Source organism: Chryseobacterium aahli, assembly GCF_022699665.1.
Classification (GTDB): domain Bacteria; phylum Bacteroidota; class Bacteroidia; order Flavobacteriales; family Weeksellaceae; genus Chryseobacterium; species Chryseobacterium aahli.
Window position 1 is genome coordinate 173,015 of the sequence record NZ_JALDNB010000003.1, and the last position, 57,671, is coordinate 230,685.

Sequence of the window (57,671 nt, forward strand, 5' to 3'; positions counted from 1 at the left end):
ATCACGATAGATGTAGAGCTGGATGAAAATCACATTCCTGAACTAATCACTTGGAATGCAGCAGATGGCGGAGTAGAGAAAGAGGAGACAAAAGCAGTAATGATTTCCGTTTGGGACGAAAAAGCATCGGAAGCTCTAAGAATCGATCTTTGGACAAAAGAAATGCCTGTTGATCAAATGAAAATGTTTATGCATCAGATTCTTATCTCTATGGGAAGCACCTATCAAAGAGCAACAGGCGAAGATGATGTAGCAGCATGGATCGAGCAGATTGCTGAAGAATTTGCGGTGAAATCAGCGATAAAAATGTAAACAATTAATGTAACAATCTACCAAAGTAGCAATGTAACAATCATTGGTAAACTGGTACATTGATACATTGTTAAATTATAATACAATGAATTTTAATACAAAAGTTATACACGGAGGACAACATCACGAATCTGCAACAGGTTCTGTGAATGTTCCTGTTTTTTTAACATCAACTTTCGCACAAAAAAGTCCGGGAGTACATTCGGGATACGAATATTCGAGAGCGGCAAACCCTACAAGACAGGCTTTGGAAGACTCTTTGGCAAGCATTGAAAACGGAGCGAGAGGTTTAGCTTTCGGTTCTGGTTTGGCTGCGATTGACTGTGTTTTAAAATTATTAAATCCGGGCGACGAAGTTGTTGCTGTGGACGACTTATATGGTGGAACGTACAGAATGTTTACCAGACTTTTTGAAAAATATCAGTTGAAATTTACTTTCGTTAATTTTGATGATGTCTCAAAAATTGCAGACGTAATTACAGATAAAACCAAATTGATTTGGGTGGAAACTCCAACTAACCCATTGATGAAATTAGTTGATATTAAAGCAGTTGTAGAAATCGCAAAAGGAAAAGATATTTTAGTTGCGGTTGATAATACGTTTGCAACACCATATCTTCAAAGACCAATCGATCTGGGAGCTGATATTGTAATGCACTCTGCAACGAAATATTTAGGTGGTCACTCTGACGTTATCGCCGGAGCTTTGATTGCCAAAGATGCTGAATTAGGAGAAAAACTTCACTTCATTCAGTTTGCAAGTGGTGGAATTTTAGGTCCGCACGATTCTTATTTGGTGTTGAGAGGAATTAAAACCTTAGCATTAAGAGTTCAGAGGCATTCTGAAAACGGAATGGCTGTGGCGAAATACCTTGAATCTCATCCGGCAGTTGCACAGGTAATTTATCCAGGATTGGAATCTCATCCGCAATATGAATTGGCAAAATCTCAGATGAAAGATTTCGGAGGAATGGTTTCTTTCACTTTCAAATCGGGTAAAAAAGAAGATGCGATTAAGTTTTTAGAGAAAGTGAGAGTGTTCACTTTGGCTGAATCTTTGGGCGGAGTAGAATCTTTGGCTAATCATCCTGCTTTAATGACCCACGCTTCCATTCCTGCTGAAAAACGTGCAGAATTGGGAATTACAGATGATTTAGTTCGTCTAAGTGTCGGAATTGAAGATGCGGAGGATCTGATTGCAGATTTGGAGAAAGCATTCTCTTAAAATAATAAATTATAAGCATCCGTTTTTATAACGGATGTTTGTTTTTAATTGAATTTAAAATGGAAAATACAAGAAAAGCTACCATTAAGGATTTGTCTCAATTAGCCGAATTGTTTGATCAATACAGGATTTTTTATCATAAAGAATCTGATATTCCTGCAGCGGAAAGTTTTTTAAAAGAAAGAATAGAAAAAGCTGATTCTGAAATTTTCGTTGCAGAAAATGATGATAAATTAATTGGTTTTGTTCAGTTATATCCATTGTTTTCTTCCACAAGAATGAAACGGTATTGGTTGTTGAATGATTTGTTTGTCAACGAAAATTACAGAGGCAAAGGTTTTTCAAAAGAATTAATCGAAGAATCCAAAGAATTGGCAAAGTCTACAAATGCAGCTGGAATTCTTCTGGAAACCGGAAAATCAAACGACGTCGGAAATAAATTATATCCATCTTGTGGATTCGAGATTTACGATGAGGTGAATTTCTACGAATGGACGAATAGATAATGTAACAATTTACCAATTTTTTTAATTGTTACATTAAAATATTACACATTACCAATTACTTATTACTCATATTAACATGACAGATTTTCAAAAATACATTCAAAGATATTTAGATTTAATTCCATCTGAAAACTGGCTGGAAGAATTGAAAAAATCGGGAGAAAAAACTATTTCTTTATTTTCATTTTTAACTGAAGAGCAATCAAAATTCGCTTATGCAGAAGGAAAATGGACTTTAAAAGAAGTTTTGCTTCATTTATCAGACACCGAAAGAGTTTTTCAATATAGAATTTTAGCTTTTGCAAGAGGTGAAAAATCTGAATTGCCCGGTTTTGATGAAGAAAGTTACGCTGCCAATTCTTTTGCGAACGGGAGAAGTTTAGAATCTTTGTTGGAAGAATATCAATTAGTAAGAAATTCTTCTCTGATTTTATTGGAAACATTAAATCCGAAAGTTTTAAACAATATTGGAAGTGCGAACGGAAACCAGATTTCTGTGGAAACGATTTGTAAACTGATTGTGGGACATAATATTCATCATTTGAATGTGGTGGAAGAGAGGTATTTACCGGAATTGTAAGGTAGAAAGACTATTAATCATATTTTTTTAAAAATATAGTTTTGATGAGTAGTAATGTTAAAATATCAATACAGTATTTGTTGTTTGTATTTCTGTTTATTGGGATTTCATTTTTCAACGCTTATTTTTTCTGGTGGCGAATTGATAATGGAACAGAAGAATTTTTTATTATTGTGTCTTCTGTGATGATTTGTTGGATTGGAATAGGTTACTTAAGTACTATGATAAGTGGGAAAATTGTATTTAAAGATCTTAAAGAAGTTGGTTTTATGTCTCCATTTACATTAGTGTTGAATGGGTTTTTATATGAAAAAAAAGGATTGCAGATAGCTAAGAAATTTAAAACTACATTTTCAGCGTTTGCATTTCCAATACTCATCTTTTTTATTTTTTTGTTTTACCAAATTGTACATCTTGTAGAAAAAAACGATTTGGCACATTATAGAATTGAAAAACAAGCAATAATTGAAGAAATTTCATATTACAAAGGTTCTAAGAGAGGACGTGTGGTTTTTAATTTTGATAAAAAAAAGATTAGAAAAGTAATTTATTTGAAAGATAGTTTTAAAAACAAAGGCGATTATGAAGCTATAGTTTTTTCTTCAAGAAATCCTTACATAGCTAAAAGTAAAGCAGAATATGAAGAAAATTTAAAATAATTTATGGAAAACATCATCAACATATTAAAATCCGGTGGTACGATTCTTTACCCAACAGACACCATCTGGGGAATCGGTTGCGACGCCACAAACATAGACGCCATCAATAAAATTTTCGAGATCAAGAAGCGCGAGAAAACTAAATCGATGATTATTTTGGTGGAAAATGAGAAGCGATTACAAGATTTGGTGGACGTTCCGGAAATGGCTTGGGAAATTATGGATTTAAGCGAAAAACCTGTAACATTGGTTTATCAGAATCCCAAAGGTTTACCGAAAGAATTGCTTGCAGAAGACGGAAGTATTGGAATTCGCCTTGTAAAAGATCTTTACTGCAAAAAACTGATTACAAAACTGAATAAACCTTTAGTTTCAACTTCTGCCAATTTCAGTGGCGATAAAAGTCCGTTGAAGTTTTCTGATATTTCAAAAGAAATTATTGATTTGGTTGATTTTGCGGTGGAAGAAGACAGAGAAAAAGTGTCACAATATTCAGGCTCTTCAGTGATCAAAATCTGGAGTGATAACAGAATAAAAGTTTTAAGGGAATAGTTTTTTGTCTCACAGATTTTCACAGATTTTTAAATCGATATGTTTGTTTTGGAGCTTTTAAAATTCTTATAAATCCTTAGACAAGCTCAAAATGACATTATTATAAAGATTTTTATTGATCAACATTGTCAGGCTGAGCTTGTCGAAGCCTCCAGACTTATGTGTTCTTCTTTTTAAACGCATTTTAACTAAAACTCATGTGACTCATGTGTTAAAAATCTTTTGTGACTTTTGTGGTTTAAAAAAATACTTTTAATGTAAATATTTATCTTTGCAAAATTAATTCATCCAACATCCAGCATCAAAAAAATGTTCATCAACCTCAATCAAAATCAAAATTTAAAACTTTTCAAACTCATTTCTGAAGTCGCTGCGGCAAATAACCAGTCGGTGTATATCGTTGGCGGTTTTGTGCGTGACCTTTTAATGAAAAGAAAAGCGTCTACCGATATTGATTTTGTGACAGAACAAAGCGGAATTGAACTTGCCCAAAATGTGGGAAAGGAAATTGATCCTAAAATGAAGGTTTCGGTTTTTAAAACGTACGGAACGGCGATGATCAGATATAAAGATCTTGAATTGGAGTTTGTGGGTGCAAGAAAAGAAAGCTATACCGAAGACAGCCGCAAACCCGAAGTGGAAGGCGGAACGATTGAAGATGATCAGAAAAGAAGAGATTTTACCATCAATGCGATGGCGATTTCTTTAAACAAAGATAATTTCGGGGAACTGATTGATCCTTTTGACGGAATTGGTGATTTACAAAAAGAAATTCTAAGAACACCTTTAGAACCTGCACAAACCTACTCAGATGATCCGTTGAGAATGATGAGAGCAGTTCGTTTTGCTTCAACTTTAAATTTTACGATCGAAGAGAACTCTTTAAACGCCATCAAACAAGAAGCGGAAAGAATCAAAATTGTTTCTATGGAAAGAATCATGGTTGAATTTAACAAAATCATGGTTTCAAAAAAGCCTTCAATTGGTCTAAAATTAATGGAAGAAACAGGTTTAATGAAATTAATTATTCCTGAATTAATTGACTTAAAAGGAGTAGAAGAAGTAGAAGGACAAACGCATAAAGATAATTTTTACCACACGTTAGAAGTGGTAGACAATATTTCTGAAAATACCGATAATCTGTGGCTTCGTTGGGCAGCATTGCTTCACGACATCGGAAAAGCACCGACAAAAAAATTCGTTGACGGAACAGGTTGGACTTTTCACGGTCACGAGTTTTTAGGCTCAAAAATGGTAAAAATATTGTTTCAAAAACTGAAATTGCCATTGAATGCTGACATGAAATATGTTCAGAAAATGGTGAAACTTTCATCGCGTCCGATTGCTTTGATTACAGATGATGCTTCTGATTCTGCATTGAGAAGGCTTCTGTTCGATGCTGGAGAAGATATGGAAGATTTGTTCACGCTTTGTAAGGCAGATATCACGACCAAAAATTCTAAAAAACAAGATAAGTTTAAAAAGAACTTCCAATACGTTGCTGTTAAAATAAAAGAGGTTGAAGAGAAAGATCAGGTAAGAAACTTCCAGCCACCGATTTCCGGGGAAGAAATTATGGCAATGTTTAACCTAAAACCTGGCAGAGAAATTGGGATTTTAAAGGAAAAAGTGAAAGAAGCAATTTTGGAGGGTGAAATTGCCAATGACAGTGAAGAAGCTAGGAATTTTGTTATTGTAGAAGCCGAAAAGCTTGGACTGAAAATCCTTTCTTAGAAAAGTAAAAAAGATTTAATTTAAAAATAAAAAACCTCTTTCAAATAATCTTGAAAGAGGTTTTTACTATTTTAAACTCATCTTATTTTGAGATAATCAACTTAAGATTTTGTTTATTGGAATTATTATCAATTTGAATGATGTAATTTCCATTCGATAAATCTGAAACATTCAATGTCTTATTAACGGTTTTCCCTTGTTTTACAAGAGCTCCGTTTACACTGTAGATTTTCACTTCAACATCTTTGTTTGTATTGATTTTAATGAAATCTGATGCAGGATTCGGGTAAAGACTGATTTTGGTTTCTGCCTTTTGATTTTCTGCAGTTGATAATACAATAAATTCATTAATCACACCCACAGCATCCAGATCAAATCCTGAAGAACCACCAGGAGTTGGGAAAGGGTCTATCGCAACATTTCCGAAGCTGTCGTATGTTCTGTAGGTGTCAATGTTTGTGCCTATAACATCAATTATTTTGACATGAGTAATCTTTGTTTTATCTAAAAGCGGGTTGTCCGGAAGATCGCTGATGTCGAAAGGAGTTCCGAAGCCAGAGGTATATTTTCCTGCAAAATTATTAAGATATGTGGCATCCATTGTTGCAAAACCTGGACCTCCCATATCCGTAGTATTCTGAACGAAATTTGCAGGATATTGATTATGAGAAGGGAAACGGAAGAAATTAACACCATCTGAACTCACTTCTACAAAAGCCAATTCTAAAAATGCTCTGCCAGACTGGCCAGACATAAATCCGTTTTCAAATACGGCAAAGTCAAAACCGCTTCCGTTGGTGATTGGTTTTGCAAAAGTAAGTATAGCATTACCTCCGTCTCCCAGACTTACAATAGATCCGTTAGAAGGCCCAATTGCATTAGCATCAACACCAGCATTAGCAACTGCAGATACTGCGGTGTTGATTTGCTGGTAACCACGTAGAACAGTAGCACCTGTTGCCCAAGATTTAAAAAGATTACTGTTGGCAGGAATTGCAGTAGAACCCGCAACGCCGGCTTGTGGAGCATAACTTTGAGCCATCAAAAAATGAGCAGAAAGAAACGCCGCCGCGATAAATATATTTTTCATTTTTATTTAAATTTTATATCCAATTACTTGATGATGAATTTCTCAGTTTGCTGAACATTCTTACCTGAAATCTGAATAATATAATTTCCTTTGTTCAAGTCTGAAACTGTAATTCCGTTTTGGTAAACGCCAGATTTTACAATTCTTCCTGAAAGATCAACGATTTTATATTGTGCAGAATTCGCATTTTTGATATAAAGGATGTCTGATACCGGATTTGGATAGATTGAAATGGTATTGTTTAGTTTTGTTTCTGTTGTTGAAAGACTGGCTGGGGTAAACACATTTTTATAAACATTGTTGGCACCTACTGTAGTGGTAAATGTATTCAACAGAGTTCCGGTTTGGCTGTAAACATTTAAAGTCGAAGTAGGACCGAAATCATTAGCATTCCCCTGAAAAATTTTCCCGTCAATCGCTGCAAAACCATAAAAATCTCCGTTAAATGTACTTGCAGTTGTAGTAAAAACAGGAGTGCTGCTGAATGTTGCTAAATCTGTATTTAAAGAATATACATTAGTACCTCCGGCAATAAAAAGTTTTGTACCTTCTGAAGTGAATTTTAGTGCTTCATATTGAGATGGTGGTATAACGGAAGTATTTGCTATACTTGCTGTCACCGTATCTGTAGTTGTATTGATTTTATAAACTGTAGATCCTGTAGCTCCTGTACATAAGGCGAAAATATCGTTTCCAACAACCGTGATAGACTGCAATCCAGCACTAAGAGTAATAGTGCTCATAATTGCATTTGTAGCAGGATTGATCACTTCAATACTGTTTCCTGCTCTGTAAGAAGATTTATTCACGTATACTTTTCCGTTCACGGTAACGATCTCTTCAGGTTCTTCGCTTAAAGGAATGCTGGTGATGTACGCTAAAGTTGCTGCATCATGTACAGAAACAAAATGTACTGTATCACCATAATCGCCAGCATTGGTGGTGAAAATCTTCCCGTTTACAATGGTAGTAGATCTTGGTCTGTCTATGTTACTGGTAATTACAGCAGACTTTACAAAGCTTGCCCTGTTGGCAACGACTATTTTGTTTGAATTATTTAAAACTAAATAAGATTTATCTCCGTTAAAATAAATAGACTGTAAAATATCTCCCAAAGCCTCACCATTATTTGCTAAATGATATACATTATTGGTAATGTTGTTGTTAGCATCAATGTAAGAAATCTCTCCGGTAGGAGTACCATAGTTTCCTTCATTAGATACGATGTAACCGTTCGAGTATTGTGCAGATGTCAGTGCAAAACCAGCCAATGCAAAACTTAGTTTTAAAAATTTAGAGTAAAAATGTTTCATTTTTTTTGAATTATTTTTTTTGAATTATTTGTATAAAAAAGTTAAATGTCCCGGAATGTCTCCTGTTTTGACTTTCCATTTTAATTTTCCGAATTTGTTGTAGCAGAAAAGTTCGCCGGAAGAAGTATAGTCTTTAGCGTCTGAAATAAAAATATCACCATTGACAGGGTTTGCAGCAATGCCGTATGGAATGACAATTTTGGTATCTGTTCCGTCTGTTATAAAATTGCTGCTTGTTTTTTCTAGCATGTCAGTATTAATGATTCCGTAGCTGCTTACAGTTCCTCCGGAAGTCCATTCATAGCTGATATAGTAGAGTCTGTTTTCTACAATTGAAAAATTACTTACAGGAATATTAAACTCTTTGATAACCTGATCAGTCTGAGGATTTAAAACATAAGTTTTTGGAGGGATATTTCCGAAGTTTCCTCTAGAGGTTATCCAAAGCTTTCCAGTGTCATCTTTTTTAATTTTACTTAAATTGATGGCAACAGGTATTTTTTTAATCTCGGTAAAAGTATTCAGATCAATGACAGAAACAGTATTATCATAATCAGGACCACTGTATGCACCGGAATTTGCAACGTATAATTTATCTCCTACGACTTCAAGTTCGTCGGGTTGTTTCCCAACATAGAGCTTACCGACAATTTGCAGGGTATTGACGTCTACTTTTACCACATATCCAGTTTGTGATGCTCCCACGGCACCACCGTAAGATGTAATATAAGCGTAATCTTTATGGAAATTAATGTATCTACAGTTCTGAATCTGGATTTCACCAATGTGTTTAGCTGTTTTGGCATCCATCACTTCAATATAATTGGAAAGATTGATAACCGCATACAGTTTATCCTTATATGTTTTAATATCATTACCCACATCTCCCAGACTGCCTACAACATTAGGATTTTGAGCATTGTAATAATTTTCTGTAAAAACTCCGGTAGAATAATCAAAAAAGTCAATCGAAGCTTTGTTGCTTCCCATATTGCCTTCATTAAGTACATAAAGACCTTTGATGTTGATGTCTTCCGGCTCCTGAACTCCCGTGTAGATTGCACCGTAGTTAATGTAATCATAATCTTCCCTACAAGACTGAGTTGTAAGAATTAAAAAGAAAACTAAGAATAAATATATTTTTTTCATGTCTGAATCTCATTAAAAGGTTACTCTCAGGCTGACTCTGTAATTTCGTCCTGGCATTGGGTAATTCTGGATAACGCTGTAATTCTGATCCAAAAGATTATTTACTTCCAGGCCTAATCTGAATTTCCAGTCTTTCATATTAAATTCTTTCGTTCCGGAAATATCGCTCGTGTACCAAGGCTGTTCGTAGTTTACCGGAATGTTTTCAGACATATTGTACCGTTCGCCAACGTAGACGAAACTGTAATTAAGCTGCCAGTCTTTATAAGTGAGCCCCAATAATGCGCTTGCATTATTCTTTGCGGTGTAAGGAATCTGATGCCTGTAGTAAGAAGTAATATTAGTTTTGCTAATATTTGAAGCTTCTGTAAAAGTATAAGTAAAACGGTTGCTCAATAATAAATTTTCTGAAAGAAGCCAGATTGTCTGAGCCGAAAGATCAACTCCTTTTATTTCCACCTCACCCAAATTCTCCATCGTCCAGCGGAATTGTTGTCCTTTTGGATAAGCTATAATTTTGTTCTGAACACGATTGTAATAAGCATCAGCAATCAGGTTGATGTTTTTTAAAACACTTGAATTAAAATCTTTGTTAAATGTAAATCCTAGATCGTACTGATTGGTAAATTCAGGTTTCAGTTGCGAACTTCCGACTTCCGTGTAATACAAATCATTGAACGTAGGCATCCTGAAAATCCTTTTATAAAAACCGTGAACTTTAAATTCTGCGGAAAACGGCTGATAAGAAGCGAATACCGTAGGCGTAAATTCAGAACGGTTTTGAGGTGTCGAAAATAGGGTGTTTTCTATTTTTTCCTGCACAAAAGTTCCTAAAACGCTTCCCTGTATTTTAAATTTTTTAAAATCAAACTGTGAAGCCAATGCCACAAGCTCTGTATTTCTTTCGGGATAGGCAAACTGTCTTAAATTGGCATCCAAAGTATTAAATTGGTAATCTACAGATAAATTGATTTTCCAAAATTTATAAGGAGAATATTGGTGTGCGGTTGATATATAAACCTCCTGCTGTTTGTATGTATTATCGATGAAAAGTGGCGTTCCGCCTGGGTTATCATTGTAATAATGAGTGTAGTCATCAGCAAATTTTGAACTGATGAGAAATTTATATTTAGGAGAAATTTCTTTTTCAAAACTTCCCTGTACAAAGAAATTTTTATCCCACTGTCGGCTCGAGAAAATATCATTGTATTTTGTCACGGCGCCAGGAACTCCTCTTTCAGAATCGTAATAATAGGTTTTCAGTTTCCAAGTTCCGTTATTGATTTTACCGAAAACTCCTGCTTCAGCCCTTAGAGCTTCCACATCACCATTCGTTCTTGTACCTTGGCGTTCCCAACCGAGGCTTCCATCGGGTAAAGCAACTCTCTGATGAAATTTATATTCGCCATTTGCAGTAAGATATTCTGTGCTTAAGGCAACGCTTATATTGTCATTAAGTTTTTGTTCAAGCAATACTGATGGGTTAATTATTCCAAAAGATCCCGAGCGGAAGTGAAGATTCATATTGGTTTTTTTAGAATCTTTAAAAACCGGAGTTCTGCTTTTCAAATAAATTGATCCTGAAGAACCAAAGTCTTTCGCGGACTGAAAAATTTCGCTCTTTTGGCCGTTGTACAATGAGATTGATTCTAAATTGTCTAAAGAAAATCTACCCAAATCTACCGTTCCGTTTTGTGCATTTCCAAGTGCAATTCCGTCGTAGAAAACACCAACGTGCTGTGTTCCCATCGCCCTGATATTTACTGTTTTCATTCCGCCAATTCCGCCATAATCTTTCAATTGGACTCCAGAAAAATACCTCACAGCATCTGCAACAGAAGTACTGTTCAGTTTTTCAAGCTCGGCACCGGAAAGTTTTTGTGAAGAAATAACACCGGTTTCCTGACGCTTCATATTGAGGATAAGAGCCTTGATTGTTTCAGTACGAATGCTGTCACTTTCTTTTTCTTGCGAAAAAAGAGAAACAGGTGTAGCCAACAAAAACAGCAGCGAAGCAGAGTAAAAATATGTATTCATTCAATTCTAATAAAGCCTTAATGATGGCTTTGTGAATGTAATGAATAGAAGGAATTAACCTATTATTGTTTGATACAAATAGGTTTTTAAACCGACTACGCCTCACTCCACGAAAGCTTCATCTATGTAATAAATTTAAAAAGGTGTCTGACTTGTGTATGTTTTCTTAATATAATCAAACATCACTTACAGTAGCGGGTCTGCTTCGGATTTTCACCGAATTCCCTTTTTTAAATCAGGGCAAATTTAAGTTTTTAATTCATAAGAGGCAATGAGAAATTGTTAATTTTTACGATGGTTTTTTAAAAATTCTATAAAACATCAATTGAGAGAATTTTCTCGCACAATGATTTGAAATTAAATTTTGAGAATAATTTTTATATGTGCAAATTTGCATAATCTGTGGGGTTTGCACTTATTTTTTTAACCTAAGTCTCAGCCTTAACCTTATCCTCAATCTACAAAAATGTCGAGTCAAAATAAAACGGTAGCAAATCTTTTATAGAATTTACCTTAAAAACTTCTTCATTTAAATTTGAAAAATAAACATCAATATTTTCATTCTGCTTCGTTTCATATTCCATCAGACTTTGTCTGCACGCTCCACAAGGCGGAATGGGTGGAGTTTTTTCTGAAAATTCTCTCGGTCCGCCAATAATGAATATTTTCTGTATGATCTGATTAGGGAAATTAGCGCCAATCCAAAACAGAGCGGTTCTTTCCGCACAAAGTCCTGATGGAAATGCTGCGTTTTCCTGATTGTTTCCCGTGTATATTTCTCCATTTTCCAGCAAAACCGAACATCCTACCAAAAAGTTGGAGTAGGGTGCATAGCCATTTTCACGTGCTTGTTTTGCTTTTTCAAAAAGCAGTTTTTCTGTTTCAGTCAGTTCGCTGATGCTTGTGAAATGTTCGTAACCGATTTGTATATCTTTTTTCATTTTGTCGCCGTAAAAAGGGCGATAAATGTAATCCTTTTTAGGGAAGCTGGCAATATCTTTGTTACGATACTAAATTTGTAATTTTAAACTTTTAAAAATTCAATTCAATGTTATATACTCCGATAAAATTTAGAAATGTAGAGTTGAAAAACCGTTGGGTGATGTCGCCAATGTGTATGTATTCTTGCGAAAACGGATTGGCTAATGATTTTCATTATGTGCATTACGGAAGTCGTGCCCAAGGTGGAACAGGTTTAATCATGGTGGAAGCTACAGGTGTAGAACCTCGCGGGCGAATTACCAATTACTGCATGGGAATCTGGAACGATGAGCAGGCTGAAAAACTTCAGAAAATCGTAGAATTTGTGCACAAAAACTCAGATTCAAAAATTGGAATTCAGATTGCTCACGCAGGCAGAAAAGGTTCAACCTGGGAAAATAAACAAATTTCTTTGGAAGAAGGCTGGGAAACGATTGCTCCAAGCCCGATTCCGTATCATCCTACGGAAAGAATTCCGCATGAATTGTCTGTGGAAGAGATAAAAGATTTAGTTCAGAATTTTAAAGATGCTGCAAAAAGAGCAGTACATGCAGGTTTTGATGTTATTGAAATTCATGGTGCCCATGGATATTTAGTTCATCAGTTTTTATCACCGCTTTCAAACGTACGAACTGATGAATATGGCGGAAGTTTTGAAAACAGAAGTAGATTTTTATTGGAAATAGTCGATGCTGTAAACGAAGAATTGAATGAAAATGTTGCGCTCTTCGTGAGAATTTCCGGAACTGAATATGCTGAAAACGGCTGGGATATCAATGATAGCGTAGAATTAGCTAAAATTTTAAAGAATCATGCTGTAGATTTAGTAGACGTTTCAAGCGGAGGAAATATTCATGGTGCGAAAATTTCTGTTTTTGACGGTTACCAAGTTCCATTTTCTTCGCAGGTTAAAAATGAAGCAGATGTTAAAACAGGAGCTGTTGGTTTGATTACTTCAACTTCTCAGGCTGAAGAAATTTTGCAAAAAGGCGAAGCTGATCTTATTTTTGTGGCAAGAGAGATTCTCAGAAACCCATATATTGCGGTTCAAGGTTCTTTTGAAATGAATGAAGAAAGTTTTTTTCCGCATCAGTACCTCAGAGCGAAAATTTCTTCTTAATTTTAGCCTCATCAAAATCACAAAATAAATTATGAAGATTGAAGACTATATGTTGCCTTGCCCAAGCAAAAAATTCTTAGGGATAGAATGCTTCGGATGTGGTACCCAAAGGGCAATTGTATTAGTTTTTAATGGTAAGTTTACCGAAGCATTCCACATGTTTCCTGCAGTATATACTTTGCTCTTGTTTTTTGGTTTTGTAGCCCTCAATTTTATTGATAAAAAAAGAAATTATGGTCAGATTTTAATATTTTTAGCAATTATTAACTCACTAATCATGGTATTTTCTTACTTTTATAAACATTATTTTTAAATCAAAATATTAAACATTAAAAAAATCAAATTATGAATCAAAAACTGCCAAACGCACAAACAGTGCTAATCTTGGGAATCGTGTCAATCGTTGGAACTTGTTGTTGTACAGGTTTAGTAGGTATTATCTGCGGACTTATAGGATTAAACAAATATAAAAGTGATAAGCTTTTGTATGATCAAAATCCATCAGAATATTCAGATTTCAGCAATTTGAATACGGGAAGAATTTTATGTATTATTGGGCTTGCCTTAGGAGCAATTCAGCTTATTTATACTATTTTCATTCTTGCAACTGTAGGAGTAGACGGTTATATGCAACAATATGATCAACTAAAAAATATGGGTAGATAATCATCTTGTATAGGTTATACTAAAAGAAACCGCAGCAATGCGGTTTTTTTTATGCTTGACTATTTTCGGAAAAATCTACTAAAGCATAAGAGTAAATCTTATATTTGATTTATATTTAAAAACTTCAATTTTATTTCAGAATGAAAAAAAGCACTTTCGTTTTAGCAATCATCAGCATATTCGTGCTCACAATTGGCTCTTTTATTTTTATTAAAAGTGAAAATGATCATAAAGAATGCAGTCAGAAAATTGAATTTTCAATAGGTGAAAATGGAGAAAAAATAAAAACAGAAAGGCATATTTGTAAGGAGAAGTTTAATTTTTAGACTTGCTAATTTGAAGAAGTTTTAAAACAAATCTTAACTGAGGTAAGGGCTAAAATTCAAAATAAATAGATTTGAAATTACTATTGAATTCTAAAAACACTCACACTCTCAAATAAACCATTATTAATTTTAGTGATTGACAAAAAAAACTTATTTTAGTTACACCAAAATAAAATGTCACCACAAATATTAATATTGAAAAATAAATGGGAGTATTAGTTACCAACGAAACAGTAAAACAACTTTTTCACATCGCCCAGTCCATTGCGAGAGAGAATTACAATGCGACATACGGCGGTCCACACATTCTTCAGGCTTTAATGCATAAAGATATCGGACTCAATGAATTCTTAAAAAACATTGATAAAGATCCCGGATATTTCTACGAATGGGCAGACGTCCGAATCGAAGATTATCCAAAAACCACACATCTTCCTGCTGAGGTAGGTGAGGGCGAATTTGTAAACCAGATTCTTGAAGAGGCCGATGATATCAGGTTAAAATTAGGCTTAGATGAGATCACTCCGATTTGTATTCTGACTGCAATTGTAAAACCGCAGGTTGCTTTCACATTACAACAACTTAAGTCTTTGCCTCTTAGGGAGCACGAAATATTCAATTTGTACAGAAAAGATACGCCTTACGCTTCATCTGAAAACAGTGAAATTTCTTCACTTTTTTCTAATGGATCTGATTATTCAGACAATTCTTTTCCTTCCATTAAAAGTTATTGCATAGACCGAACTGCACAGGCAAGACAAGGAACTTTAGAAAACATTATAGGTCGTGATAAAGAACTGAGAATGCTGGTCGAAATTCTTTGTAGAAGAACAAAGCCTAACGTTATCATTATTGGAGAGCCTGGTGTTGGTAAAACCGCTTTGGTAGAAGGTTTCGCTACAGAAATTATCAAAGGAAATGTTCCGGAAATGCTTAAAAATGCTACTTTGCTAGAATTAGATACAGGAGCTTTATTGGCTGGAACTTCGTATAAAGGTGAAATTGAAGACCGTCTGAAAAAAGTAATCAAAGAGTGCAAGAAGATTGAAAAAGCCATTCTTTTTATTGACGAAATTCACTCACTTTTAGATCCAAAAGGCAGCATCGGAAATATTGGAAATATTCTTAAACCTGAATTGGCAAGAGGTGAAATTACTGTTATTGGTGCGACAACTCAAGAAGAATATAGGAAAATAATTGAGCCGGAACAGGCTTTTAACAGACGTTTCGAAGTTCTTACAGTTAATGAACCGGATGAACAAACTTGTGTGAAAATGATTGATGTTCTTCTGGATGGTTATAAAAAGCACCACGGTATCGAAGTTGATAAATCTGCACTTCCCGAATGTGTACGTTTGGCGAAAAGATATGCAAAAGGTAAAAAATTGCCGGATGCAGCAATCGATTTGCTTGACCGAACAATGGCCGCCATCAAAATGCTGGATGAACTTTCAGAAAAAGAACTTCAAGATTGGAAAGAAAATTATGAAAATATTCTGAAAGAAGAATTTTTAGACGAAAAAGATAAAGCAGATGAATTAATCTGGAATTACAATTTACTAAGAGATAAAATCAGCCCGATTTTGTGGGGATCTTTGCGAGAGCAGCCACAGATTGATAACTCTATGCCGATCGAGCATCTTCAGAAAGTCATTGCAGATACTTTTACAGAATTGATAGAACACGCTTCTACAAAAAGAGAAAAAGTTGGTAAACTTGAATTGGCGGCAGTAATGGCAGCAAAAACCAATATTCCGATTGGGAAACTTCAGGCGCAGGAAAAAGAGAAGCTTCTAAATATGGAATCTCTTTTACTAAGCAGAGTTGTTGGTCAGGATCACGCATTGAAAGTGCTTTCTGATGCCATCGTTGAAAACCGTAGCGGATTAAACAAACCCGGACAACCAATCGGATCATTTTTCCTTTTGGGTCCAACTGGAACCGGGAAAACTGAGTTGGCAAAATCTATGGCAGAACTGCTTTTCAATGATGAAAAAGCGATGGTTCGTTTTGATATGTCAGAATTTAAAGAAGAGCATTCAGCAGCATTATTGTATGGTGCGCCTCCGGGATATGTCGGTTATGAAGAAGGTGGTATGTTGGTGAATAAAATCCGTCAGCAGCCTTATACTGTAGTTTTGTTTGATGAAATTGAAAAAGCGCATCACTCTGTTTTCGATGTGTTTTTACAAATCATGGATGAAGGAAAAGTACATGACAAATTAGGAAAAGAAGGAGATTTCAGCAATGCTTTGATTTTATTTACGTCAAATATCGGAAGCGAAGAAATTGTAAAGCAATTTGAGGAAGGAAAAGTTCCTGAATCATCTTCTTTGATGCAGATTATGTCAAATTCAGGCAGATTCAGACCAGAATTTTTAGCGAGAATTACAGAAATTATTCCTTTTGCGCCAATTACAGAATCTATTGCTGAGAGAATTTTTAATATTCAGTTAAAATCGCTTCACAAATCGCTTCACAGATTAGGAATGACGCTTTCTATCACCGATGAAGCTGTGAAGAATTTAGCATTAGGCGGATTCAGCAGCAAATACGGAGCAAGACAGATTTCCGGAGTGATCAGAGCTCAGTTGGCAAGACCAATCTCAAAAATGATTGTACGGGAAGAAGTGAAATCCGGGCAAACCCTTACCGTTGATTGGAACCAAACCGATGAAAAAATTGATTGGAAAGTCGAATAATTTATTCAATTGAAAAAAATCAGGATGCTTAAACTTATTGACGCATTCTGATTTTTAAAATTAAGATAGTAAAAATGAAAATTTATTTCAATAAAATAGTATTTGCAGTCATCTTTTGTGCTTCTTTTGAAATGACATCTGCTCAGTATTTGTCGGCTAGTGACACTTCTGAAAATAGCGTAAGAAAATACAAAAATATCATCAATTCGAATAAAGACATTGTTCAGTTTATAGAAAATTCTTTAGCTAAAAAGGGACTTCCAAAACATTTGAGAAATTTGCCTTTAATTGAATCTCATTTTGATAGAAACATTACTTCTCATGCTGGCGCAGTCGGGGTTTGGCAGTTTATGACCTCTCACGCAAATCAATACGGACTTACGGCAGATCGTCGCAATGACATTTATAGAAGTACTAAAGTGGCAGTGGTTTCTTTGGGAAATCTTTATAAAAAGTACGGCAATTGGGTAACTGTTATTGCAGCGTACAATTGTGGAGAAGGAAATATAGCCAAAGCCATGCAGTCTGCCAACTCAAGTCAATATCATGTTTTCTCTAAATATTTGCCGGCTGAAACCATTAATCATGTTAAAAAATATCTGAATGCTTGCTATGCAACAGGAGAACTCAACAGTGTTTTGACCAATTACAATTCTTCAAGCATGCAGAAAGTATTTGATGCAAGATCCGGCTTGAAAGAAGAATCATCGTTATCTGAAACCGAAATTAATGCAGGATTCAGCTTAAAAATTATTGCGGAAGAATTAAAAATTAGTTTAAATGACATTCTCAATTGGAATCCTGAAATTGAAGAAGAACTTCAGACCACTGGAGAAAGTATGTTACACCTTCCAACAGATTTAATGCCTGATTTTTTATTAAAGAAAAATAAAATTTTGTCCCGCTCAATAAAAGAGGGAAACAATACTTCAAAATAATTTTATACTATACTATACTAAAACTAAAAGACTTCCCTGTAACAGAGAAGTCTTTTTTTAAAAATTAAAATAATCTTATTTCACAATAAACTTCAAGCTCGATTCATCTAATTTTAAAATATAGATTCCTTGCTGAAGATTTCGTGTTCTGATAGATTTTCCGTTTTTGAAAGGCAGATTTTCGGTTTGCATTACTTTTCCTTGAAGATTATAAATTTCGGCTTTTTGAATATTTTCAGTTTCACCTTTTACAAAAATCTCGTGATTTGAAATCGGATTGGGGTAAACTTGCAGTTCATTGGACTGCGTATTTTCTGTATTCATCACACTTTGTCTTGCAAATCCTGAAGAACAAGTCCAGCTAAGATTGTCTATGGCTACTCTGTTGCTTGATGAATTATTAACCAAGCTTACTATCACATTTCCTGAGACATTAATGTTGTTAATCGTAGTTGTTGTCGCAGTTGTACTGTAAGGAATGGTTCCTACATTTACGCCATTTACGAGCACATTGAAATTTCCGTTACTCCCACTGAATTTTAATTGCGTTGTCACAGTTAAAGAATTAATACCATTACTAAATGTGCTTGATTTCAACGAACCGTTTCTCACTGTAATTGCTTTATTTGAAATGGTTTGGTCACTTCTTGAATCTGTAGCTGTCCAGGTAATTCCGCTGTTTGTCCATGTTTTTGTTGTGTAGGAGGATGCACTAGAGCTTGGGATTGTTTCAAAAGTTTCGTTCACGCAATTCGTAGGATTTGGGTTTGTTGTTCCTGCGTTTGTGGTCGCCGAAACGGTTGAACTGTTTGCAGAAGCATTTCCTGCAGCATCTTTCGCTTTAATGTAGAAATTATAATCTGTTGAAGGATTCAATCCTGTAATTGTTGTTGAAGTTGTATTTGCATTAGATTTTAAGCTTCCATTCATGTAAACATCATATGAAGTGACGCCCACGTTGTCTGTTGCGGCAGTCCAGGTTAATGACACACTGGTGGATGTTTTTCCGGAAACGGTAAGATTTGTCACCACGGTAGGAGATTGGGTATCTTGGGTTGGAGTTTGAGATCCCCAAATCTGATTTACATAGTTTGGATTGTCAATAAAAGGATTTCTATTTCCCTGAAAAGTATATGAGGCATTATTTCTGTTGATTTCAGCCTGAGAAACCGGATCCTGATTATGCCAGGTCAGCAAAACATTCAGCTCCCAAGTCTGCAGCCCGGGAAATGCCGAGCCTCCCAACATATTTCCTGAAGAAAAACCAGATAATTGATTTTGGTATCTGGTCACAAAATAGAAAACCATTCTTGCAACATCTCCTTTAAACTCATCAATCGGCTCGAAAACTGTTCCCGAAAATCCTGAAGATGAAGAACTTCCCAGTTTTGAACCGTTTTGAGAAGTAAAAGTTGTACTTCCTACTTTCCCAAAAGGATAATTTGATCGCATTCCGTTTACCTTTCCGTCGGTGGCTCTGATGAAGTGCACATCGTTTTTCATTGGCGAAGCTTCATTAAATAAGCTTTGCGGAACGATGTGTTCGCGGTTGTAACAATTCCCTTCAGTAGAATATGTTCCACATTGGTTACCGCCAGGTGTGTAGTTGTACGGATCAGACGAGGTTGGTCTTTCAGAATAAATGTCTAAAATAGAGCCGTCATTTTCATAGTTTTTGTCGATGTCGGTAGTTTTGTATGCAGTCCAAAGTCCGCTGTAGCCTTTGTCCTGATGTCCGCTGGTGATTATTGAGCTTAAAGCGGTTTTCAAAGGTGCTCCAGTGAGTCCGTTTGCTGACGAATAATAGCCTGAAGGTGCTTGAGCATTAGCGAATTGCGCTAATACAAGGAATAAAAGATGTTTTTTCATATCTTATTTTTGTATGTGATAATTTGGTCAATGTAAAATTACATTTTTCTCGAAAGCAAATTATCAAATCCTTTTGAATCTGAATATTAAATTTCAGTAAAATTAAAATACAATTTCAATTAGGTTTTTGACATAAAAAAAGGTCAATACAAAATTTTGTACTGACCTTTTATTTTTTAGAATTTTCAAATTCTTATTTTTTCATTCCCGGAGGATAGTTAGCCATAATTTCAGCTACAATCTGAGGGATTTGTTTTTGCTTCGCTTGCGGCCTGTCAACAGAAATACCGCTTCCGATTCCCTGCCAAACTAACTTGTTGGTTTTAGAATCAATTAAATCTACGATGATTGCTCCTTCGTTATAGTTACTCGTCCAGGTTCTGTTCATACCGATTCCCCATCCGAAGCCGCCGCCCCAACCCCACATTCCGCCGGGACTGGTTGTGTTAATATCAGTGATTTTCTTGTGATTTGCTTTTACGTTGACGATCAAATCAGGATTTTCTCCAGATTGAAGGCCTTTTGTCTGCAATTGCTTAGACAATTCGTTCAAAACTCTGTCTTTATCGATATCATTCAATTTCAAATCATCAATTCTTATTTTATAAGTTTTGTAAGAAGTGAAATTTGCAGTTTCTGCATAATCTGAACGTACTTTAAAAGGACTGCAAGAAGATAAACCTAAAGTCGCTGCCAGCAAAATAAAAATATATTTCTTCATTTTATTTATTTTTTTTAATGATTTTTATAAATGTGTCTGTCTTTTTATCGTATCCGTACGGGCAGTGTCTGCAGCCGCTTTTACAGCAATATCCACGTTTCAGATGGAATTTTTCTGTGAAAACCTTGTAGCCTTGCTCGTTGTAGTAAAAGTCTTCATGTTCTTTGATGTCAAAATGCGCCATAAGTTAAATCAAAACTTTTATATTTGTTATTATGATAATTGTGTGCCAAAAGCTCCTCAAAAATACAAAAATAAACGGCATTACGCTTTATCCTTTTATTTTCATTAAAAATCCTGAAGATAAGAAGAATAGAGTGCTCATCAATCACGAAAAAATTCATCTTAAACAGCAATTGGAATTATTGATTGTCTTCTTTTATATTGCGTATGTTGGAGAGTATTATTATCATTTATTTAAACTAAAAAATGGTCATCAGGCTTACCGCGCCATCTCTTTTGAAAGAGAAGCGTATGCAAACGAGCATGATCTAAATTATCTGAAAAAAAGAAAGATATGGGGATTCTGGAAATATTTTTAATTAATTAGAAATGTTATAACGTTCCGAAGATTCCCTCCTTTGGTGGGGTGGCGAAAATTCAAAGAATTTTTGAAGGGTGGCTTAAAAAGCATATTAAAATAAACTCGTAAAACAAATATCATTTAAAACAAAGATGCTATTACAAGTTCCAACAGAAAAGATTCCAATTCAGGAAATTCAGATTAATAAAAACGTAAAACTTTTCATCAAAAGAGAAGACCTTATTCATCCTCAGATCTCAGGAAACAAATACTGGAAGATTTTTCATAATCTTAATCATTATCTTGAAACTCGACCTGAAAAACCTTTAATTATAACCTTTGGCGGTGCTTATTCCAATCATATTTCAGCAGTTTCGGCAGTTGGAAATTTATTTGGAATTCAAACTTTAGGAATTATCAGAGGGGAAGAATTAGAGAAAAAATGGACAGATAATCCGACTTTAGTTGCTGCCAAAAGAAATGGGATGAATCTGAAGTTTGTTACCCGTGAAGAATACCGACACAAAGAAAAACTGACTGAGTTTCTGCAACAAGAATTTCCTGAAGCTTTGATTATTCCTGAAGGCGGAACGAATGAAAACGCTGTTCAGGGAATCAAAATGATGATGAATAACGATACAAAAGATTTTGATTATCTTTGCACCTCAGTTGGAACCGGAGGCACGATTGCTGGGATTTCGGAGTTTTGCGAAGAAAATCAGAAAGTTATAGGTTTTAAAGTCGTTGAAGACACTTCTTTGGAAAACAGAATTTCAGAATTAACCTCAAAAAGAAATTATCATCTAACCGATGCTGCTCTTGGAGGTTACGGTAAAATAAATGATGAAAATATCCGTTTTATCAATGATTTTAAAGCGAAGTTTGCTATTCCTTTGGAACCTGTTTACACGGGAAAAATGATGCAGAAAGTTTTTGAAATGATTGATGATAATTATTTTCCTGCAGAGAGCAAAATTTTATGTTTTCATACCGGAGGTTTGCAGGGAATAGAAGGAGCCAATATGCTTTTGGAAAAACAAAATAGAAATTTAATCCTATAAAGTTGAAAAACATGAAACACTCATGTATAATTTAAGATTACAAAATAACTTTATGAGTGTTCATTTAATAATTCAAAAAAAATAGAAACATGAAAAGACTTTTCTTACTAATTAGCCTTTTAGTTTTATCAAAATTCTCAGCTCAGACCTGGACTACCGAAGATCAATATATCCAGAAATTTGCACAATATGCAGTTGAAGAAATGGAAAAGTACAAGATTCCTGCTTCAATTACGCTTGCGCAGGGACTTTTGGAGACGGGTGGCGGACAAAGCCGATTGGCTCAGGAAGGGAAAAATCATTTCGGAATAAAATGTAAGGAAGACTGGACCGGAAAAACTATGAAGCACACTGATGACGCTCCCAATGAGTGTTTCCGTGTGTATGAAGATCCGAAACAGTCTTATGAAGATCATTCAATATTTCTCACGACAAGAAAATATTACACCAAGCTTTTTGATCTTGATATGAAAGATTACAAAGCGTGGGCGCATGGTCTTAAAAAAGCAGGTTATGCTACAAATCCGAGATATGCATCAATTCTGATTGGAAAAATTGAAAGATATAAATTATATGAATTTGATGAAGTAAATTCCACAGAAGTTCTCTATGCCATTCTGAAAAAATATCCCGATCTGAAGGACGACAGAAGTTTTATGGCTCGTCTTGAACCCGCGAAAAAAGTTAAAAAAGCAGAACCGGTTACTGTGAAAGTTCCGTACAAAGCAACTTCTTATGCTCAGCAACAACAGAGAGTAGAAAGTATCAAAACCAAAGCAGAAATTCTTAATTCTATTTTAATTAAAAGCCATCCCAATGGAGGTTTGAAATATGTGGTGATTCCTGAAGATACGAATGTACAGTTTATCGCAAAAAAATTCAAAATCAGTGACAGCAAATTGACCAAATGGAATGATCTTGAATCTGATATCCTTAGAAAAGATGATATTGTATTTCTTGAATCAAAAAATTCTGAAGGAAATACGGCAACTTATAAAGCAGAATCTGGAGAAGATATGCACGACATCGCTCAGAAATTCGGAGTGAAACTTAATAAACTATACGCAAAAAACAGGATGGATGAAGGTCAAAAACCGGCTGCAGGACAGCTTATCTATCTGATTGACAAAAAACCTAGAAACTAAAATTGGTTGTTGGTTTTCAGTTGATGGTTGTTGGTTTTATTACTGATAACTATTTGCTTTAAACTAATAGCTATCAACTTACTATAATGAAATACCAAAGAAGTTCAGCTTTATTTGAAGAAGCTTACAAATATATTCCGGGTGGAGTAAATTCTCCTGTGCGAGCCTTTAAATCTGTAGGCGGAGTACCCGTTTTCATGAAATCTGCAAAAGGAGCATATCTTACAGACGCTGATGATAATACGTACATCGATTACATCAATTCCTGGGGACCTGCAATTTTAGGTCACACGCATCCTGAGGTTTTAGAAGAATTAAAAATTCAGGCAGAGAAAGGTTTTTCTTTCGGTGCACCAACGGAACTGGAAACCGAAATTGCTAAATTCATCACAGAAAATGTTCCGAATATCGACCAGATCAGAATGGTTTCTTCAGGTACAGAAGCTTGTATGAGTGCGGTAAGATTGGCGAGAGGTTTTACAGGAAAAGATAAAATTGTAAAATTTGAAGGCTGTTATCACGGTCACTCAGATTCGTTTTTGATCAAAGCAGGAAGTGGTGCGGCAACTTTTGGAAATCCAAATTCTCCAGGAGTAACGGCAGGAACGGCGAAAGATACTTTGTTGGCGAGATACAATGATTTTGAGCAGGTTCAGGATTTGTTCAGACATAATCAGGGTGAAATTGCTGCGGTTATCATAGAACCGGTTGCTGGAAATATGGGTTGTGTTTTACCAGAAAATAATTTTTTGCAAAACGTAAGAAAAATCTGTGACGAAAACGGAGCTTTACTAATTTTTGATGAAGTGATGACAGGTTTCAGATTAGCTTTTGGTGGCGCACAGGAATTGTATAATGTAAAAGCTGACTTGGTAACTTACGGAAAAGTAATCGGAGGTGGACTTCCAGTGGGAGCTTTTGCCGGAAGAAACGAAATCATGGATCACTTGGCTCCAAAAGGTGGAGTTTATCAGGCCGGAACATTGAGCGGAAATCCTTTAGCAATGAGAGCGGGTCTGAAAACTTTGCAACTCATCAAAAGCGACGAAAACTTCTTTAATAATCTGAATAAAACTACAGAAACTTTAAATTTTGAAATCGGAAAAATTTTAAATGAAAAAGGAATCGCTCATAAAATCAACAGAAAAGGTTCTATGATGTCGGTGTTTTTCCACATCAACAGAGTTTCGAATTTTGATGAGGCACAGCAGGCAAATCATTCATTATTTAATAATTTCTTTCATCAGATGCTGACCAACGGAATTTACCTTCCGCCAAGCGGTTATGAAACATATTTCATCAGCGATGCGATTAAAGATAAAGAAATTGATATGACGTTGGAAGCGGTAAGAAAATTTGAATATTCTTAAAATTAATTAATATAAATTCTTGAGGGATGAGGTGTAATGTTTCATCTCTTTTTATTGTAATAAATCGTACAGATAATGTGATAAACTATACCTCTGCGGCATTTTTCTTCTTTTTAATTTTGTATTAAATAAATTGAAGATGAATATTTCAAACAATATATCACGTAAAAATTTTCTAAAAAACTCAGCACTAGCAATGGCTGGCTTTACTTTAACACCCAATATCATGACTGCTACTTCTATTTTTACTGACGAAAATATTTCAGCAAACGGAAAATTAATTTTAAAGAATGTTCGTTTGGAAACCGGTTTTGAATATGAAGAATATGAAGTGATTTCCACAAAAACCGATTTGTTTCTGATTGAAATTGAAAACGGTAAGATCATCAAAATATCATCAAATAATCCCAACGAAAAAGCAATTGATGCAAAAGAATTTCTTATGCTTCCTGCTTTTAAAGACATGCACATTCATTTGGATAAAACTTTTTATGACGACAAATGGCAGGCGGTGAGAAAAAGAAAAGGCGGTGTGAAAGGAATGATAGAACTCGAAGAAAAACTGATGCCCGAGCTTTTGAAAACTTCTACACATAAAGCCGAAAAAATGATTGAATTGCTTCATTCCAAAGGAACTTCTTTTGCCAGAAGCCATGTGAATATCGAGCCGACTTCAAAATTAGATTCATTGAAAAATCTGCAGATCGCTTTAGAAAATAAGAAGAAAACTTTTGGTGCAGAGTTGGTGGCTTTCCCGCAGCACGGTGTTTTCTATAAAAATTCTGTTCCATATTTGAAAGAAGCCGCAACAATGGATATTGATTTTATCGGTGGAGTAGATCCTTACACGATTGATGGTGCGATTGAAAAGACGATTGATTTTACTGTACAATTGGCATTAGATCATCAAAAAGGAATTGATATTCACCTTCATGAAACTGGAGAATCTGGTTTGAAAACTGTGGAATATTTGATTGATAAAGTCATTGAAAACCCTTCTTTGAAGGGAAAAACTTTTCTGAGTCACTGTTTTGTCCTAGATAAATTAGATAAAAATAAGCAGGAAGAAATTGCAGACAAATTAGGAAATGCTCAGGTCGGAATCGTCTCCACAATCCCATTTGGAAATTTGATTATGCCGCTTCCTACATTGCAGAAACATGGCGTTACGGTTTTTACAGGAAATGACAGCATCGTTGACCATTGGAATACATACGGAACCGGAAGTGTTTTGGAAAAAGCCAATCTTTATGCACAATTGTATGGTCAGACGACTGAATTTTTATTATCGAGAAGTTTAAAATTGGCTACAGCAAATGTGCTTCCTTTGGATGATCAGGGAAAACAGCAATGGCCTAAAGTGGGAGATGATGCGAATTTGGTTTTTTTGGATGCGAGCTGTTCGGCTGAGGCAGTGTCAAGAATTTCAGACGTGAAATCACTGATTCATAAAGGGAATATTGTGTTTTAAGTTAATTAAAATTAAATATTAATAATATTTTGAAGTAAAAGAAAATACTCGACTATGAAGAAATCATAATAACTTTAAGTTATTAAACTTTATTTTTGAATGCTTTTCTGTTTTAAATTTTACTAATTTTAAAGTAAAATCATTCAGGATAAAGCATCAGTCAGAGTACTTTCCCGTTTTAGGTATTCAGGATTTCAGTGAAAACCAAAATTCTGGTGGTCAGATTTTATTTAATGAACTTCACGGTGAGCGTTCCATAGATTTGCCTCACAAACATGATTTTTTCATCATCAATATATTTGAAAAAGGGCAGGGCACTCATGTCATCGATTTTGTTTCGCATCCCATTACCAATCATCAGATCCATTTGGTCTTTCCGGATCAGGTTCATCAATGGGATATTGAGAAAGGAACGGTAGGTTATCAGTTAATGATCAGCAGAAGCTGGTTTGAAAATCTTCTTTCCTCGCTCAGGTTTTCAGCTTTATTTTATCAGAATCATCCGGTTGTTGATCTTTCTGAGGATATTTTCCAGTCTGTTTTGTATGAATTTCGATACATCCAAAAAGAAATGGAGGCACAAAATATCTTTTGGGAAATGATACAGAAACGTTGTGAAATCATCAGTTTACTCATCAGTAAATCTGTTGAGGAAGTTTTTAAAGATTACGAAACATTTCAAAATAATCCTGTCATTTCAAAATATTTAAGTTTAATTGATTTAAATTTCAAAAAGGAGCGTTCGGTTTCTTTCTATGCAGAAAAGCTTCATATTTCGGCGAACTATTTAAATATTATTTCAAAGAAAAATCTCCATACTTCTGCTTCGTCGTTGATTCAGAATAGAATTTTACTCGAAGCAAAGCGTCTGCTTAAAGTCTCTGAAATGTCGGTAAAAGATATCATTTATGATCTTGGTTTTTATGATCATGCAAGTTTTTCGAAGTTTTTTAAATCAAATACAGGGATGACACCGTCACAATTTAAGGAGAAAATTATTTAATTTAAAAAAATCCGCTGAAGTTTTTAAAGGAACATTTATTATTGTAATTTTAAAATTTAAACTACCTAAGTTGGAGCATTAGGATATTACTGTGCCTTTTGCAGTGACATTATTAGTGTGGAAATTTTAAAATTCTTACGAATAATCTTTCAGCAATTGTCTGTAGCTCGTTAATATAGCTGATTTGGAAATAAATCCTATAAATTTATTTTCTTCATCAACGACAGGAAGATTCCATGTGGAGGTATCATCAAAAGTCTGAATAATCTTCACCGGTTTATCGCTTAACATTACTACTGCTGCAGGTACTTTTACAAGTTTTGAGAGATTCAGTTTTTCGTTTTCGTTAAATAAATAAGGTCGAACGTCGTCCAATGTAAGAGTTCCCTTGAGCTGACGATTGTCATCAATTACTGCAAAATTGTTTTTTCTTCCGTTGCTGATGAGGTCATATAAATCCTGCAATGAAGCGTTTTCATTGATGGTCTGAGAATCAAAATCTATAAAATCTTTTGTTTGTAAAGAAGATAAAAGATTGCTGTCGTGTTGATGGGTAAATATTTTCCCTTGATCTGCCAATGTTTTAAGTTCCGGAGAGATCGGAGCAAACCATTTAGCAATTAAATAAGAAATTACAGCAACTATCATCAACGGAATAAACAGATCATATCCAAAACTAGATTCTGCAATCAGGAAAATTGCAGTTAAAGGAGCGTAGAGAACTCCACTCATGGCACCAGCCATTCCTACCAGAATGAGATTGGTGACAGGAACATCTGAGAAACCCAGATTTTGACAAACTACTGCGAACAGAAACCCTACAGACCCGCCCGCAAATAAAGAAGGTGCAAAATTTCCACCATTTCCACCACTGAAAATAGTAAATGAAGTGGCGAAAGCTTTGAGAAGACAAACCAAAATCAGAAATAGAATGATCGTCCACTGTTTAATTTCAAAATATCTGAAAAAGCTGTTGTGAATCACTGAGTTTACATTTCCGTTGGTGAAATCTTTAACGGTATCGTATCCTTCACCAAACAGAGGCGGGAATAAAACACACAACAAAGAAAGTACGGCACCACCGAACATTGCTTTTTTCAGTCTGCTTAGATTTAAACCATTGATAAAATGTTCAACTTTTTGTGATACCACAACGAAATATCTTGCATATAATCCGGTAATAATTCCAAGGATGAGATAATACGGGACATTTAGATAGTTGAAAGGTTCTCTCGTATAAAATCTGAATAGAATATCTTCCTGAAGTAAAATTCTGGATAGTAAACTTCCGCAGACCGCAGCAACAACCAAAGGAATGAAATCTGTAAAAACTACGCCTGTAAGCAAAATTTCGAATGCAAACATGATCCCAGCAATAGGTGCATTGAAAGCCGAAGCAATACCCGCAGTAGCGCCAGCCGCCAAAAGCAACGTGCGCTCTTTGTAACTTAATCGGTAAGTACGTGCGTAGTTAGAACCAATGGCCGCACCTGTAACAGCAATCGGGCTTTCAATTCCGGCTGAACCACCCAATCCTACGGTGACGGCACTCTGAATGATTTGAGAATACATTTTAACATTAGAAACGATACTCGAATTTTGAGCAATTTCGTATAAAATAGCACCAATTCCTTTTCTGTCTTGCCCCTTGAATATCGCAATGACAATGGCTGCTGTTAAGACAATCCCTAAAAACGGAAAGATGATGTAAAAAATAATCTGATATTCAAAATGAACATCATGAGTAATAAAATGATGAATATTATGGACAATGGTTTTTAAGATCACTCCTGCCAAACCAGCAGTACATCCTACAAGAATTCCCGACAGTACCAAAAATTGATTCCTGCTCAGACGGTTTTTCAGCCAATGCAGAATAATCTCGTAGCTGCGTGCTTTTTTGAGACCATATTGTTGAAAATCTCTTTTAAACTTTAGAAAGCTTACGTATTTTTTTTTGTTTTGGAAATTCAAATCAGTCTGAAAAATGAAATTAGTAGTTGATGATCTATTGCAAAGGTAAATAATTCTTAAGGTTTATGTGAAACAATACCAGATGCTTTTTTATTTGAAGACTTAAATATCACAATCTTTTTTAAAAAACATTTTAACGTTTGTTTAACTCCCTGGCCAATTAATTTTGATAAGTATATACAAGTAATAACCGTACATTTAGCAACTATAAATTAATGTAAGATGGGGATAGTTGATATGTTTACGGAAGAGATTGCAATTGATCTTGGGACGGCTAATACTTTAATAATTCATAATAATAAAATCGTCATAGATGAGCCTTCAATTGTCGCAATAGACCGTTTGACGGGTAAGGCAATCGCAGTGGGAGAGCAGGCGAAACTGATGCAGGGTAAAACGCATGAAAATATAAAAGTGATCAGACCTCTAAAGGACGGTGTTATTGCAGATTTTCACGCGTCCGAACACATGATCAAAGAATTTATTAAAAAAATTACTGAAATAAAGGGTAAATTTATTCGACCTGCACTGAGAATCGTGATCTGTATTCCTTCAGGTATTACAGAGGTTGAGAGAAGGGCGGTAAGAGATTCTGCGCAGAAAGTAAATGCCAAAGAAGTAATATTGATTTATGAACCAATGGCAGCAGCAATAGGAGCGGGTATCGATGTTGAAAGTGCGGAAGGTAACATGATTGTTGATATTGGAGGTGGTACCACCGAAATAGCTGTGATTGCCTTGGGCGGAATCGTGGTCGACAAATCAATAAAATTAGCAGGTGACGTTTTTACAAACGATATAACTTATTTCATACGATCGCAACATAATTTGGATATTGGCGAAAGAACGGCAGAAAGAATAAAAATTGAGATTGGTTCTGCCTTAGAAGAATTAGATTTTCCTTTAGAGGAAATTTCGGTTCGTGGAAAAGATCTTCTTACCGGGAAACCGAAAGAAATTATGGTCAATTATCAAGAGATTTTCAAAGCCCTGGACAAATCTATTATGAGAATTGAAGATGCTATTATGGAAACACTTTCAATTACTCCACCAGAATTGGCTACGGATATTTATAAAACAGGAATTTTTCTTGCAGGTGGCGGTGCACTTCTACATGGGTTGGCAGACCGTATTCACAGAAAAACAGGATTGCCTGTATTTGTAGCGGAAGACCCTTTGAGAGCTGTAGTTCGTGGGACGGGTATTGCACTTAAAAACATTAATAAATTCAGATTCTTGATGAAATAATCTGATCTAAAAATATTTGTCTTTGATGATCAAATAAAAATTCCTCAGAAAATCTCTGAGGAATTTTTTATTAAGCTAAAATTTATTTAAATTATTACAATCCAGACCAGCCCGTAGCCCAAGATGGTTCTAAAATACCGTTTCCTGCTCCGGTTGCATCAGGTTTCTTTGTGTAAGTTGTATCAATAATCGTAACGGGTGAGCCTGCAGAAGATTTTAATGAGACTTCTGTCGTTGTATTTTCAAATAAGAGATTTGTGATTCTCTTTTTTCCGTTAAAACGTGCAACGGTAGAATCGCTTTCTATGGTAACGCCTTTCGACCAATTAGAAAAAACGATATTGTCTAAGACCGCGTACGTTCCTTGTTTTAATTTGATTCCCTCAGATTCACCGGAATTGGCACCGATGAACGTGACGTTTTTGATGGTGGGGTTTGATCTTGGTGAAGCGTTATCGTTGCTGGCATTATTAATGCCTGTAATTCCCGTATTGCCTGTGCCGTCTGTTTTTCTTTTGGTATAAATATTTGAGGCATTGCCCACCCATCCGTCTTTATAGCTGAATGCGTGATTGATGTTTCCAACAGAAACTATGTTGGAAACATTGACAGTTCCACCATAAATTTCTATACCGTCATCAGCAGTATTTAAAAGTGCTACACTTTCAACCTTTGTTGCATTCCCAATTCCAAAAAGTGAAAGTCCGTTGAATTTTTTGCCAGCAGAAAATTCAGCCCCCGCATATTCAATTCGTACAAAAGTTAAAGATCCGGAATTATCGGTCGCCTCAGTTCCACCATAGATGGAATTTGCAATTTCAGAAGAGCCAGAACTTCCTGTGTTAATGGGAGCTTTTCCGCAAATGACGATTCCGCCCCAGTTTCCTGTTTCTGTGGTTTCTGATGTGAATACAACCGGAGACCCTGCTGTTCCGTTGACGTAAATTTTCCCACCTTGTTCAACCAAAATATAAGATAAAGGACCTGCTGTTGCAGTAATTTTTATCCCGGCAGGAATGACAAGCGTTCCGCCATTTTTTATAGTAACAATACCGCTGAGTTGATAAGATTTCAGTGGATCAAGCGTCACCACTTGCCCGCTTGTCACTTCACCTTTAAAATTATTAGGATCCTGAGCAATTCCTACAGTTGCTATTTCTGTAATTGTTTCTTCATCTTCACTGCATGAATAAATGATGGATGACGAGCCAATGATGAATGCAGCAATGATTAATCTAAAGTAATTTTTCTTCATAATTCTCAGGTTATTCTCCTTCAACGGTTTTTTTGTCTATCTATTTTGAATGAGAATACCAAATTACCATTTTTCTACTTAGTTTCCCAATTCAAACTGCAATGAATTTAAATCTTTATAAAAAATAACCGCGCCCGAAGAGTTAATTCCGGGCGCAGTTTTCAATTTGATATGAAGAAACTAATTACTTAATCTTATAAAGCAGAAAGAAGATTAACTCCGTCTACAGTTGCCCAAGCTCCTGCTGGTAGAGAAACTTTAGTTACTGTTGTTGCGTTCGTGAAAGTTTTTCCTCCATTTGTTGCAGCATAACCCCAAACTCCTGAGTTATCAGAGTTTACATAGTTTAATGGAGATACAACAACTTTACTTGGGGTTGCGTTTACCTGGCTAGCATTGGTAGCATCATCTTGGATAAGAACCGCATAAGCGCTTTTACCTCCCATGTTTTTATATCCGCTGATGTAAACATTACTGAAGATACCAGTTCCTTGTCTCTTAAATTGGATTGCAGAAATTTCTACTGAACCTGCAACTTCTGGGTTTGTATTTGTATCTCTGATAAGAGTGATGTTAGAGATTTTCGGAGCAGTATTGTCAATATTTGCTGAAGCTTCTATTTCCATACCGAAGTTTCCTGTAACAGTTTGGAATGCAAACCAGTTGCTGTTATTTTGTCCGCTCCAAGCATCTTGCCAGTCAAAAGAATCGTCATAGTTACCATAAGCTACTAAATTCTTAGCACTTACTGTACCTCCGAAGAATTCAAAACCGTCATCAGTACCTTTATAAGCTACAAGGTTTTCTAAAATTGTACCATCACCTACCGCATAGAATGTGAAAGAATTGGTTTCTGATGTACCATCACCAATTTTTTTACCTGCATATTCTGTACGCACATATTGAAGGATTCCTGAGCTGAAGTTAGCATCTGTACCACCATAAGTAATAGTGTTTCCATCTTCTGACATTGCAGTAGCATTTCCGTTAACAGCTTTGATAGGAGCTTTACCATAGATGGTGATTCCTCCCCAACCTCCTGGAGTTTTATTAGCTGTAGTGAATACAATTGGTTCACTTGCAGATCCTGTAGCAATCAACTTTCCTCCCTGTAGAATAACCAAACTAGTTGTAGTTGTAGTAGAAGCAATAAATTTTGCACCAGCCTCAATCGTAAGGGTAGCACCGTCTGCCACTTTTACAATACCTTCTAATGTATAGTTTCCTTTTTTTACAGTCAAATTACCTGTGATTAAGTTTGGTAATTTTGATCCATCAGGAAGAACACCTGAAGTAGCTCCTGGAGCAGTTACTACACCATCAGTACCATCATTTACTTCTATTGTACAAGAAGAAACACTTAAAAGTAAAGTCAGTGATAATAGAGTTAAAAGATTTGTTTTCATTTTATATTAAGATTTAATTATTAAAAAAATTTTAGAATGTATATCCAACAGTGAAGTTGAACGATACACCATTGAAATAGCTGTTAAAAGCATAATTGTTATTAGTTTGTACAGGGTAGTAACTTTCGTCACCCAGTTCTACACGATATTTGCTGTCTAGAATGTTTTGCACTGCCAATTTTACATTCCAGTTTTTTGTAAGCTGGTTTTGATACACAAAATCTAAAAGATGATAAGGTCTTTCGAAATAATTGTCTGAACCAGAACTGCCAACAGCATATATTTTTGATCCTGAAACGTTGTAAACTATAGACAATGTTTGGCTAAGGTTATTAGAATTTTTGTATTCGTATTTCAAATCTGCATTTACTGTATATGGTGCAGCACCTTGAAGACCTCTTTTATTTAATGCACCAGAATAATTTTTAACGTCTGGTTTTTCTAGTAATAACTGTTCTGCACTTCTTTCTACATCAGAATACATGATTGTAGCATTAGCACCAAAAGTAAATTTACTTAAAGCGTCAGAAATTCTGCCTAAACTTACTATTCCTTCCAATTCTACTCCTGCAAGGGTAGCTTTTTTTGCATTTAAGAACGTGATATCCATACCACTTGCGTTACCTGTAGTTACAAAAGAACGTTCGATAGCGTTGTCTATTCTTTTAGCAAATAAGTTAACGGCAAACATTTCCTTAGCAGAAGGGAAGTATTCCCATTTCAAATCTGCATTGTAATTTTCACTATTCTTGATATTGGCATTACCAATAATTGTTGTATTATCCGGATTGATATACTGTAATGGCATTGTTTCGATCAAAACAGGTCTTGTGATTGTTTTGCTTACAGATAATCTTAAGTTACTTCTATCAGTTAATGCTTTTTTGATAGATAATGAAGGTAAGAAGTAATAATTATTAGGTGTTAGGTTTTTTGTATTAGAATCACCGATATTGTTATAACGGACTATTCTCATGTCATTTTCTATTCTTCCACCTACCAAAATATCCCAAGTGTCGTTTGGTTTGTAATCAAAATTTAAGTAACCTGCATTTACAAATTGATAAATATTTGACTTGTAATTATATTTGTCAGAACCTTCACTATAATAAAGACTGCCGTTTGAGATTGAGTTATTTAGAGTAGCTTGTGGCTGATCTATGTTGATTGCCACAGATGTACTTCCAGTTCCAGGATTACCGAAAATAAAACGGTAAGAATTTTTTCTTAAATCTGCAAAACCATTGTATCCTACAGATAACTGTAATGGGTAATCTTTTCTTTCTCCTTTTTCACCAAGGAAAACAGAATATTCTCCGTAAGCTGAACCGTAAAATTTACCGTCAACATCTAGATACTGTCTGATAAAGCTATTTCCACCGTAAGAAATTAATGCATTGTTGTAATCATCAGGAGCAGTAAGTTCGAAAATTTTTCTGTCCGGCTGGCTATAATTATTCATTACATAACTACCTCCAGCTTTGAACTGATGTCTCTGACCAATTTTCTGTGAAGCTGTTAATTGTAAATCTAAAAATCTTGAAATGTCCTGCTGATTGCTTCTAAAGAAACGTACATCTTGATTACTGAAATTTTTATAACCTAAATAATCTTCAATGATATTCGATGAATTTTGCAAGTATATTGCGTTCAAATTTACATTTGTACCTTTATTCTTATAACCTAAACCTAACAATGCTGAAGATTCAGTTTCGTATTCAAAGCTTTTTTTACTTAGTAAGTTACTCAACTGTATTACGCCACCATTATCTCTAAATTGATTATTCTCACCTTCTCTGTAAGAATATTTCGCTGATTGATTTAAAGAAAATAAAATACCGATATTTCCTGTTTCACCGGCTTTCAATTTTTGTGCGGTAGTAAAGCCAATGCTTGTATTAGGCATAGATTTCACATTGTCAACATTCCAAGAATCTTTGAATGAATTTAATGACTGTTCTTTTGAAAATTGATAACCGTTTGGGCTAGAATCTCTCACTTCACTTGGCAATCTTCGGTCTTGAGAATTTAATCCCAAATATCCTTTCATGCCATCAGTACCTTCAGCTATTTTAAAGTTATTTCTAAAAGTGCTCAGTGTGTTAAAACCAACACTGAATTCTACTTTAGAAAAAGATCGATCCATTGTCAGTGTTTCGATATCGAAAGTTGCACCGGCAAAATCTCCGTAAAGATTTGAGTTGAATGTTTTATAGATATTAAGTTTACCTACAACGTCTGTCGGGAATTGCTTCAAAGCAATGATTTTTTGAAAAGGGTTGTTTGATGGTGATCCTAATCCGTTGATCAAAAGGTAATTGTATCTTTCCTCAAGTCCACGTACGAAAAGACCACGCCCATCAACCGTTGTTATACCGGTAACTTTCGTAAGCCCTTGCTCAACATTAGAGATACCTTTTCTTGATATTTCTTCTGCACTGATCGCCTGTTTTTGGATGATCGCTCTTTTTTGTTCACCTAAGACTGCAGTTTCAGTCTTCTTATTAGTACTTCCTTGAATTACTACTCCTTCAATTGCCTTTTCTTTCTTTACCGTATCTTGCACTTTCTCTTGAGCATAGAATACAGATCCAGATAAAAATAAGACTGCAATGCTGAGTTTATAAATTTTCATTATTTTACTTCCTTTAGTTTGTAGATTCTTTCGGTGCAAAGGAATAAAACAAATGGGTTGCAATTGGTTTAGTTAATTTTAAATATTTCTTAACTAAACATTACGAAATAGCCTTTAATATTAAGTTTATGTGAATGAAAACGAATTATCAATCATGTTGCTTAAATTTTGTTAACTTTGAAATGTAAAAATTGAAAATGAACCAAAAAAAGATTCTATTAATTGATGATGAACTGGATATTCTCGAAATTCTTTCATACAATTTAGAAAAAGAAGGCTACGATGTTACTACCGCTACAAACGGAAACGAAGGTATAGAGAAAGCCAAAGAAATTATCCCGGATCTTATCTTATTAGATGTCATGATGCCAGAAAAAGACGGTATCGAAACTTGTCAGGAATTGCGTAAAATAAAAGAACTTCAAAAAAGTTTGATCGTTTTTCTTTCTGCAAGAAGTGAAGAGTTTTCTCAGTTGGCAGGTTTTCAGGCAGGAGCTAATGATTATATCGTAAAGTTGATTAAACCGAAAATTCTGATTTCAAAAGTAAACGCTTTGTTACAGTTGACTTCTCTGGTTTCTGATAATGCAAAACTCATTGAAGTTGGAGATTTGATAATAGATAAGGACAACTTTAGAGTTTCAAAAAGCGGACAGCAGTTTTTACTTCCAAAGAAAGAATTTGATCTTTTATATCTTTTAGCTTCAAACACTGAGAAAGTATTCAAAAGAGAAGAGATTTTAGAAAGAGTTTGGGGAAATGATGTGATTGTGGGCGAAAGAACGATTGACGTACACATCAGAAGACTAAGAGAAAAATTAGGAATCAATACCATTCAGACTTTAAAAGGAATTGGATATAAATTGATTGTTTAATTCAAAAATCCTATCTTTACTTATAACCCCTTAAATATTTGTAAAATTGAAATTTTACAGACTTAGTTTCATCTCATCATGTCTATTGACATTGGTGATGTTGGTTTTGGTCGTCATTTTTGATGCCCTGAACGAAAAATATGACCACAACTCATTTTTTAAAATAGGTTTTATCATCTGTGTCTTGGTCATGTTTGTCGTCAATTATGTAGTTCTCGAATTACTTTTCAGTTACTATGCCAAAAAGCAGGTAAGAAATATCTCCAAAATTTTGCCGGAAGAGATTGTTTACGACAATCAGGAAAACATCACCTTAAAAGAATTGGGAGAAAGATTCTCCGACTTCAACCAGCAAAAAGTTACTGAGATGGAAGTGATGAAAAAGATGGAAAGTTACCGTAAAGAATACATCGGAAACGTTTCTCATGAGCTAAAAACTCCTCTTTTTTCAATTCAGGGATACGTAGAAACCTTGAGTGAAGGCGGCGTAGAAAATCTGAACATCAGAGACAAATATCTTGAAAGAATCGGTATCTCAGTTGAAAGATTGATTGCAATCGTCAATGATTTGGATATGATTAATAGGCTGGAAGCAGGAGAAATAGATGTTACCGTTTCAAAATTTGATGTTAATATCCTGGTTAAAGAAATTTTCGACCTTCTTGATTTGGAAGCTGAGAAAAATAATACTGTTCTGCAATTACAGACTTTGCACAGTCAGATATTTGTAGAGGCCGACAAACAAAAGATATCACAGGTTTTCATCAACCTCATTTCAAACGCAATACATTACGCCAACAGACAGGAAGCGAAGGTTGTCGTTAAAACAAGTGTTCTCAGAAACAAAGTCCTAATCGAAGTGATCGACAACGGAATGGGAATTAAAGAAGAACTTCTCCCAAGAATCTTCGAGCGTTTTTACCGTGTAGAAACCAGCCGAAGCCGACGACAGGGTGGTTCAGGTTTAGGCTTGGCCATCGTGAAACATATATTAGAAGCTCATAACGAAAACATTACGGTAGAAAGTGTGTATCTTGAAGGCACCAAATTCAGTTTTATGCTCGAAAAAAGCAAATAAGCCGGGTAAAATGTAAGCAAAAAAAAATTCTAAAAATTTATTAAATATTCTTTTCTAAAATCTCATTTATTATATATTTGCAACAGAATTTGATCAATAGAAATAAGGTAAAAATAGAAATTGGAATAGCAGTATGGTTTACAAAATCCGTGTAATATTAGATACAAAAGAAGATATTTTCCGTGATGTTGAAATTAAAGGAAAACAAACACTCTGGAACCTTCATTTAGGAATCAAAAGTGCTTTCAACCTTAGTGGTGATGAGCTTTCTACTTTTAATCTCCTAGAAGAAGATGGTACGATTGTGAAGAGCGTTCCTTTGGAAGATATGAGTGATGAAGGGGATGGCGAGATTATGTCAGACGTTTACATCGATGAAGCATTTGAAGCAGCTGGTGATAAGGCACAGTTTCAGTACGGTTTACTTGATCTGTGGGAGTTTTTCTGCGAATTGGTAGAAGTGATTGACGAAACGAAAGGTGTTAATTATCCGATAACCGTTTACAGATTCGGAAATGCTCCATTAAAAGCTCCAAGCAAAAGCGGAGGTGCAGGCTCAAAAAACAAAAAATCAGCTATGCCTTTGATGGATGATGATTTTGGTTTTGAAGATGACTTCGGGGCAGGCAACAGTTTTGCAGACGAAGATGATGACAGCTTCGATGATGACGAAGATGACGACTACAACGATGATGTCTTCGATGATGAAGATGACAGCGACGACGATAGAATCTAAAAAAATACAGCCCTGAAAATTTATTTTCAGGGTTTTTTATTGAAATTAATCACAAGATAATTCAACACGCATACTCAAAAAAACTCTCCTACTTTATCAGGAGCTATTTCCCGTCATCCACTCATACTCCTCGCAAGCCAGCCTGTCCTGAGCCTGTCGAAGGGCTTGCTGTGGGGTAACCGTTTCTACCGGGGCTAGGGAAGAGGTCGATTTTACAGATTTCGCTGATAAAAGAATATAAAGTAAAATTCACAGATTACAATTCACTTTTAAATCTGCAAATTCCTATTTTTGTTTAAGTTAATCAACGAGGAACGATCAAACCTCATTATTTATGGGATAGAATTTATTCTACACCACTCAAAAACATCAGAAAAACATGGATTTACCTATAGAATGGAAACATACCACCAATATTTACGAAGTTAATCTAAGACAATATACTCAGGAAGGAACTTTCAAAGCATTTGAAAAAGAAATGCCACGCCTCAAAAACATGGGTGTGAAAACCCTTTGGTTCATGCCTATTACTCCCATTGCCCAACTCAATAAAAAAGGAAGTTTGGGAAGCCAATATGCCGCTTCAGACTACACATCAATCAATCCCGAATTCGGAACGATGGATGAATTTAAACACATGGTCAACGAAGCACACCGTTTAGGTTTCAAAGTAATCATCGATTGGGTTGCCAATCATACAGGTTGGGATCATGTCTGGACAAAAACTCATCCCGAATTTTATTTAAAAGATCCGGACGGAAGCTTCCACAAAGCATCAGGAATGGATGACATCATCGAATTGGACTATAAAAACCAAGAGATGAGAAAAGCGATGATTGATGCCATGAAATTTTGGGTAAAAGAAACCAATATCGACGGTTTCCGATGTGATCTGGCATCATGGGTAGAATTAGATTTTTGGATCGAAGCAAGACCCGAAGTCGAAAAACTAAAGCCACTTTTCTTCATCGGAGAATATGATGAGCTCGAAAATCCTGATTACGGAAAAGTTTTTGATGCAAGTTATTCATGGAAATGGATGCATAAGTCAGCCGATTATTATCAAAAAAATGAGCCCATAAGTGAATTGATAGATTTGCTTAAACAATATTCTACAATCGGAGATTCATCCATGAGAGCATGGTTTACGACCAATCACGACGAAAACTCATGGAACGGAACAGAATTTGAAAAATATGGCGATATCACATTGCCAATGGCTGTGTTTTCAGCAACCTGGAACGGAATTCCTCTTTTATATTCAGGTCAGGAACTTCCAAACTTAAAAAGACTGGAGTTCTTCGAAAAAGATATCATCGACTGGAACGGAAATTATGAGATGGCAGATTTCTATAAAACGTTATTAAACTTAAAATCATCAAATCCTGCTTTGCGTGGCGGAGATTCCGCAGTTTCAACTTATCTTCTAAGCACCACAGCTAATGATAAAATTTTGGCGTATGTGAGAAAGAACGGACAAGATGAGGTTTTAGTGGTTTTAAATTTTTCAAAAGATCCGGTAAATTTTACTATTCAGGATGAGAATTTAAGCGGAACTTTCAATAATGTTTTTGACAAAACAAAACGAGACTTCAGCGAGGGAAAAGATTTTAATTTTAAAGTTTCTGATTTCGCTGTTTTTGAAAAATAAAGTATAACTTAAAGTAAAATATTTTAAAACATCAATAGGAGCGGGCTTTAGCCCGCTTTCAGCTTACAATACTAAAATTGGCTTTAGCAAAAACTTAATTTTCTTCACTTTTATTTAATTTATAAATTCAAGATTACTTTCAAAATGAACAAAGAAAATATACTGCAAATTCTTAAAGATAAAATTTCAGAAAAAATAAAAATCTTCGAAAATCTTATTGCCGAAACCCGTGCATCAAGCAACGATACCAAAAGTTCGATGGGTGATAAATATGAAACCGGTCGTGAAATGCTGCAGCAGGAAATTAATAATATCCAAAGGCAATTAAATGAAACCTTAAACCAACAGAATTTCCTGAAAAAATTAAACACAGAGGTCTGTACAAAAGTTCAGAATGGAGCTTTGGTAAAGACAGATAAAGGATTTTTCTATATTTCGGTATCGTCAGGAGAAATTGTTTTTGAAGGCAAAAAAATAATGACCATTTCAAGTGAATCACCGTTGGCAAAAGCAATGTTTGGCAAGAAAATAGCTGAGACGTTTCTCATCAACAATGTCAATCAAATCATTGAAGAAATTGGATAAAATATGATATATCTTAAAAATTTTCTGTCAGCTTTATTTTTAATAGCTTATTCTTTCGCTTTTGGGCAAATTAAAGCAAATATTTCAGCTAAAACCAACGACTTACAGTCTGTAGATATTACCATTGATGATGTAACGATTCAACTAAATAGTAATGGTGAAATTTCAGGTTTTAAAACAAACAATTTAGACGGAGAGGTAGATTATTATGATGACGCGAATTTTGATGCATACAGATTTGGAAAACTAAAAAACATCGGAAGTTTAAAAATTGATTATTGGGATATTTTAGATAAAAGTGATGTAAGATCTGGCAAGATTAAAAACGTAGGCAATGTTTCAATAGATTACTATGATAATTTCGATAAAGAAAAGTCAGGTAAGGTAAAGAACATCGAGAATCTGAAAGTTGATTATTGGGAAAAAGATATTATGGATAACAGCAGATTGGGGAAATTAAAATCCATAGGAAATATATTGATTGATTACGGGCAGAAAGACATCACTGATTCTAGCAAATATAAAAAACTAATCAAGTTCGGAACTGTAAGTTTAGATTATTGGAATGATAAAATCTTTAATAAAGAGAAATTCGGAAGAATAAAATCGATTAAAGGAAATTCAAAAGATGTTTCTGTTAATTTAGTTTGGTAATCTAAAAGTTTAAGAAAAATTTACCATTGCTTCATATTGAATCTTAAATTGATTGTCATAAATTTAGTATAGAATTAAATACAAACAAAAATTTTATCAATATGGGAATTTTACATAATAAAGTAGCTCTGGTAACAGGAGCAGGTTCAGGAATCGGATTGGCAATTGCTCAGTCTTACGCAAAAGAAGGTGCTAAAGTTATCGTTTCTGATATCAATGAAGAGCACGGAAATCAGGCGGTAGAAAAAATAAAATCTGAAGGTGGTGAAGCATCTTTTGTGAAAGCTGATACTTCGAAAGCAGAAGAGGTAGAAGCTCTTGTGAAATCAACAGTCGAAATCTATGGAAGATTAGATATCGCTTGTAACAATGCCGGAATTGGCGGTGAAGCCAATCAAACCGGAGATTACAGTCTTGAAGGATGGAAAAAAGTAATCCATATCAATCTCGACGGCGTTTTTTACGGATGTAAATATGAACTTAATCAAATGGAGAAAAACGGTGGCGGAGTAATCGTCAATATCGCTTCGATACACGGAACGGTTGCAGCACCACTTTCTTCAGCATATACTTCAACCAAACATGCAGTTGTTGGCCTAACAAAAAATATTGGCGCTGAGTATGGAAAGAAAAATATTCGTTGCAATGCAGTTGGTCCAGGATATATCGATACACCATTATTGAATCAGCTAGACAAAGAGCATAAAGATGCATTGATCTCAAAACATCCTATGGGAAGGCTTGGGACATCTGAAGAGGTTGCTGAATTGGTTCTTTTTTTAAGCTCTGAAAAATCTTCTTTCATGACAGGAGGTTACTATCTTATTGACGGTGGATATACCGCAGTTTAATAGATTTTAATTAAACATACGATACGAAGCATTCATGAAAATGGATGCTTTTTTTAATACTTTTTTGGATTAGAATCTTTAAATTTGGAACTTGAAAATTCTCTTAAAATGCAAAATTATTTAGACCTTCTAAAACATATCAAAGAAAACGGAACCGACAAAACCGACCGTACCGGAACGGGAACAAGAAGTGTTTTTGGGTATCAGTTGAGATATGATTTGTCTAAAGGTTTTCCGATGGTAACAACCAAAAAGGTGCATTTGAAATCAATTATTTACGAATTGCTTTGGTTTTTAAAAGGTGATACCAACGTAAAATATCTGAATGACAATGGTGTAAGCATTTGGGACGAATGGGCAGATGAAAATGGAGATTTAGGTCCTGTTTATGGTGCTCAATGGAGAAGCTGGAACGGAGCGGATAATAAAGTGGTTGATCAGATTTCGGAAGTGATTGACCAGATTAAAAAAAATCCGGATTCCAGAAGATTAATCGTTTCTGCTTGGAACGTTGCAGAGATTCCAAACATGGCTTTGGCACCGTGCCACGCACTCTTTCAGTTTTATGTAGCTGACGGAAAATTGTCTTTACAATTGTACCAGAGAAGTGCTGACGTGTTTTTAGGAGTTCCTTTTAATATTGCAAGTTATGCGCTTTTATTGATGATGGTTGCTCAGGTTTGTGACCTTGAAGTGGGAGATTATGTTCATAGTTTTGGAGATGTTCACATTTACAATAATCATTTTGAGCAGGTCGAAAGACAGCTTTCAAGAGATCCGAAAGCGCTTCCTACCATGAAACTAAATCCTGAGATTAAAGATATTTTCGATTTTAATTTTGAAGATTTTACCTTAGAAAACTACGATCCACATCCAGGAATCAAAGCGCCGGTAGCGATTTAATATTTTATTAATAATTTCATTAACTTTGATTTAAAATCAGGAATTATGGAAATTAAAATCAGTTTAGACGAATACGCAGACGTTCCTTTTATCAAAAAACTATTATCACAAATAAAAGGTATTACGAGTTTTGAGGTTTCTGAGAATGACAAAATTGATTCTTGGAAAGAGATTGAAAATTCTGATGAATTTAGAAAATTGATTGAAAAAAGTCGTAATGAAATCAAAAATGGAGAATGTAAAGAATATTCGGAAGAATTGATAGGTTTCATTTTTAAAAAGTAATGAAAGTTATATTTTCAAATACTGCGATTGAAAGCCTTAAATAAATCATAGGTTTTTTGAATGAACGTTGGACTCAAAAGGAAATTAAATTATTTAATAAAGACTTAGAAAAAGTGATTGAGTCATTTAATGATTAATTAATTTCATATCAGACGATAGATTCAGATAGTCAATTAAGATTTGCATTATTGGGAAAGAAGCAAGTTAAGGTATATTTTGAAGTGAAAAAAAATTGTGTAGAAATTTTATTATTTCTTCCTTCAAAAGGTAATCCTGAAAACATCCATAAGCTATTTTTAAAATAAAGAAAATATAAAAAAGTGAAGCCAAAAAACTTCACTTTTTTTGTAACTATTCATCATAAAATACTACTTATTTACTATGAAATCAATTAAATTGACCTTAGAGCAAAATGTTGATGCCGAGAATTTAAAACAAATTCTGCTGCAGATAAAAGGAGTAGCTTCAATTGAGATCATTAATGAAGATAATCCTGAAAGCGAACTGAAAAAAGCTTTTGCCAAGACTAAAGAACAGCTTAAAAAAGGAGATTACGAAACGTTAGTCAACGATATTTTCGAAATCATTACAAAAAATAATACAAAAAAATAAAAGGAAAGAAATGAAGAAAATCATTTTATCTATTGCAATATTGGGAGCTTTGTTTTCCGGAAATGTATCTGCACAAACCGAAACTTCAGGCAGAGAAAAAGTCTACAGAGCAACATCTGCGAAAGTAACGGAACTTAAGCATACCAAGCTTAAAGTCAACTTCGATTATCAGAAAGAGCAGATGAATGGGGAAGAGTGGCTGACAGCTTCTCCTTACTTTTATGCGACCAACGAGTTGATTCTGGATGCAAAAGGAATGTTGATTCATGAAGTTGCTTTGGATAACAATGGCAAGAAATCTCCTTTGAAATTTGATTATAAAAATGATGTTTTAAAGATTATTTTAGACAAAACCTATCAGAAAAATCAGGATTATACGGTTTACATCAAATACACAGCTCGTCCGAATGAAGTGAAGCAAGAAGGAAGCATGGCAATCAGCGATGCAAAAGGTCTTTATTTTATCAACGCTCAAGGTCAGGATCCTGATAAACCAACCCAAATCTGGACGCAAGGAGAAACTGAATCTTCTTCAGCTTGGTTTCCGACGATCGATAAATCAATTCAAAAAACAACTCAGGAAATCTACATGACGGTTCCTGATAAATATGTAACGTTGTCAAATGGTCTTCTTAAAGATTCTCAGAAAGAATCAAATGGTTTAAGAACTGATCATTGGGTGATGGATAAAAGACACTCAACGTACCTTTTCTTCATGGGAGTTGGTGAATATGCCGTTGTAAAAGATAAATGGAAGAATATTGCTGTTGATTATTACATCGAGAAAGAATACGAACCTTACGCAAAACAGATTTACGGAAATACTCCTGAAATGATTGAGTTTTTCTCTAAAAAATTAGGGTATGATTATCCTTGGTCAAAATATGCGCAGATTTCAGGTAGAGATTACGTGAGCGGCGCCATGGAAAATACAACTGCAACACTTCACGGAAGTGATATTTTACAAAAACCGGGACAGTTAATTGATGAAAATAAATGGGAAGATACCATCGCTCACGAATTGTTTCACCATTGGTTCGGAGATTTGGTAACTGCTGAGAGCTGGAGTAATTTGACGGTTAACGAATCTTTTGCCAACTACTCAGAATATCTTTGGAACGAGTATAAATACGGAAAAGATCAGGCAGATTACCATCAGATGGAAGATGTGAATCATTACATTCACAATCCTTCAGATTTCAAAAAAGATTTGGTGAGATTTGATTATGCTTCTCGAGAAGACGTTTTCGATTTGGTAACGTATCAGAAAGGTGGCGGAATTCTTCACATGCTGAGAAATTATTTAGGAGATGAAGCTTTTTTTGCCGGAATGAATGATTACCTAAAAACCTATGAATACAAGAATGCCGAAGCTCACCAACTGAGATTATCTTTCGAAAAAGTTTCGGGTAAAGATTTAAACTGGTTCTTCAATCAATGGTATTTTGGAAGCGGGCATCCAAAATTGAATTACTCTTACACTTTTGAGCCGGTAAAAAAACAAGTGACTGTAGTTGTCAATCAGTCTCAGGAATTGCCGTTCGAATTTCCTTTAACGATTGATGTGTACGATAACGGAAAACCAAAAAGACAGCAGGTTTGGGTCACTGCAGCTGCAAAAAATACATTCAGCTTTGATGTCTCAAAAAATCCTGATTTGGTCAACATTAATGCAGACGGAATATTGGTTGCAGACGTTACTGAAACTAAAACACCCGAGCAGAATCTGATGCAGTTTATAGGTTCGAAAGAATTTAAAAGCAGATACAATGCTTTAACGGCTATCAAAGATCAGGTAGGAAAAAGCCCTGCAGTTACAAAATTATTGTCTGCGGCGTTGAAAGATCCTTATTTCAGAGTAAGACAAAAAGCTTTGGAGTTAATGGATTTATCAAATGCTGAACAGCTAAAAGCTTTGGGAGCAGATGTTGAGAAATTAGCATCAAATGATCCTAAAACTTTGGTGCAGGGTGCGGCGATTGCAGCTTTGGCAAAGACAAAAGATAAAAAATACCTTCCGATTTTCGAGAAAGGGGTCAATGCCGTTTCAAATTCTGTAAAAGGAAATTCTGTTGCAGCAGCTTTAGATGTTGATCCTTCCAAGGCAAATACTTTGGCTGATAAAATCGATTTGAACGGAGCTTCAGAAGATTTATTAAGTAAAATGCTTCCGGTTATTGTTAAAAATAAAGTGACTTCTCAAATGTCGAATATTGCTTCACTGGTTGCTTTTTATCCTTTCATTAAATTCCAGAATCCTGAATTGGGGAAATCTGCGGAAGAAGGATACAACTGGATCATGACTTCCGATAATTTAAAAGCTACAGAAAGCATTACCAAAATTTTAGGTCAGGCAAAAGGACAAATGGGAGAAAATCCTCAGGTAAAAATGATGATTTCTCAAATGTTAAAAGATGGTTTGACGAAGAAAATGGAACTTCTGAAACAAAATCCTCAAAAAGCTTCAAGCATCAATCCACAGATTGACGCTATTAATAAAGCAATTGAAAATTTCAAATAGTAAATCAATATATATTTTTCTAAGCATCTCCTTATTGGAGGTGCTTTTTTATTTAAAACTTGTTTATAATTCCTGATTTTAAGAATTGAAAGACCTTGTGTTCTTTGCTAAGTGGGACGCCTTTGCCTCAATTTATAAATTGATTATTTGAATCGGCGAAACTTCGTTTTGTGAACTTAAAAACAGTTAGTGGTAAAAAAAGCTTAGCGAGCTTTGCGTTAAAATAATTTTCACAAAAACAATAAGTAATTAAATTAATAATTTCCTCAAAAATTTATACGATAATGAAGCTTTTTTTGCACTATCTTTTATAAATTCGTATTAAAATTAAACGATTATGGGTTTTGGAATTGAGGCAGCGAGTTACTATGTGTCATCTTTATATTTGGAAATTAAAGACTTAGCAGAAAAAAGAGGAATTGAACCTGCAAAACTGGAGAAAGGTTTAGGATTACATAAAATGGGTTTTCCTGATGTCCATGAAGATGCAGCCACCTTTGCCGCAGAAGCTTTACTTAAATTAATCAGAGACTACGAAATCAATCCAAAAGAAATTTCAAGAATTTATTTAGGAACAGAAAGCGCAATCGATGCCGCAAAACCTACCGCTTCCTACGCAATGCAAATGGTAGAAAAAGTTTTGGAATCTGAGTTTGGAGAGAGATGTTTCAGAAACTGTGACGTGGTAGATATGACTTTTGCCTGTATCGGTGCCGTAGATGCACTTCACAACTCATTAGATTTTGTAAGAGTAAATCCTGATAAAAAAGCAATAGTTATCGCAAGTGATTATGCAAAATACGAATTGGCTTCTTCCGGTGAATATACGCAGGGGGGAGGTGCCGTTTCTTTATTAATCTCTGCTAAACCAGATTTAATTGAAATAGAAAACAATTGGGGAGTCGCTACAGAAAGTGTTTTTGATTTTTTCAAACCAAGACGGCATTTCAAAAAAGAAGATTTAACGAATGCTCCTAAAAGCTTTCCCGATAAAATTGAGATTTTTACAGATGAGCCGGTTTTTGACGGACAGTATTCCAATCAGTGTTATCAGGATAGAATCAGAGAAGCGTATGAACATTATAAAGTAGTTTCAGGAAAAGAAAAGCCTTATGAAATCTGGAAATATTTGATTTTCCATCTTCCATACGCATTCCATGGGAAAAGAGTTTTTACTGAAATTTACAGCTTAGAAAATGGACTTTCCTATTCAAATCCTGACGAACAGAAAGTGGTTGCAAAATCTGAAGAGTATTTGAAATTCATTAATGAAAAAATCGAAAAAACGCAGCGCGCATCTTCAGAAATAGGAAATATGTACACCGCCTCGATTTTTATGGCTTTACTTTCAGGTTTACAGACTTCTTTTAATGAAAATGAAGAATTAGCTGGAAAGGAGATAGGGTTTTTAGGCTATGGAAGCGGATCAAAATCAAAAGTTTTTGCCGGAAAAGTTTCTGAAAACTGGAAAAGTGTCGTTGAAAAATGGAATTTATTTGAAAATTTGAATGAACGTTTAGCCATTGACTTTGATACGTATGAAAAGCTCCACAGAAAACAGCTTGAACATTCTGTAAATCCTGATTATAACGGATTTGGTCTGCAATCCGTAGAATTGGAAAATCCAGCTTTATTGGGAGCGAGATATTATGGTTATAAAGGATAAATCATCAAGAAAGCATCTCTATTGAGGTGCTTTTTAATTTTATTAAATTTAAACAACTAATAACTAACAACTCCATTCTGATAGCTCTTCGGCGTCACTCCAACCAACTGCTTAAAAACTCTGGTAAAGTAATTAGTATCAGAAAAACCTGTCTGAAAAGCAGTTTCTTTGATGCTGTTATTTAAAGCTAAAAGCTCTTTTGCTTTGTTAATTCGCTCTTGAAGGATAAAATCATTTGGGGAAGTTCCCAGCTCATCTTTAAACATTTTAAAGAAATTAGACTTGCTTACATACGCCAATTTCGCAATACTGTCGATAGAAAGTTTCTGATGAATATTGTTTTTGATATAATCTACCACAAAACCGATTCTTGATTTATTTTTAGCCAAATTTTTCTCTACCATACTTCTTGCCTGTGTTTGCATGAGTCTAATTAAGAGTTCTTTTAAAGCGAAATCAGCCATGATGTCTTTTTGAGAATTGTCATCCATGGCGATTCTCATAATGTTATTGGTGGCTGAAGCCAGTGATTTATTGTTAAATAGAAAATATTCGTCAAGCTGTAGATTCCATGATGAGGTTTCATCTACTTTGGCGAAATTATAGTTCAGATAATTCAGAGAGTTTTCGATAAACTCGGGATTTAAACTCAAAGAAATACATTGTGATGGCGTTTCATCAGCATCTGGGAAATCTATTACCATCGTTTCGCCGGGCGCAACTAAAACACTTTCTCCGGGGAAATAATCGAAATAATTGGTTTTGTTCTCCAATTTCATGTATTTTCTTCCTTGAAGCATTGCCGTGAAAGCAATCGTATCAAAATGCAGTTTTACATCAAAAGCAGCCTTGTGAGTTTCATAAATGCTGAATTCACAATTGTTAAGATTAAATTTAGTCTGATTTTCAACTAAGTTTAAAAGCTGATTTTCCTTCTTTAATTCAGGAGTATTCAATAAAAACTTATGATTGTTCATTTCTAAATTTATTTAAGTGGCGACTTCTATCAAATATAGAAATTATATGATTAAAAACATGTTAATGAAATGATAAAGTCTGCCTTCTACACTATTGTGAAGTTTTTTTGTAGGATTTTGCTATTGGTTTGGTTGAAGTCGGTGTAATTTGGTTGAAGATAAAATCAAAACAATACGAATATGAGCACAGCAACAGAACAAAAATCAGACACGGTATTACAGTGGCCTGAATTCAAAAAACAATATGATAACTTTATCAACGGTGAATTTACAGCACCCGTAAATGGTAAATATTTCGATGTGATTTCTCCCGTTGACGGAAAAGTTTTCACACAAGCGGCACATTCTTCAAAAGAAGATTTAGAATTGGCTGTAAATGCAGCCGATAAAGCATTTCAAACCTGGAAAGACACTTCATCTACAGAAAGGAGTGTCATTTTAAATAAAATAGCCGACAGAATCGAGCAGAATTTAGAATATCTTGCCATCGTAGAAACCATCGATAATGGTAAAGCGGTGAGAGAAACTTTGGCAGCAGATTTACCTTTGGCAGTCGATCATTTCAGGTACTTTGCTTCGGTTATCAGAGCGGAGGAAGGTTCGCATAATGAATTGGATAAAGACACGGTTTCATTAATCGTTCACGAACCGCTTGGTGTCATCGCACAAATCATTCCATGGAATTTCCCAATCTTAATGGCTGTTTGGAAATTGGCTCCGGCATTGGCAGCAGGAAACTGTGTGGTCTTAAAACCGGCAGAAAGCACGCCAATTTCAATTCTTATATTGGTCGATTTAATTAAAGACTTACTTCCGGCAGGAGTTGTGAATATCGTGAATGGTTTCGGAGCTGAATTGGGAAGGGCTTTGGTAACGAATCCAAAAATAAACAAAGCTGCGTTCACAGGTTCTACGGCGACAGGTCGTTTGGTGATGCAGTACGCAACAGAAAATATCATTCCGGTAACTTTAGAATTGGGTGGGAAATCTCCAAACGTTTTCTTCAGTTCAGTGATGGATGCTGATGATGAATTTTTAGATAAAGCTATTGAAGGAGCAGTTTTATTTGCTTTAAATCAGGGTGAAATCTGTACTTGTCCGTCAAGATTATTGGTTCAAGAAGATATTGCCGATGCATTCATTGCCAAAGTAATCGAACGAGTAAAAGCAATTAAAGTAGGAAATCCTTTAGATAAAACCGTGATGATGGGAGCGCAGGCTTCAAAAATTCAGAAAGACAAGATTCTTTCTTACATCAAATTAGGGAAAGAAGAAGGTGCCGAAGTTTTAGTAGGTGGTGATGTGAATCATGTAGGAGAAAATCTTGAAGAAGGATATTACATCCAGCCGACGATTTTCAAAGGAAACAACAGAATGAGAATATTCCAGGAAGAGATTTTCGGACCTGTTTTAGCGTTTACCACGTTCAAAGACGAAGAAGAAGGAATCAAGATTGCCAACGATACTATTTACGGACTTGGAGCGGGAGTTTGGACGAGAGATGCGCATCAATTGTATAACGTGCCACGTCAGATTCAGGCGGGTAGAGTTTGGGTGAACCAGTATCACTCATATCCTGCAGGAGCACCGTTTGGTGGATACAAGCAGTCGGGGATCGGTAGAGAAAACCACAAAATGATGTTGGATCATTACCGTCAGACCAAAAATATGTTGATTTCGTACAGCAAAAACAAATTAGGTTTCTTTTAATTTAAATATTTAGGGCGTGCCCGTTTTCCCCGTTTGTCACGGGGAAAAACGGTCGGGCTATCCAGGGCTGCACTTCGTTTCGGTGCTTCGCACCGGCGAGTTCCTCGCCGCCCTTCCTATCCCTCACGCAAAAGTTGTGTGAAAAACACATCTCTATATTTGGTTTATGTAAAGTCTGGCAATGCTTGTTTTGTCAGACTTTTTTAACTTTATAAAATAGAATATATTAAATTTCTCGAAGTATTAGAAACCAAATGTTGTTTCAAAGACATTAAAAATGACTTAGGAAATGGAGGCGTTAAGAAAATTAAAAATTAATCCGTTAAAAAATTCCCACTGTTTGAGCACGTTAAAAATATTAAATAAAAGAAAAAATTACCAAATCGTGCGAGTTTTGGGGATTTTAGGATTAAATTTTAATTTTTAGCCGGAATTTCCAGTCTTGAACTTTTGGTTCTTTTGCTTCAAGGCAAAAGAACAATAAAAAAATCATTATGGAAACAAAGAAAATATCAAGACTCTCAGTTACAGAAAAAGCCCTCGAGCTTATTTGGGAACTCGAAAAAAAGCATGGCGAACTCATGTTTTACCAGGCGGGAGGATGCTGTGAAGGTACACAACCCCAATGTTTCGAAAAAGGCGGCTACTTTCCGAGAATGAATGATGCCATGATCGGAACCATCAACGAACATGAATTCTGGATAGACCGAGATTTATTTGAATATTGGCAATATTCACATTTCACCTTAGATGTTCTGGAAGGCTTCGGACCAGGTGGATTTTCGTTGGAAACACCATTGGGGAAAACATTTAAAGTACACTACAGATTATTTACACCAGAAGAATTGCAAAACTTGGAACCTATAAAACGAAGTGAATGATTTCACTTGCAGCTTTTAAACTGATTGTTTTTTGAAGCAATAAAATTCAATTCTCTTTCAAAGTCATATTTATCTCTCTTAATATTTCTTTTTAAAATAAAATACTGAATGATTGTTATCAATATTGGAATGACAATTAAGAAATAATTTTCGTTGTTTTGAATTTCTTGTGATGCGATAAAAAGGAAAAGAAGAATTCCTATGATAGAAGCTATAAAAGGATAAATGAAGGGAGTGAATTCTATTTTAATGACTGTTTTATTCTTTTCTTCTACAATATTTCCTTTTATAATAGAACGATAAATATTAATGTCAAATAAATGTTTTCTTCTTTTTATAATGAAGTTGTCCGGATTGATTAATCCTCGGTATTCAAATCTTGTGGGAATTCCGTGATCAGGAATTAAAGATATGAAACTTGTATTTGTTTCGTAGGTGATTTTTTTTAAACTTTCAACAAATTCAGATTTATCCATCTCAATATTGAAATTCAAATGATCATACAGTCCTATGTTTTTAAAAAATGAATCCATAATAAAATAATCATCAAACTTTCACAAACCGATTCACAAACATTGCCGCCACAATATCACCCACAGCATTTAAAACCGTCGCCAAAGGATCAACCAAAGTCCCAATAATAATCACAGCAGGAATCGCTTCCTGTGGCAGCTGATATACAGAAATCATTAGCATTTCGCCGATATAACCACCATTCGGAATTCCACCTGCAACGATGCTGACGAAAACTGTGATTCCTAGAGCTAAGAGAAGATTGGAAGGTTCAAAAAAATCTCTGCCAATAATCTGAAACGCTACGTAAATTTTAATAATAGAAGACATCGACGAACCGTTTTTATGAAGCGTCGTTCCAATCGGAATCACAAGATTTGCAATCGAACTAGGAATTCCAATCTTCGATGCTGCTAATAAATTAGTAGGCATTGTTGCAAAACTGCTGCAGGTACTCAATGCTGTTAATGTCGGAAGAATAGCGTTTTTCCAGAAACTTTTGATTCCGGTCTGTCCGTTTGCCATGAATGCGTAGAGAGTGAAAAATACAAAGAAGTAGATAATTCCTGCGATGTAATACAGTCCTAAAGGCTTAGCATAAAATCCGAAAAGCTGAGGCCCTAAGGTCGCTACCTGATATGCAAAGTATGCTCCCAGACCGATCGGTGCAATTTTCATAATCATTAGAAGCAATTCCTTCATTACTTCATATCCCGAAGCAATAAAAACTCTGAAAGGTTTTCCATTTTCTCCCGATTTTCTTGTGGCAAATCCTGTCATGAATGCAAAAATCAATAATGCAAGCATATTTTTGCGTGAAAAGAGTTCCGTAAATTCTCCTACCGTAAAGAAACTGACAATTTTGTCGCCCCAGTTTTCTTCTTTGGTCGCTTCAGCAATGATTTCTGAGCTTCCCGAAATAGATGAGACCGGAAATAAATATACCGCTCCGATTGTAAACAAAGCAGCCGTTAAATTGAAAAAAAGAAAAGTAAATGACATGACCATAATGATTTTGCCAAACTTAGATTCCTGTTCCAGCGAAGCAATAGAATTGGCCACTGCAAAAAATACCAACGGCACCACACTTACGAAAAGAAGATTCAGAAAAATATCTCCCAGAGGTTTTATGTACTCAACGATTTGTGGGGCAACAATACCAATAATACTTCCAATGGTGATCCCGAGAAGTAAAAACAGAATTCCTGAGTAATTTTTGAGAACCTCTTTCATGCCATGATTTTTAGTAAAGATAGATTTATTTTTAACAATTTCTAAGATGTTTGTTTGCCTTAATTGTTCTAAATTTGAGTAAACATTCGTTTCTATGGCTTATATAGATTATTATAAAATTTTAGGCGTAGACAAAAGCGCAACGCAGGACGATATCAAAAAAGCGTACCGCAAGCAGGCAAGAAAACTGCATCCAGACCTTAACCCCAACGACAAAGAAGCTGAGCGAAAATTCAAAGAGCTGAATGAAGCTAATGAAGTCCTAAGCAATCCCGAAAATCGTGCGAAATATGATAAGTACGGTGAGAATTGGAAGCATAGCGAACAGTACGAACAGGCACAGCAACAAAGACAATATCAGAACCAAAGCGGAAACCGTGGTGGTTTTTCAGGTGCTGATTTTGGCGAGGGTGAAGATTTTTCAGATTTTTTCCAGAGTATGTTTGGCGGTGAAGGTGGCGGATTCGGCAGAAATTCACGCGGAAGTGCGTCAGGAAAATTCAAAGGTCAGGATGTGCAGGCAGAACTGAATTTAAACTTAAAAGATGCTGCAAAGACTCATCAGCAGACTTTCGATATTAATGGGAAAAAGGTAAGAATTACAATTCCTGCGGGAGTTTCTGATGGACAAAAAATCAAACTAAAAGGTCACGGAAACCCAGGCTTTAATGGCGGGCCGACAGGAGATTTATATATTACATTTAACATCGCTGCTGATCCTAATTTCGAAAGGGTAGGAGATGATTTAAAATCTAAAGTGACGATCGATTTGTACACCGCAGTTCTGGGTGGAGACGTTAAAGTGGAAACTTTAGAAGGAAGCGTAAATCTCAAAGTAAAACCGGAAACCCAAAGCGGAACAACGGTGAGATTGAAAGGCAAAGGTTTTCCGGTCTATAAAAAGGACGGTGAATTTGGTGATTTGTTTGTGACCTATGATGTGAAATTACCGACAAATCTTACGGAAAAACAGAAAGAACTTTTTGAACAACTTAAAAATTCTTAAATCATGAGCGAAAGAATATCACGGGAAGAACTCGTAAAAATATACAATGTTGAAATTAATTTTTTTGATGAATTGGTTGATTATGGCTTGTTGAGAGTAGAAACTGAAGATAACATTCGGTATCTGATTTATGAAGATCTTCATGTTTTTGAAAAGTTTACCAATTGGCATTATGACCTTGAAATTAACCTGCCCGGTTTGGAGGTAATTCATGATATGCTCAGTAAAATGGAAGATTTAAAGAGAAAAAATCGCGAATTGATGAATAAACTTTCAGCAATTAGTGAGAGATATGAAGATATTTAATTTAGTTTTGTAGACTAAAACACGCATTATATGGCTAGAATCAACGACGACAAAATCATCAACTTAAAAATCAATAAAAAAGATTTTGAAGATATTTATCTCAACGGAAATCAAGGAAGTTTGTTTTTGTCGCCTACGGTAAAAGGAAAACTCATCACTACCATCGTAGTTGCAGTGATTTTGTTGATATTGTTTTACTTTAGAGATGATTTAAGCAAAGAAAAATTCGGGATTTTATACTTTGTAAGTTTTCTTTTTCTGCTTTGTGCGGTCTATTTATCTTTAGCCATCAACAAGGTTACAAAGTGGAAAAAAGAAGTCGTGAAATACCTGAAAACACTTGAAAACACTGAGATTTATCAGATTCAGTTTAATGCTAAAGTTTTTAAAGTAAACCTCAATGACAATAAAGAGACCAGCCTTTGGACAGAATTTACAGCTGCCGAAATCAGCGATAAATTTATAGGCTTGGAAGGGAAATTCAATTATATGTTTCCGAAAAAATCAATGTCGGATGCAGATTTTGGATTGTTGAAAGAGGCCGTGCAGAAAAATGTTTTAGAATAAAAAAACTCAGAGCTGAAACTCTGAGTTTAAATTTATAATGAAAAGCTGATTAATCTAACCAACCCATTTCTTTCATCCACTCGTCGTTGTAGATTTTCCCAACGTATCTTGAACCGTGATCATGAAGTAACACAACAATCACATCGTCTTTCGTAAACTGATCTTTCATCTGAACCAAAGCTGCCATTGCGCTTCCCGCCGAATATCCACAGAAAATTCCTTCTTCTTTTGCCAATTTTCTTGCGTAGATGGCTCCGTCTTTATCGGTCACTTTCTCGAAATGATCGATCACCGACATATCGTAATTTTCAGGAAGAATATCTTCACCAATACCTTCTGTGATGTAGGTATAGGCGTTTTCTAATTTAATTTCACCCGTTTCGTGAATTTCCTTCAAGATTGAACCGTAAGTATCAACTCCAAGTATTTTAATGTCTTTATTTTTTTCTTTAAAGAACATTCCACAACCTGTAATTGTTCCACCTGTTCCGGCTCCCACTAAAAAATGAGTCAGTTTTCCGTCAGTCTGTTCCCAAATTTCTGGTGCAGTAGACTCGTAATGAGCTGCTCTGTTTGATAAATTATCATATTGATTTACGTACCATCCGTTTTCTGTTTCTTTAGCCAGTCTCTTAGAAACTGAGTAATAAGAACGCGGATCTGTAGGTTTTACATCAGTCGGGCAAACGATAACTTCAGCTCCAACAGCACGAAGAATGTCGCATTTTTCTTTAGATTGTTTTGCGTTGGTCACAAAAATACATTTGTAGCCTTTGATGATCGCTGCAAGAGCCAATCCCATTCCTGTATTTCCTGAAGTACCTTCGATAATTGTTCCTCCTGGTTTTAATCTTCCGTCTTTTTCGGCATCTTCAATCATTTTCAGAGCCATTCTGTCTTTAACCGAATTTCCTGGGTTGAAGGTTTCTACTTTTGCCAATACCAATGCCGGGAAATCTTCTCCCAACACTTTATTAATTTTCACAAGAGGTGTGTTTCCTATGGTTTCGAGAATATTTTCTGCGTATTTCATACTTGTTTTTTTTCTGCGGGGCAAATATACGGCTTTCAAATGAGTTAAGAGAAGAGATGTTATTAAATGAATTACAAGGGTTGAATTAGTTTTTAGGAGCTAATTCCTGCTAGTAGTTTACACTGAGCGAAGTCGAAGTGCTGTATCTTTTGTTCCGCTTTGCTTCACAAAAGGATGTCGCTGCAATCAGGGCTATGGTAGTGAGTCTTCAGGAGTTAAATCTGGTCTAAGTAGCTACTGACTGACCTTTGTGTACTCATGTTTTAGACCACCCCGTCAAAAATTCCTTTAGAATTTTCGCCACCCCTCCAGCGGAGGGGAATTCTGTGTTACAAATATTTGTAATGATACAAGAGGTGAAGCAATTTACAAATTGATTAAAAACTATTCAACCAAAATAGATGTCAGAGTTACATTCTGCTTGTAAAATTCACAATTCACATTTAAAATTCATCTTTTAGCTATACTTAATAGACTTCACCGGAGAAATTTTACTGATCAGATAGCTTGGGATAATTAAAGCCAATCCGGAAATAAATAATATACCGGCAGAGATTGAAAGTATAATAAGAGGATTTAAATCTACAGGAACAACACTGACATAATAGTCTTTCGGATCTAATTTAATAATTCCAAAAAACTTTTGAATTAATAGAAGTCCAAGACCAATGGCGTTTCCGAAAAGTAAACCGGGAACCATAATAATGAGTGTGTAATTGATAAAAGTAGCTCTTATCTGACCATTCGTAGCTCCTAAAGTTTTAAGTAAACCAATAGAATTCGTTCTTTCAATAATCAAAATAAGCAGAACCATAATGATATTAATAATCACAACCGTTAGCATAATGGTGATGATTATCCCGATGTTGGTATCAAAAAGACCTATCCAATCATTGATCTGAGGAAATTTATCAGTTGCCTTTTCTGCATAGTTTTTATAGCCAATTACTTTATCAATCTCGATAGAATCTTTGTCGATGTCATTTACATTTTTAAAGAAAATATCAATTCCACCAATATCTTCGGGCGTCATATCCTGAATTTTTCTCACATGATTCACATCACCAATCACAAACTGATCGTCAATCATTTTGATGTCGGTTTTGTAGATTCCAACTACCTGAAACTTTCTGTAGATTTGCTTTTGATCTTCCTTTGCAAAGACCGTTACAATGTTGTCGTTGAGTTTCAGATGCAGATCATTGGCTATCTTTTCCGAAATAGTAACACCGTTGTTGTAGCCTTCTTCTGTAATCTTTGGAGTTTTACCTGCAATCAGGAATTTTTTAAATCTTAAGCTGTCAAAATCTTTTCCTACACCTTTAAAGATAATTCCTGCAAAACTATGCTCGTTACGCATAATTCCTGTTACCATAGCGTATTTTTGCACGCTTTCAACATCCGGGATTTCTTTCAGTTTGGCAATATTTAAACCTTGTTTGTCAAGAATTGAAGTA

General features: G+C 35.1%; 53 protein-coding genes and 1 riboswitch (2 of these 54 running past the window's edge). Of the genes, 36 read left to right on the forward strand and 17 right to left on the reverse strand.

What is annotated here, in order from left to right:
- The 7 genes from gldC to MQX03_RS06920 all read left to right on the forward strand — a co-directional run.
- Positions 1–312 carry the 3' portion of a gliding motility protein GldC gene (gene gldC / locus MQX03_RS06890; protein WP_129534593.1) on the forward strand. 15 nt of this gene lie to the left of the window's left edge, so the window shows 312 of its 327 coding nt (coding positions 16–327); its start codon lies off the left edge, out of view; the stop codon is at positions 310–312.
- Between the two features lie 85 nt (positions 313–397).
- Positions 398–1,537, forward strand: coding sequence for a cystathionine gamma-synthase (locus tag MQX03_RS06895; protein ID WP_047445539.1), 1,140 nt, complete (start codon positions 398–400; stop codon positions 1,535–1,537).
- Between the two features lie 59 nt (positions 1,538–1,596).
- Positions 1,597–2,043 (forward strand): GNAT family N-acetyltransferase, encoded by a 447-nt coding sequence (locus MQX03_RS06900; protein ID WP_242802253.1) that lies wholly within the window; start codon positions 1,597–1,599, stop codon positions 2,041–2,043.
- Between the two features lie 76 nt (positions 2,044–2,119).
- Positions 2,120–2,623 (forward strand): DinB family protein, encoded by a 504-nt coding sequence (locus tag MQX03_RS06905; RefSeq protein WP_242802254.1) that lies wholly within the window; start codon positions 2,120–2,122, stop codon positions 2,621–2,623.
- Positions 2,624–2,667: 44 nt separating this feature from the next.
- A complete protein-coding gene (locus MQX03_RS06910; RefSeq protein ID WP_242802255.1) occupies positions 2,668–3,282 on the forward strand; it encodes a hypothetical protein in 615 nt (204 codons plus the stop codon).
- 3 nt (positions 3,283–3,285) lie between these two features.
- Entirely contained in the window at positions 3,286–3,834 is a 549-nt protein-coding gene (locus MQX03_RS06915; protein ID WP_242802256.1) for an L-threonylcarbamoyladenylate synthase, read from the forward strand.
- A 309-nt stretch (positions 3,835–4,143) separates the two neighbouring features.
- Positions 4,144–5,568, forward strand: a complete 1,425-nt coding sequence (locus MQX03_RS06920) for a CCA tRNA nucleotidyltransferase (protein WP_242802257.1) — start codon at positions 4,144–4,146, stop codon at positions 5,566–5,568.
- An 82-nt stretch (positions 5,569–5,650) separates the two neighbouring features.
- Here MQX03_RS06920 and MQX03_RS06925 read toward each other — a convergent pair whose 3' ends face one another.
- The 5 genes from MQX03_RS06925 to MQX03_RS06945 form a co-directional block, all read right to left on the reverse strand.
- A complete protein-coding gene (locus MQX03_RS06925) occupies positions 5,651–6,658 on the reverse strand; it encodes a T9SS type A sorting domain-containing protein (RefSeq protein WP_242802258.1) in 1,008 nt (335 codons plus the stop codon).
- 23 nt (positions 6,659–6,681) lie between these two features.
- Positions 6,682–7,971 (reverse strand): DUF5074 domain-containing protein, encoded by a 1,290-nt coding sequence (locus tag MQX03_RS06930; RefSeq protein ID WP_242802259.1) that lies wholly within the window; start codon positions 7,969–7,971, stop codon positions 6,682–6,684.
- A 24-nt stretch (positions 7,972–7,995) separates the two neighbouring features.
- Positions 7,996–9,120, reverse strand: a complete 1,125-nt coding sequence (locus tag MQX03_RS06935) for a YncE family protein (RefSeq protein ID WP_242802260.1) — start codon at positions 9,118–9,120, stop codon at positions 7,996–7,998.
- Positions 9,121–9,132: 12 nt separating this feature from the next.
- Complete coding sequence (locus tag MQX03_RS06940) at positions 9,133–11,157, reverse strand: TonB-dependent receptor plug domain-containing protein (RefSeq protein WP_242802261.1); 2,025 nt, start codon at positions 11,155–11,157, stop codon at positions 9,133–9,135.
- Positions 11,158–11,278: 121 nt separating this feature from the next.
- Positions 11,279–11,429: riboswitch (cobalamin riboswitch) on the reverse strand.
- 186 nt (positions 11,430–11,615) lie between these two features.
- Positions 11,616–12,098 carry a cytidine deaminase gene (locus MQX03_RS06945; protein ID WP_242802262.1) on the reverse strand — a complete coding sequence of 161 codons (483 nt, stop codon included), beginning with the start codon at positions 12,096–12,098 and terminating at the stop codon, positions 11,616–11,618.
- A gap of 107 nt (positions 12,099–12,205) precedes the next feature.
- On the opposite strand from MQX03_RS06945, the gene namA reads away from it, so the two are divergent.
- The 5 genes from namA (at position 12,206) to MQX03_RS06970 (ending at position 17,890) form a co-directional block, all read left to right on the forward strand.
- Entirely contained in the window at positions 12,206–13,258 is a 1,053-nt protein-coding gene (namA, locus tag MQX03_RS06950; protein ID WP_242802263.1) for an NADPH dehydrogenase NamA, read from the forward strand.
- Positions 13,259–13,289: 31 nt separating this feature from the next.
- A complete protein-coding gene (locus MQX03_RS06955; protein WP_229985610.1) occupies positions 13,290–13,571 on the forward strand; it encodes a DUF2752 domain-containing protein in 282 nt (93 codons plus the stop codon).
- 32 nt (positions 13,572–13,603) lie between these two features.
- Positions 13,604–13,924 carry a CCC motif membrane protein gene (locus tag MQX03_RS06960; protein ID WP_242802264.1) on the forward strand — a complete coding sequence of 107 codons (321 nt, stop codon included), beginning with the start codon at positions 13,604–13,606 and terminating at the stop codon, positions 13,922–13,924.
- 532 nt (positions 13,925–14,456) lie between these two features.
- Positions 14,457–16,952 (forward strand): ATP-dependent Clp protease ATP-binding subunit, encoded by a 2,496-nt coding sequence (locus tag MQX03_RS06965; RefSeq protein ID WP_242802265.1) that lies wholly within the window; start codon positions 14,457–14,459, stop codon positions 16,950–16,952.
- A gap of 74 nt (positions 16,953–17,026) precedes the next feature.
- Entirely contained in the window at positions 17,027–17,890 is an 864-nt protein-coding gene (locus MQX03_RS06970; protein ID WP_242802266.1) for a lytic transglycosylase domain-containing protein, read from the forward strand.
- A 75-nt stretch (positions 17,891–17,965) separates the two neighbouring features.
- Here MQX03_RS06970 and MQX03_RS06975 read toward each other — a convergent pair whose 3' ends face one another.
- From MQX03_RS06975 to MQX03_RS06985, 3 genes are all read right to left on the reverse strand, one after another.
- The gene (locus tag MQX03_RS06975; RefSeq protein ID WP_242802267.1) at positions 17,966–19,759 is read right to left on the reverse strand and encodes an endonuclease; all 1,794 of its coding nucleotides are present in this window, start codon (positions 19,757–19,759) and stop codon (positions 17,966–17,968) included.
- A gap of 193 nt (positions 19,760–19,952) precedes the next feature.
- Positions 19,953–20,480, reverse strand: coding sequence for a DUF4136 domain-containing protein (locus MQX03_RS06980; protein WP_242802268.1), 528 nt, complete (start codon positions 20,478–20,480; stop codon positions 19,953–19,955).
- 1 nt (position 20,481) lies between these two features.
- A complete protein-coding gene (locus tag MQX03_RS06985; protein WP_229985603.1) occupies positions 20,482–20,664 on the reverse strand; it encodes a DUF5522 domain-containing protein in 183 nt (60 codons plus the stop codon).
- 31 nt (positions 20,665–20,695) lie between these two features.
- On the opposite strand from MQX03_RS06985, the gene MQX03_RS06990 reads away from it, so the two are divergent.
- The 6 genes from MQX03_RS06990 (at position 20,696) to MQX03_RS07015 (ending at position 27,053) form a co-directional block, all read left to right on the forward strand.
- Positions 20,696–21,022, forward strand: a complete 327-nt coding sequence (locus MQX03_RS06990) for a hypothetical protein (protein WP_242802269.1) — start codon at positions 20,696–20,698, stop codon at positions 21,020–21,022.
- Positions 21,023–21,155: 133 nt separating this feature from the next.
- On the forward strand, positions 21,156–22,064 hold the full coding sequence (locus MQX03_RS06995; RefSeq protein ID WP_242802270.1) for a 1-aminocyclopropane-1-carboxylate deaminase/D-cysteine desulfhydrase: 909 nt from the start codon (positions 21,156–21,158) through the stop codon (positions 22,062–22,064).
- An 89-nt stretch (positions 22,065–22,153) separates the two neighbouring features.
- Complete coding sequence (locus MQX03_RS07000) at positions 22,154–23,209, forward strand: glucosaminidase domain-containing protein (RefSeq protein ID WP_242802271.1); 1,056 nt, start codon at positions 22,154–22,156, stop codon at positions 23,207–23,209.
- Positions 23,210–23,295: 86 nt separating this feature from the next.
- Positions 23,296–24,579, forward strand: a complete 1,284-nt coding sequence (gene hemL / locus MQX03_RS07005; protein WP_242802272.1) for a glutamate-1-semialdehyde 2,1-aminomutase — start codon at positions 23,296–23,298, stop codon at positions 24,577–24,579.
- Positions 24,580–24,805: 226 nt separating this feature from the next.
- Complete coding sequence (locus MQX03_RS07010; RefSeq protein ID WP_394801740.1) at positions 24,806–26,050, forward strand: amidohydrolase; 1,245 nt, start codon at positions 24,806–24,808, stop codon at positions 26,048–26,050.
- 262 nt (positions 26,051–26,312) lie between these two features.
- Positions 26,313–27,053 (forward strand): helix-turn-helix domain-containing protein, encoded by a 741-nt coding sequence (locus MQX03_RS07015; protein ID WP_242802274.1) that lies wholly within the window; start codon positions 26,313–26,315, stop codon positions 27,051–27,053.
- Positions 27,054–27,188: 135 nt separating this feature from the next.
- On the opposite strand, the gene MQX03_RS07020 is transcribed toward MQX03_RS07015, so the two are convergent.
- Positions 27,189–29,027 carry a chloride channel protein gene (locus tag MQX03_RS07020; protein ID WP_242802275.1) on the reverse strand — a complete coding sequence of 613 codons (1,839 nt, stop codon included), beginning with the start codon at positions 29,025–29,027 and terminating at the stop codon, positions 27,189–27,191.
- 222 nt (positions 29,028–29,249) lie between these two features.
- On the opposite strand from MQX03_RS07020, the gene MQX03_RS07025 reads away from it, so the two are divergent.
- Positions 29,250–30,275, forward strand: a complete 1,026-nt coding sequence (locus MQX03_RS07025) for a rod shape-determining protein (RefSeq protein ID WP_242802276.1) — start codon at positions 29,250–29,252, stop codon at positions 30,273–30,275.
- Positions 30,276–30,369: 94 nt separating this feature from the next.
- Here the strand turns inward: MQX03_RS07025 and MQX03_RS07030 are convergent, their stop codons facing one another.
- The 3 genes from MQX03_RS07030 to MQX03_RS07040 form a co-directional block, all read right to left on the reverse strand.
- Positions 30,370–31,530, reverse strand: coding sequence for a hypothetical protein (locus MQX03_RS07030; RefSeq protein WP_242802277.1), 1,161 nt, complete (start codon positions 31,528–31,530; stop codon positions 30,370–30,372).
- Positions 31,531–31,724: 194 nt separating this feature from the next.
- Positions 31,725–32,936 carry a hypothetical protein gene (locus MQX03_RS07035; protein WP_242802278.1) on the reverse strand — a complete coding sequence of 404 codons (1,212 nt, stop codon included), beginning with the start codon at positions 32,934–32,936 and terminating at the stop codon, positions 31,725–31,727.
- Positions 32,937–32,967: 31 nt separating this feature from the next.
- A complete protein-coding gene (locus MQX03_RS07040; protein WP_242802279.1) occupies positions 32,968–35,571 on the reverse strand; it encodes a TonB-dependent receptor plug domain-containing protein in 2,604 nt (867 codons plus the stop codon).
- Between the two features lie 197 nt (positions 35,572–35,768).
- Between MQX03_RS07040 and MQX03_RS07045 the strand changes: the two genes are divergently transcribed.
- From MQX03_RS07045 to MQX03_RS07100, 12 genes are all read left to right on the forward strand, one after another.
- The gene (locus MQX03_RS07045; protein ID WP_129534569.1) at positions 35,769–36,446 is read left to right on the forward strand and encodes a response regulator; all 678 of its coding nucleotides are present in this window, start codon (positions 35,769–35,771) and stop codon (positions 36,444–36,446) included.
- A 46-nt stretch (positions 36,447–36,492) separates the two neighbouring features.
- Positions 36,493–37,524 carry a sensor histidine kinase gene (locus MQX03_RS07050; RefSeq protein ID WP_242802280.1) on the forward strand — a complete coding sequence of 344 codons (1,032 nt, stop codon included), beginning with the start codon at positions 36,493–36,495 and terminating at the stop codon, positions 37,522–37,524.
- Positions 37,525–37,657: 133 nt separating this feature from the next.
- Positions 37,658–38,260: a plasmid pRiA4b ORF-3 family protein gene (locus MQX03_RS07055; protein ID WP_242802281.1), complete on the forward strand. Its 603-nt coding sequence runs from the start codon at positions 37,658–37,660 to the stop codon at positions 38,258–38,260.
- 379 nt (positions 38,261–38,639) lie between these two features.
- Entirely contained in the window at positions 38,640–39,911 is a 1,272-nt protein-coding gene (locus MQX03_RS07060; protein ID WP_242802282.1) for an alpha-amylase family glycosyl hydrolase, read from the forward strand.
- Positions 39,912–40,055: 144 nt separating this feature from the next.
- Positions 40,056–40,496: a GreA/GreB family elongation factor gene (locus tag MQX03_RS07065; protein WP_242802283.1), complete on the forward strand. Its 441-nt coding sequence runs from the start codon at positions 40,056–40,058 to the stop codon at positions 40,494–40,496.
- Positions 40,497–40,499: 3 nt separating this feature from the next.
- Positions 40,500–41,150: a hypothetical protein gene (locus MQX03_RS07070; RefSeq protein ID WP_242802284.1), complete on the forward strand. Its 651-nt coding sequence runs from the start codon at positions 40,500–40,502 to the stop codon at positions 41,148–41,150.
- A 101-nt stretch (positions 41,151–41,251) separates the two neighbouring features.
- Positions 41,252–42,001, forward strand: coding sequence for an SDR family NAD(P)-dependent oxidoreductase (locus MQX03_RS07075; RefSeq protein ID WP_242802285.1), 750 nt, complete (start codon positions 41,252–41,254; stop codon positions 41,999–42,001).
- Positions 42,002–42,109: 108 nt separating this feature from the next.
- Positions 42,110–42,904: a thymidylate synthase gene (locus MQX03_RS07080; protein WP_129534562.1), complete on the forward strand. Its 795-nt coding sequence runs from the start codon at positions 42,110–42,112 to the stop codon at positions 42,902–42,904.
- A 45-nt stretch (positions 42,905–42,949) separates the two neighbouring features.
- Complete coding sequence (locus MQX03_RS07085; protein WP_242802286.1) at positions 42,950–43,189, forward strand: hypothetical protein; 240 nt, start codon at positions 42,950–42,952, stop codon at positions 43,187–43,189.
- A gap of 381 nt (positions 43,190–43,570) precedes the next feature.
- Complete coding sequence (locus tag MQX03_RS07090; protein WP_242802287.1) at positions 43,571–43,801, forward strand: hypothetical protein; 231 nt, start codon at positions 43,571–43,573, stop codon at positions 43,799–43,801.
- 10 nt (positions 43,802–43,811) lie between these two features.
- Positions 43,812–46,322 (forward strand): M1 family metallopeptidase, encoded by a 2,511-nt coding sequence (locus tag MQX03_RS07095; protein ID WP_242802288.1) that lies wholly within the window; start codon positions 43,812–43,814, stop codon positions 46,320–46,322.
- Between the two features lie 337 nt (positions 46,323–46,659).
- A complete protein-coding gene (locus tag MQX03_RS07100) occupies positions 46,660–47,988 on the forward strand; it encodes a hydroxymethylglutaryl-CoA synthase family protein (protein ID WP_242802289.1) in 1,329 nt (442 codons plus the stop codon).
- Positions 47,989–48,044: 56 nt separating this feature from the next.
- On the opposite strand, the gene MQX03_RS07105 is transcribed toward MQX03_RS07100, so the two are convergent.
- Complete coding sequence (locus tag MQX03_RS07105) at positions 48,045–48,965, reverse strand: helix-turn-helix domain-containing protein (RefSeq protein ID WP_242802290.1); 921 nt, start codon at positions 48,963–48,965, stop codon at positions 48,045–48,047.
- Positions 48,966–49,145: 180 nt separating this feature from the next.
- On the opposite strand from MQX03_RS07105, the gene MQX03_RS07110 reads away from it, so the two are divergent.
- On the forward strand, positions 49,146–50,675 hold the full coding sequence (locus MQX03_RS07110) for an aldehyde dehydrogenase family protein (protein ID WP_242802291.1): 1,530 nt from the start codon (positions 49,146–49,148) through the stop codon (positions 50,673–50,675).
- A gap of 494 nt (positions 50,676–51,169) precedes the next feature.
- Positions 51,170–51,556, forward strand: coding sequence for a DUF779 domain-containing protein (locus tag MQX03_RS07115; RefSeq protein WP_129534555.1), 387 nt, complete (start codon positions 51,170–51,172; stop codon positions 51,554–51,556).
- Between the two features lie 2 nt (positions 51,557–51,558).
- Here the strand turns inward: MQX03_RS07115 and MQX03_RS07120 are convergent, their stop codons facing one another.
- Both MQX03_RS07120 and MQX03_RS07125 read right to left on the reverse strand, forming a co-directional pair.
- The gene (locus MQX03_RS07120) at positions 51,559–52,089 is read right to left on the reverse strand and encodes a hypothetical protein (protein WP_242802292.1); all 531 of its coding nucleotides are present in this window, start codon (positions 52,087–52,089) and stop codon (positions 51,559–51,561) included.
- Between the two features lie 13 nt (positions 52,090–52,102).
- The gene (locus MQX03_RS07125; protein WP_242802293.1) at positions 52,103–53,302 is read right to left on the reverse strand and encodes a dicarboxylate/amino acid:cation symporter; all 1,200 of its coding nucleotides are present in this window, start codon (positions 53,300–53,302) and stop codon (positions 52,103–52,105) included.
- 94 nt (positions 53,303–53,396) lie between these two features.
- Between MQX03_RS07125 and MQX03_RS07130 the strand changes: the two genes are divergently transcribed.
- Genes MQX03_RS07130 through MQX03_RS07140 form a run of 3 tightly spaced genes read left to right on the forward strand, consistent with a single transcriptional unit; the run spans position 53,397 to position 55,181 of the window.
- The gene (locus tag MQX03_RS07130; RefSeq protein WP_242802294.1) at positions 53,397–54,308 is read left to right on the forward strand and encodes a DnaJ C-terminal domain-containing protein; all 912 of its coding nucleotides are present in this window, start codon (positions 53,397–53,399) and stop codon (positions 54,306–54,308) included.
- Between the two features lie 3 nt (positions 54,309–54,311).
- A complete protein-coding gene (locus MQX03_RS07135) occupies positions 54,312–54,614 on the forward strand; it encodes a chaperone modulator CbpM (protein WP_242802295.1) in 303 nt (100 codons plus the stop codon).
- 30 nt (positions 54,615–54,644) lie between these two features.
- Complete coding sequence (locus MQX03_RS07140; protein WP_242802296.1) at positions 54,645–55,181, forward strand: hypothetical protein; 537 nt, start codon at positions 54,645–54,647, stop codon at positions 55,179–55,181.
- Positions 55,182–55,230: 49 nt separating this feature from the next.
- Here the strand turns inward: MQX03_RS07140 and MQX03_RS07145 are convergent, their stop codons facing one another.
- Together MQX03_RS07145 and MQX03_RS07150 are read right to left on the reverse strand one after the other, a co-directional pair.
- Positions 55,231–56,214 (reverse strand): PLP-dependent cysteine synthase family protein, encoded by a 984-nt coding sequence (locus MQX03_RS07145; protein ID WP_129534550.1) that lies wholly within the window; start codon positions 56,212–56,214, stop codon positions 55,231–55,233.
- A gap of 457 nt (positions 56,215–56,671) precedes the next feature.
- Positions 56,672–57,671: the 3' portion of an ABC transporter permease gene (locus MQX03_RS07150; protein WP_242802297.1), read on the reverse strand. 230 nt of this gene lie beyond the right edge of the window; 1,000 of the gene's 1,230 nt are visible here — the last part of the coding sequence; the start codon falls outside the window, past its right edge; the stop codon is at positions 56,672–56,674.

Bases quoted from the DNA above. Each gene is read 5' to 3' on its own strand.
- MQX03_RS06895 (WP_047445539.1), top strand. From the start codon at position 398: ATGAATTTTAATACAAAAGTTATACACGGAGGACAACATCACGAATCT.
- MQX03_RS06900 (WP_242802253.1), top strand. From the start codon at position 1,597: ATGGAAAATACAAGAAAAGCTACCATTAAGGATTTGTCTCAATTAGCC.
- MQX03_RS06905 (WP_242802254.1), top strand. From the start codon at position 2,120: ATGACAGATTTTCAAAAATACATTCAAAGATATTTAGATTTAATTCCA.
- MQX03_RS06910 (WP_242802255.1), top strand. From the start codon at position 2,668: ATGAGTAGTAATGTTAAAATATCAATACAGTATTTGTTGTTTGTATTT.
- MQX03_RS06915 (WP_242802256.1), top strand. From the start codon at position 3,286: ATGGAAAACATCATCAACATATTAAAATCCGGTGGTACGATTCTTTAC.
- MQX03_RS06920 (WP_242802257.1), top strand. From the start codon at position 4,144: ATGTTCATCAACCTCAATCAAAATCAAAATTTAAAACTTTTCAAACTC.
- MQX03_RS06925 (WP_242802258.1), bottom strand. From the start codon at position 6,658: ATGAAAAATATATTTATCGCGGCGGCGTTTCTTTCTGCTCATTTTTTG.
- MQX03_RS06930 (WP_242802259.1), bottom strand. From the start codon at position 7,971: ATGAAACATTTTTACTCTAAATTTTTAAAACTAAGTTTTGCATTGGCT.
- MQX03_RS06935 (WP_242802260.1), bottom strand. From the start codon at position 9,120: ATGAAAAAAATATATTTATTCTTAGTTTTCTTTTTAATTCTTACAACT.
- MQX03_RS06940 (WP_242802261.1), bottom strand. From the start codon at position 11,157: ATGAATACATATTTTTACTCTGCTTCGCTGCTGTTTTTGTTGGCTACA.
- MQX03_RS06945 (WP_242802262.1), bottom strand. From the start codon at position 12,098: ATGAAAAAAGATATACAAATCGGTTACGAACATTTCACAAGCATCAGC.
- namA (WP_242802263.1), top strand. From the start codon at position 12,206: ATGTTATATACTCCGATAAAATTTAGAAATGTAGAGTTGAAAAACCGT.
- MQX03_RS06955 (WP_229985610.1), top strand. From the start codon at position 13,290: ATGAAGATTGAAGACTATATGTTGCCTTGCCCAAGCAAAAAATTCTTA.
- MQX03_RS06960 (WP_242802264.1), top strand. From the start codon at position 13,604: ATGAATCAAAAACTGCCAAACGCACAAACAGTGCTAATCTTGGGAATC.
- MQX03_RS06965 (WP_242802265.1), top strand. From the start codon at position 14,457: ATGGGAGTATTAGTTACCAACGAAACAGTAAAACAACTTTTTCACATC.
- MQX03_RS06970 (WP_242802266.1), top strand. From the start codon at position 17,027: ATGAAAATTTATTTCAATAAAATAGTATTTGCAGTCATCTTTTGTGCT.
- MQX03_RS06975 (WP_242802267.1), bottom strand. From the start codon at position 19,759: ATGAAAAAACATCTTTTATTCCTTGTATTAGCGCAATTCGCTAATGCT.
- MQX03_RS06980 (WP_242802268.1), bottom strand. From the start codon at position 20,480: ATGAAGAAATATATTTTTATTTTGCTGGCAGCGACTTTAGGTTTATCT.
- MQX03_RS06985 (WP_229985603.1), bottom strand. From the start codon at position 20,664: ATGGCGCATTTTGACATCAAAGAACATGAAGACTTTTACTACAACGAG.
- MQX03_RS06990 (WP_242802269.1), top strand. From the start codon at position 20,696: ATGATAATTGTGTGCCAAAAGCTCCTCAAAAATACAAAAATAAACGGC.
- MQX03_RS06995 (WP_242802270.1), top strand. From the start codon at position 21,156: ATGCTATTACAAGTTCCAACAGAAAAGATTCCAATTCAGGAAATTCAG.
- MQX03_RS07000 (WP_242802271.1), top strand. From the start codon at position 22,154: ATGAAAAGACTTTTCTTACTAATTAGCCTTTTAGTTTTATCAAAATTC.
- hemL (WP_242802272.1), top strand. From the start codon at position 23,296: ATGAAATACCAAAGAAGTTCAGCTTTATTTGAAGAAGCTTACAAATAT.
- MQX03_RS07010 (WP_394801740.1), top strand. From the start codon at position 24,806: ATGACTGCTACTTCTATTTTTACTGACGAAAATATTTCAGCAAACGGA.
- MQX03_RS07025 (WP_242802276.1), top strand. From the start codon at position 29,250: ATGGGGATAGTTGATATGTTTACGGAAGAGATTGCAATTGATCTTGGG.
- MQX03_RS07030 (WP_242802277.1), bottom strand. From the start codon at position 31,530: ATGAAGAAAAATTACTTTAGATTAATCATTGCTGCATTCATCATTGGC.
- MQX03_RS07035 (WP_242802278.1), bottom strand. From the start codon at position 32,936: ATGAAAACAAATCTTTTAACTCTATTATCACTGACTTTACTTTTAAGT.
- MQX03_RS07040 (WP_242802279.1), bottom strand. From the start codon at position 35,571: ATGAAAATTTATAAACTCAGCATTGCAGTCTTATTTTTATCTGGATCT.
- MQX03_RS07045 (WP_129534569.1), top strand. From the start codon at position 35,769: ATGAACCAAAAAAAGATTCTATTAATTGATGATGAACTGGATATTCTC.
- MQX03_RS07055 (WP_242802281.1), top strand. From the start codon at position 37,658: ATGGTTTACAAAATCCGTGTAATATTAGATACAAAAGAAGATATTTTC.
- MQX03_RS07060 (WP_242802282.1), top strand. From the start codon at position 38,640: ATGGATTTACCTATAGAATGGAAACATACCACCAATATTTACGAAGTT.
- MQX03_RS07065 (WP_242802283.1), top strand. From the start codon at position 40,056: ATGAACAAAGAAAATATACTGCAAATTCTTAAAGATAAAATTTCAGAA.
- MQX03_RS07070 (WP_242802284.1), top strand. From the start codon at position 40,500: ATGATATATCTTAAAAATTTTCTGTCAGCTTTATTTTTAATAGCTTAT.
- MQX03_RS07075 (WP_242802285.1), top strand. From the start codon at position 41,252: ATGGGAATTTTACATAATAAAGTAGCTCTGGTAACAGGAGCAGGTTCA.
- MQX03_RS07080 (WP_129534562.1), top strand. From the start codon at position 42,110: ATGCAAAATTATTTAGACCTTCTAAAACATATCAAAGAAAACGGAACC.
- MQX03_RS07085 (WP_242802286.1), top strand. From the start codon at position 42,950: ATGGAAATTAAAATCAGTTTAGACGAATACGCAGACGTTCCTTTTATC.
- MQX03_RS07090 (WP_242802287.1), top strand. From the start codon at position 43,571: ATGAAATCAATTAAATTGACCTTAGAGCAAAATGTTGATGCCGAGAAT.
- MQX03_RS07095 (WP_242802288.1), top strand. From the start codon at position 43,812: ATGAAGAAAATCATTTTATCTATTGCAATATTGGGAGCTTTGTTTTCC.
- MQX03_RS07100 (WP_242802289.1), top strand. From the start codon at position 46,660: ATGGGTTTTGGAATTGAGGCAGCGAGTTACTATGTGTCATCTTTATAT.
- MQX03_RS07105 (WP_242802290.1), bottom strand. From the start codon at position 48,965: ATGAACAATCATAAGTTTTTATTGAATACTCCTGAATTAAAGAAGGAA.
- MQX03_RS07110 (WP_242802291.1), top strand. From the start codon at position 49,146: ATGAGCACAGCAACAGAACAAAAATCAGACACGGTATTACAGTGGCCT.
- MQX03_RS07115 (WP_129534555.1), top strand. From the start codon at position 51,170: ATGGAAACAAAGAAAATATCAAGACTCTCAGTTACAGAAAAAGCCCTC.
- MQX03_RS07120 (WP_242802292.1), bottom strand. From the start codon at position 52,089: ATGGATTCATTTTTTAAAAACATAGGACTGTATGATCATTTGAATTTC.
- MQX03_RS07125 (WP_242802293.1), bottom strand. From the start codon at position 53,302: ATGAAAGAGGTTCTCAAAAATTACTCAGGAATTCTGTTTTTACTTCTC.
- MQX03_RS07130 (WP_242802294.1), top strand. From the start codon at position 53,397: ATGGCTTATATAGATTATTATAAAATTTTAGGCGTAGACAAAAGCGCA.
- MQX03_RS07135 (WP_242802295.1), top strand. From the start codon at position 54,312: ATGAGCGAAAGAATATCACGGGAAGAACTCGTAAAAATATACAATGTT.
- MQX03_RS07140 (WP_242802296.1), top strand. From the start codon at position 54,645: ATGGCTAGAATCAACGACGACAAAATCATCAACTTAAAAATCAATAAA.
- MQX03_RS07145 (WP_129534550.1), bottom strand. From the start codon at position 56,214: ATGAAATACGCAGAAAATATTCTCGAAACCATAGGAAACACACCTCTT.